The organism is Kitasatospora sp. NPDC058478 (genome assembly GCF_042720345.1).
Taxonomy (GTDB): Bacteria; Actinomycetota; Actinomycetes; order Streptomycetales; family Streptomycetaceae; genus Kitasatospora.
The window spans coordinates 1-55,753 of the sequence record NZ_JBHXML010000010.1 but is presented as its reverse complement, the minus strand read 5'-3'; the positions used below and the strand labels follow the sequence as shown (position 1 = coordinate 55,753).

Genomic DNA, 55,753 nt, shown 5'->3' with positions numbered 1-55,753 from the left:
CAGCACGCCGTGATGTGGGACATGCGCGACCGGCGCCGCCAGCAGGTGTTCACCGAGGCCGTTGACCGGTTCTACCGGGACGTTCTGGAGCGCCAGCTGACTCACGACGGCCACAAGTTGCTGCGCCAGCACGTGGCGAACGCGCGCCGCCGCACGAACGCGTGGGGCTACACGATCGGCAAGGAGAACCGGGAGTCGGCCCGCAAGGTCGACTTGGCGGTGTGCGCGATCGGCGCGCGGATGCTGCGGCGCATGGTCATGAACTCCCCGACGTGGGTGAAGGCCCAGCGGGCCCGGGGCAAGGGAAGGGTGGTGGTGCTGCGATGACGATGAGCGCCTATGCACCGGCACTCCCGCTGACCTACCTGTCCCCGGACGAGCTGGACCTGGTCACCGCCATGCGCTCCCAACTGCAGGGCGGGCGCTGGGAGCTGGAGCTGAGGGACTCCTACGTCAACGGCCGGCAGCTGATCAGGGATCTGGGTATCAGTATCCCGCCGCAGCTCAAGGGGTTGCACACGGTCATCGGCTGGCCGAGGATCGGCGTGGAGGCGCTGGAACATCGCCTGGACCTGGAGGCGTTCCGGTGGGCCGACGGCGCGGACGCCGCCGACCTGGCGGAGATCGCCGACGCCAACGACTTGTTCGACGAGTGCTCCCTGGCCCACACCGATGCCCTGGTGTACGGGCGGGAGTACGTGACGGTCGGCTCGGGCGACGACGACAGCCTGCCGCTGATCACCTACGAGTCGCCGATGGACATGACCGTCCTGTGGGACGCCCGCACCCGTACCGTCCTGGCTGCGTTGCGCGAGTGCCGCGGCGACCGGCTCCGCACCTACGGCCTGGGACCCGAAGAGCGCCTCACCACGCTGTACCTGCCGGAGGCGACGATCCAGATCGTCCCGGATCCGGCCGGCGGATGGGCGGTCATCGACCGCGACGACCATGGCCTCGGCATGGTGCCGGTGCTGAGGATGGCCAACCGGCAGCGCACCGGGGACCGCACCGGGATGAGCGAGATCACCCCGGACGTCATGTCGGTCACCGACGCGGCGTGCCGGCGGCTGATGGGCATCGAGGTCGCGAGCGAGTTCTTCGGGGCGCCGCAGCGCTACATCCTCGGCGCGTCGGAGTCCGCTTTCCAGGACGCCGAGGGCCACGCCAAGAGCGCGTGGGAGACGTACATCGGCCGGGTCCTGGCGCTGGAGCGGGACGAGGACGGCAACGTGCCGCAGGTCGGCCAGTTCGCCGCCCACGACCCGTCCGGCCAGACGAAAATCATCGATCTGTACGCGCGGATCATGTCCTCGCAACTGTCGGTGCCGCCGCACATGCTCGGCTACACCAGCGACAACCCGGCCTCGGCGGACGCGATCCGCTCAGCGCAGGACTCGCTGGTGAAGAAGGCCGAACGCCGGATCCGCCGGTTCTCCGCGACGCATCGGAGCACGATGCGCCTAGCGCTGTGGGTGCGCGACGGCCGGCCGCCGGGCCGCTCGCGGCGCATCGAGTGCGTGTGGCGTAATCCGGCGACGCCGACGATCGCCTCGCAGACCGACGCCGCGGTCAAGATGGTCGCGTCCGGGCTGCTTCCCGCCGACTCCGAGGTGGCGCTGGAGATGGCCGGCCTGACGGAGGACCAGCGTCGCCGGGTCGCCGCCGAGCGCCAGCGCGCGGCCGGCCGACAGGACACGGCGAGCATCCTGGCCCGGATCGGCACCGACACCTCGGGGGGCAGCGGTGGCGGTGGTCTCTGAAGGGGCCGCGGCCGATCGCCAGCGCGCCGCCCAGCGTGGCATCACCCGCCTCCTGGTGCGCGACATGCGGCAGGTTCGGCGCATCATCGTGCCGTCCCGGCTGCAGCCCACCGTCCCCGCCTGGATCCAGGCGGTACGGGCGCTGGTCGGCCAGTACAGCAGCGCCTCGGCGTCGCTGGCGGCGGACTACTACGAGGCCGAACGCGTCGCGGCGCGGGTGACCGGCCGGTTCACGGTGCCGCTGCTGGAACCGCCCCCCGACGAGCAGGTCGAGGCGTCGCTGCGGTGGGCGACCAAGGACCTGTGGCCGCGCGATCCCGAGGACCCGGCGACCACACCGGCCCAGGCCCTGCCGATCGAGCAGCGCCTGGACGCCGCACAGACCAAGGCCGAGGCGGCCGCCCAGAAGCTGGTGACCGACACCGGCCGCGGCACCGTCCGTGAGGCCGTGCGCCGTGACCGCGTGGCGGTCGGGTACGCACGCGCGGCCGCCCTGGGTGCCTGCGCGTTCTGCAAGTTGATGGCGACCCGCGGCATGGTCTACAAGAGCGCGGAGGCCGCCGGCACCGAGGCCGACGCCCGGTTCGCCGGTGACGCGTCGGTGGTGAAGTACCACGACAACTGCCACTGCGCGGTGTTGCCGGTGTTCCGCGGGCAGCGCTTCGAGTTGTCCGTCCACGCGCAGGAGTGGGCGCGGTTGTACGAGGAGCAGGTCGCACCGCACTCCGGGCAGCAACTGGCCCGCTTCCGGGCGGTGCTGGCCGACAACGGGCATCTGCCCGCGTCCTGACCCCCCCCTTTCACGGCTGCCCTGGTGGCGGCCGCTCTCAGCCCCTGGAGGGCCGTTTCACCATGCCCGAAGAGCAGCAGAAGACCGGCGGCGAGCCGGACCAGAGCATCGAGCAGCAGGCAGGCGAGCAGGCCCAGGAGGCCGATGGCGGCGAGGTGTTCGACGCGGAACGCGCGCAGGCGAAGATCCGCAAGGCCAACAGCGAGGCCGAGGGGCTGCGCAAGCGGCTGCGTGAACTGGAGCCGCTCGCGGCGAAGGCCCGCGAGCTGGAGGACGCGCAGAAGACTGCCGAGCAGCGGGCCGCCGATCGCGCCGAACAGGCCGAGCAGCGGGCCGTGGCCTTCCGTGACCGCGCCGTCCGTGCCGAGGTCAAGTCCCTGGCCGCGGCAGGCTTCGCCGACCCTGACGACGCCCTCGGCGCTCTCGACCTGGCCTCGTACGTGGATGCCGGCGGCGACATCGACAACGAGCGGATCGCCGCCGACCTGGATGACCTGCTGCAGCGCAAGCCGCATTGGGCCAAGGCCGCACCCGACGCGGGGCCGCGGCGCCCGGCCCCGGACCGAACGCAGGGCTCCTCGGGCAACGGAGCACGTACCCCCAACGACCCGGCGGCGGAGTTCGCCGGATGGATGAGCCGAGCCCTGCAGCAGGGCCGCTGAGAGAGGTAGCCACCCATGGCACACACCAACCCGATCAAGCTGTCGGACGTCAGCTCCACGCTGCTGCCGCCGACGCTGACCGGCCCGATCTTCGAGAAGTCCGTCGAGCAGTCCGCGATCATGGCGCTGTCGCGTCGTGTGCCGCTGTCCATGTCGGCGACCACTGCGGTGCCGGTGCCGCTGGATGTGCCGACCGCCGACTGGGTCGACCAGGCCGGCCGCAAGCCCCTGTCGAACGGCGGCGTCACCGTGAAGACGATGTCCGGCAAGAAGCTGGCCGTCCTCATTCCGGTGGCGATGGAAGTCGTCGACTCCAACGCCGCGGGCCTGTGGACCCAGCTCCAGACCGACCTGCCGACCGCCTTCGCGCGGGCCTTCGACATGGCGGCCATCCATGGCCGCACCATGAAGGGCGCCACCGGCCCGTTCGGCGACTACCTGGCCGCGACCTCCAAGCAGGTCGTCCTCGGCACCACCGCCCAGAACCAGGGCGGCATCTGGGGCGACCTTGTTCAGGCCCAGGGGCTCGTCGTCAACGACGACTGGGACTACACCGGCACCGTCGCCGACCACCGCCTCAAGCCCAAGCTTTTGGGCGCCACGGACACCATGGGCCGGCCGATCTTCGTCGAGACCACCCAGCCTGGCACCGGTGCCGCGCTGGCGGGTTCGCTGGTCGGCGAGCCGGTCGCCTACTCGCGGTCCGTCTCCGGCAAGCAGCGCCGTCAGTCCACCAGCGTCGACTCGGGCCTGCGCGGCATCGGCGGCGACTGGACGCAGTGTGCCTACGGCGTCGGCATGGACATCACCGTCAAGATCTCGCGCGAGGCGACGTACATCGACGAGGACGGCGGCGTGCACTCGGCCTTCCAGGAGAACCTGGTGCTGTTGCTCGCCGAGGCCTACTACGGCTTCGTCGTCTCCGACCCGAACGCGTTCGTGCGGATCGTCAACGTCGCGGGCGCGTCGTGACGGGCGGCGGCGGTCAGGCGGAGCGCCATCTGCGGATCGTCGCCCGTCTCCACGGCTACCCCCCGCACCACAACGCCGGCGCCGAGTGGATGCTGCACAGCATGCTGCGGGCCCTGGTGGCGCGCGGGCACGAGGTGCAGGTGTGGCTCACCCGCTACGGGCATGCGCAGGATCCGTACGAGATGGACGGGGTCAAGGTGGTGCCGTTGTCGGCCCGCCTGGACGCCACCTCGGCGATCCGCACTGCGGACGTGGTCGTCTCGCATCTGGAGGGCGTTCCCTCGACCGCGGCCCTGGCCCGCGGGTTCGGCCGGCCGCTGGTCGTGGTGTGCCACAACGGCCACGACTCGACGTTTCGGGATGTGGCCGCCGGCTCGACCGCGCTCGCGGTCTACAACTCCCAGTGGATGGCCCGCGCCGCGGACATCTACTTCGCGGACCGGCCCGAGGCCCTACGGCCGGAGACCACTTTGGTGGTGCGGCCGCCGGTCTTCGCGGACGACTACCGCACCAAGCCCGGCAAGGCCGTCACCCTGATCAACTGCTGCCCCGAGAAGGGCGGCCTGCTGTTCGCCGACCTGGCCCGGCGCATGCCCGACACCCCGTTCCTGGCGGTCAAGGGCGCCTACGGCGAGCAGATCATCCCCGACCTGCCCAACGTCGAGGTACTGGAGCACATGGACGGCCACGCCATGCGCGAGCAGGTCTACGCCCGCACCCGCGTCCTGCTGATGCCCTCCGGCTACGAATCGTGGGGCCGCGCCGGCGTGGAGGCCCTGGCCTCCGGCATCCCGGTCATCGCCCACCCCACCCCAGGACTGTCCGAATCCCTCGGAGCCGCCGGGCTTTTCGCCAACCGCGGCGAGCCGGATGCGTGGGAGGCGGTCCTGCGCCGCCTGGAGAGCCCGGCCGAGTACCGGCTCGCCTCCAAGAACGCCAAGGCCCGCTCTACCGAACTCGACCCGCAGGGTGACCTGGCCGCCTGGTGCGAGCACGTCGAGGCCCTCGCAGCCTGAGGGAGGCGTCATGGCGTGGCTGGTCGCCGAGACCTCGGAGCACACCGTTCCCCTGGACGACCTGATCGTCCATGAACTGGCGCAGGCCTGCGTGTGCGGGCCGCAGCCGGTCCCGGTCGCCCGTGGCGACGGGTCGGTCTGCTGGCTCCTGTCGCACCACAGCCTGGACGGACGCGAGCGCAGGGAGGAACCATGACGTTCACCGCCCCGACGGCCGAACAGCTCGGCATCTTCCTGGCCCTGCAAGAGATCGACGGCAGGCGGGCCGACCTGCTCATCGATCAGGCCGTCGCCCTGTGCCAGACGGTCGTCAAGCCGCTGCCGGACCAGGCCAGCGCGGTCGTCCTGTCCGCGGCGGCCCGGGCCTACACCAACCCGCAGGCGGTCACCTACGAGACGATCGGCCCCATGTCGGTCCAGCGGCCGCAGGGCAGCGGCGGCCTCTACCTCACCAGGGCGGACAAGGCGGCCCTGAAGGCGGCGGCCGGTCGCGGCGGGGCGTTCACGGTCGACCCGACACCGGGTGGGGCCACCCCGTGGCCGACATGGCCGCCCGACGGGTCCCTCGGTCCGGGCGGCCTGGCGTACGAGCCGGGATGGGGCTGGGTCTGATGGCTTTCCCTGTGCCCTATCCCGAGACCGTCACTGTGCTACGAACCGTCTCCTCACCTGGCCGCGACGGGCTCGGTCTGCCGCTGCCCGGTGTCCAGCAGGAGATTCCCCTCAAGGGCTGCGTGGTGGCGCCACGCCAGGAGAACCCGGCGCCGGGCGGCCCCGAGCAGCAGGCCCGCGACACAGTCATCACCGGCTGGACCGTCTATGCCCCGCCGGGCAGTGACGTCCGCACCACCGACCAGGTCCGCATCCGTGGCCAGGTGTGCCAGGTCACCGGCCAGCCCGGCGACTGGGGCCACTCCCCGTTCACCGGCGTCCGGGGCCCTGTGCAGTTCGCCGCCGACGGCATCACCGGCTGATCGGAGAGCGTCCGTGGCCAGGTTCAAGCTGTCGAGCAAGGGCGTCGGCCAGCTCCTCAAGTCTGCGGAGGTCCGGGCCGACATGGTCCGCCGCGCCGAGGCCATCAAGGCCGCGGCCGAAGCGACGTCCCCGGTCGGCGGCCCCGGCGACCCTCACCCGGGCCAGTATCGGGCATCGTGGCGGGTCACCTCGACCGGACGCGGCGGGCGCCGCCGGGACCGGGCAACGGCCACCGTGGCCAACACCTCCCCGCACGCCCGGTTCGTCGAGTACGGCACCGAGCGGGTGCCGGCCCGGCACGTGCTGCTGCGGGCCGCCGAGACCGCGGGCGGTGACTGATGCAGGACTGGCCCGACCATGAGGCCGTCCTGGTGGCGTTCCTCGGCGCCGACCTGGCCGGGCCGGTCGTCACCACGGAGACCGGCAACGACCTCCAAGACCACCTGCCGCTGGTGAAGGTCGAACGGGTCGGCGGAGGCGACGACGGGTTCCGCCTCGACCGGGCGCTTGTCGACGTGGACGTCTACGCAGCCTCCCGCGCGGACGCCTCCGCCCTGGCCCGGCAGGTCCGTACCGCTCTCCTGAGTCGCCTGCGCGGCTCGGTGCAGCCCACCGCGGTCGTCGGCCGCGTGGCGACCGTGTCCGCCCCCGCGTGGCGGCCGTATGAGAACACCGGCCTTCGCCGGGTCGGCGCGACCTACGAGATCTACCTGCACCCGGTCTCCTGACCGGTCCCCTTCCCTTTTTCCTCCGACCCCGCACGGTCGGGGTCTTGGCATGTCTGGAGACCCTGATGGTCACGATTGACCGGTCCAGCGACCTCACCACGATCGGTGCGAACGGCGGCGGCTGGGTGGCCGCGCCGGGCACGACGTCGCCCACGTCCCCGATCGTCCAGCCCGCGGCCCCGTGGCTGCCGCTCGGCGCGATCTCCGACGACGGCCTGAAGTACGGGTTCGACGAGGACGCCCAGGCGTTCACGCCCTGGGGGTTCACCGCGCCGTTCCGCACGCAGACCACCAAGAGCCTGCGCACGTTCGGCATCAAGCTGTGGGAGACGTCCCGCACGACCGTGAAGTCGCTGATGTACCGGGTGCCGGAGGCCTCCCTCACGCCGACAACCGGCATCACCTCGTACGCGGAGACCGCGGCCCCGCAGCCGGACCGGCGCGCGTTCTGGTTCGTCGTCGTCGACGGCAGCACCTACAACGGCTTCTACGTGCCGCAGGGCGAGATCACCGACCGCTCCGACGTCACGTTCAAGCAGGACGAGATGGCGGGCTACGAGGTCAAGATCACCGCGTATCCGGACGCCGCCGGCAACACCGTCTACCACCTCGACAAGCTCCCGGCCACGCCCGCCTACCCGGGGTCCTGACCCCGTTCCGGAGCTGGTGGGCGGCCCGATTCCTGGCGCGGGCCCGGGCCGCCCGCCACCACCGCACCTGCCCTGCCCGCGCCGACCCGAGATGGAGGCTCGCGCCATGAGCAACACCCGCCGCACCACCACCCGTCAGGACCACGAGCCTGCCCCTGAGGCGGGCGCCGCCGAGGCCCAGGAGATCGAGGCCACCGGCCACCACGTCACCGTCAGCCTCGCCGGCGAGGCACTCCGCACCGTCCCCGCCACCGCGTGGCGCGCGTCCACGCAGCGCAAGTTGAGGCTCGGGGACTTCGACGGCTTCATGCAGGACGTTCTCGCGCCCGACGACTACGAGCAGTACATCGACATCGACCCCACCATCGAGGACCTCGGCCAGTTCGTCACTGACGCCCACGCGCTGAGCGGGGAGTCGGAGGGAAAGTCGCGTGGACCGCGCACGTCGTCGAGGAGCACGCGGAGGCGGTAGAGGCGGACCTGGCCCGCTACTACCCGCGGGACGCGGACCAGATCCACGCCTACTGGCGGGGCGAGATGACGCCGCGCCGGCTACGGGTGCTCATCGAGCACCTGCCGCCGGAGTCCGCCACCCGCACCGCCCTGCGTCTGGCCGTCCCGCTGGAGGACCGGTACGCCCAGGCCGAGGACGAACGCGACCCGGAAGCGGGCGCCTGGTCGCAGGACCAGATGCTGCTCGCGCAGATCATCGACGTCCTGCGTGCCCAGCACTACTCGTACCTCAGAGCCAACGGCGCTAAGGACATCCAGCCTTCCCCTCCGGTACCACGCCCCGGCGTCGCACCGGCCGCACCAAGGCGTCCCGCCGCGCTCTCGGCGGACAACGCCGACCGCCTGTTCCAGCTGATCAACGGCCCACCAGCAGAATCGGGGTGAGACCGTGGCGATCAGCGTCGGACAGGTCGAGGTCGACGTCATCCCCAACACCCGGGGAATCTACGACCGGCTCAAGGCCGGCCTGCTCCCGGCCGCGGAGCGGGCCGGCACCGACGCCGGCCAGGCCGCCGGCCGCCGGTTCGGCGACGCCATGGCCGCCGAGGCCGGCCGCGGCCTGGGCACCGCGGTCGGCGAGCAGATCGGACGGCAGATCGCCAACCAGATCAGCCGCCAGGTCGCCGACTCCCTCCAGAACGGCATCCGTACCGGCGGTGCCCGCGCTGGCACAGCAGCAGGACGGGCCGGAGACGAGAGCGCGGGAGCGTTCGCCCGCGCCATGCGGGCCCGCCTCGAAGCGGCGTTCCGGTCGATGCCGAACCTGGACATCCGCATCGGCGACACCGGCGTCGACGCCGAACTCGCCCGCGTTCGCGCCCAGCTGCAGCAGCTGTCCGGGCAGCGCATCGGCATCGACATCGGCGCCGAGGAGGCAGCGGCCCGGCTGCACGAACTGCAGGACGAGCTACGGCGTCTCGGCGCCACCCACGCGGACCCGGTGGTTCGCGCGGACACCGCGCAGGCCCTGGCCTCGCTGGAGGCCGTGCAGGCGGAGATTACCGCGATCACCCGCGACCCGCACGAGATCGAACTGAGGCCGGGACAGTTCCGCGAGCGCCTGATCGCCCAGGTCCAGGCCGCCGCCGCCGCGCTGCCGGTCGTCGACGTCGAGGTCGCGACCGATGACGCTCAGGTGAGGCTGGCCCGGCTGCGGGCCGAGATCGCCGACATCCCGCAGCGCCTGGCCACCGACGCCACGTTCGACGACGCCGCGGCTCTGGCCGCGATCGCCCGGCTGCGGGCCGAACTCGCCGACCTCAACCGCGCGCCGGTGCGCGTGGACGTGCGGGCCGACGCCGTAGCGGCCGAGGCACAGCTGGCGGCCGTGGCCGCGAGCGTGACCGCCCTGGACGCACGCCGCCCGGACATCAAGGTCACCGTCGACACCGGCGCCGCACTCTCGGCCCTGTTCGTCCTCGGCCTGGAGATGGCCGCCCTCGGCGCGATCCCGGTCGGCGTCGCTGCGGCCGCGGGCCTCGGCCTGCTGGCTTCCGCCGCGGTCGGCGCCGGCGCGGGCATCGGAGCGCTCGCGCTCGCCGCCGCCCCGGCCGTCAAGGGCATCGCGGCCGCGCTGCAGGCCCAGACCGCCGCCCAGCAGGAATCCACCTCCGCCACCACGGCGGGCGCGGGCGCCGAGACGGCGGCCCAGCAGCGGGCCCTGTCCCTGGCCGGCGCCCAGCAGTCCCTGGCCTCCGCCCGCCGCCAGGCCGCCCAGCAGACCCAGACCGCGGACCGGCAGATCGCCGACGCCGAACGCGCTCTCGCGGACACCACCGGCCGCACCGCGGCCGACCGCGAGCAGGCCCAGCGGCGCGTCACCGACGCGATCTCCCAGGCCGCCGATGTGCAGGAACGTTCCGCCCAGCAGGTCGCGGACGCCGAACGTTCCCTGGCGGACGCCCAGCGGGCGAGCCTGCGCGCCCAGGACGAACTGACCGCCGCCCGGGCCGCCGCCGCCCAGCAGTTGGAGGACCTGAACAACCGGCTCGTCGACGGCGCGCTGGACGAGCGGGCCGCAGCCCTGCGGGTCGCCCAGGCCGAAGAGCAACTGCAGAAGGCCCGCGCCAAGGGCTCGACGGCCACCGTGCTGCAGCAGGACCAGGCCCAGCTCGCCTACGACCAGGCCGTACAGGCCCAGCGCGAGCAGGCGGTGGAGTACAAGCGTCTGCAGGCCGAAGCCGCCCGGGCGTCAGCGGCCGGTGTGGACGGCGCCGACGCGGTCGTCACCGCCCAGCAGCGCGTGGCCGATGCCCACCGTACGGTCGAGGACCGCACCCGGGCACTGACTGCCGCGCAGGAAGAGGCGGCGAAGGCCCAGGCCAAGGCGGCCCGGGATGTGGCCGACGCGCAGGCCGCCGCGGCCAAGGTCCAGGTCGACGGCGCCCGTCAGATTGCGGACGCCCAGCAGCGCATCACCGACGCCCAGACCTCCGCGGCACAGGCCCAGCAGTCCGCCGCTGACTCGGTGGCCTCCGCCCAGCGGGGGCTGCAGCAGGCCCTGCTGTCCTCGGAGCGGAGCACCACGGGTGCGGCGAGTGCCGCGGACAAGTACGAGGCGGCGCTGGCCAAACTGTCGCCGCAGGCGCGCCAGGTGTTCGAGGCCATCGCCGGGCCCGCCGGGCTGAAGACGGCGTTCAAGGAGTGGTCTGACAGCGTCTCCCCGGAGGTGCTGCCCCTGTTCGTGCGTGGGGTGGACGCCGCCAAGGCGGCCCTGCCGGGGCTGACGCCGCTTGCGGTCGGTGCCGCGCACGCCCTCGGGGACCTGTTCGACCGGGCTCAGGCCGAACTGAAGACCCCATTCTGGCGGTCGTTCAAGACCGACCTGGACGCAAGCGTCGGGCCGGCCGTGGTCGGCTTCGGGGTTGCGTTCGGCAACACGATCAAGGGTGCGGCCGGGATCATCGACGCGTTCCTGCCGCGTGTCGACGCCATCGCCGCACGGTTGGAGTCGGGTAGCGCCCGGTTCGCGAACTGGGGCGCGGGCCTCAAGGGGAGCCCCGGGTTCGAGGCGTTCCTCGGCTACGTGGAACGCACCGGACCGGTCCTGTTCGACACCCTCGGGAAGATCGCTAGTGCGATCATGGCGATCGGTCAGGCCTCGGCTCCGCTGTCGGGCCCCGCCTTGCAGGCCTTGGGCGCGATCGCTCAGGTGATCGTCGATCTGGCCACCGACTACCCGGGCCTGGTCCAGGCGATCTGGCTGGGCGTCGCGGCGTTCAAGGTCGCCCGGATCGTGGGTGTCGCGGCCGCGGCCGGCATGGCCCTCTACACGGCGGCCACCAGTATCGCCACAGCCGCGACCACCGGTCTGGACGTCGCGATCCAGGGCACGATGATCGTGCCGATCATCGAGGCGATCGTCGTCGCGGTGATCGCCCTGGTCGCCGGGATCATCTACGCGTGGGGGCACTTCGCGTGGTTCCGCGACAGCGTGACCGCGGTCTGGGACGTCATCCGTACCGGCGCGCTGCTCCTGTGGGCGAACGGCATCCAGCCGGCGTTCGACGCCATCTGGGCCGCTCTGCAGGTCGTCGGTGCCGCGGCGATGTGGCTGTGGTCCAACGCGCTCGGCCCGGCGTTCTCGTTCATCGGGGATGCCGCGCGGGTGCTGTTCGCGATCGTGGTCGTAGCGGTGGTCGGACCGATCGTGGCCGCGTTCAACCTGCTGTCGGTCGCGGCGATCTGGCTGTGGCAGAACGGGATCAGGCCCACGTTCGAGGGCATCGCCGCCGTGGCGACGTGGCTGTGGCGATGGGTGCTGGCGCCGACGATCGACTCGTGGATGGCCGCGTTCCGCTCCCTCGGCGACCTGGCGACGTGGCTGTGGCGCACCATCCTGCAGCCGGCGTTCGAGGGCATCGGCAACGCGGCGAGCTGGGCCTGGCGCAACGCGATCAAGCCAGCGTTCGACGGCATCGCGTCCGGTGCGACGTGGCTGTGGGAGAACGCGCTGCGGCCGGCGTTCGATGCGATCAAGAGCGCGCTGACGCCGGTCACCGACGCGTTCGGCAAGGCGAAGGATCTGATTGCGGCGGCCTGGAACCAGGTCGCCGATGTCGCCAAGAAGCCGGTGAACTTCGTGATCCAGTCCGTGTACACGGACGGCATCAAAGCCGTCTGGGACCGCGTCGCCGACTTCGTTCACCTGCCTCATCTACCGGATGCGCCGAAGTTGCTGGCCGCGGGCGGCACGGTCGGACCCGGTTGGGGCGAGGCCGCGCCGATGGTGGTCAGCAGGCCGACCGCCATCGTCGGTGAGGGCAACCCGGCCTACCCGGAGTACGTCATCCCCACCGACCCGCGGTACCGGGCCCGGGCGATCGCCCTGCACGCCGCGGCCGGCAGCCAGCTCCTGGCCGGCGGTGGCGTCATCGGCAGCATCGTCGACACGGCCAGCAGCATCGCCAACAAGGGTCTGAACCTGCTGGAGGGCGGGGCCGACCTGATCGCCCACCCCGGCAAGGCCTGGGACAAACTCACTGACCCGGTGAGGGCATTGCTCACCGGCATCGGGGACTCGCCGATGGCCAAGGTGCTCGCCGGGATTCCGGCCCGCGCCCTGGACGGGCTGAAGGACAAGTTGCTCGACTTCGTCGGCCTCGGTGGCGGCTCGTCCGCCCCGCCGGCCGGAGCCGGGGTTCAGCGCTGGTCCGACGTCGTCCTTCAGGCGCTGGCTATGGTCGGCCAGCCTGCAGGCCTCCTGAACACGACGCTTCGGCGGATGGGCCAGGAGTCGGGCGGTAACCCGACGATCGTCAACAACTGGGACTCCAACTGGACCGCGGGAACGCCGTCGGTCGGTTTGATGCAGGTCATCGGGCCGACGTTCCGCGCCTATGCGGGTGCGCTGGCGGACCGCGGCCCGTTCTCGTACGGGGTGTCGGTGGACCCGCTGGCGAACGTGTACTCCTCCATGCGGTACGCGCTCTCCCGCTACGGGTCCCTGTCGGCAGCCTACGACCGGCCGGGCGGCTACGACTCCGGCGGCTACCTGCCAACCGGGTTCTCCACCGTCTACAACGGCACCGGCCGGCCGGAGCCGGTCCTCACGACCCAGCAGTGGGACGCCGTCCAACGTGGCGGCCTCGGCGGCCAGCAGGGGGTGACCGTGAACTACAACGCGCCCACCCCCGAGGACCCGCAGCGGGCCGCGATGGAGATCGGCCGCCGGGTCGGGATGGCGGTGGCCGTATGAGCACCGCGCTCGGCCTGCGGCGGCAGGTCACCGTCGGGTCCCTGACCCTCGACGTCACCGACGACGCCGGGGTGACCTGGCTGACCACCGATCTCAAGGGATGGCGGGCCTCGCCCGCCACCACCTTGGCGGTCACCCAGCGCCCTGCCGATCACGGCGGCTGGGCCAGCCCCAACCCCAAGCTGGTCCCGCGCCAGCTGGAGCTGGAACTGCTGATCGGCGCTCCGTCAGCCTCAGCGGCGGACACCGCCTACGAGCAGCTGATCGCGGCGGTCGACGTCGGGCCCCTGACCCTGACCGTCACCGAGGGCGGCCTGACCCGTACGGTCACCTGCTACCGCAACGGCGGGGTCCTGCCGCAGGCCGACGGCGGCTTCTGGACCACCTACAGCGTGCCGCTGATCTGCCCAGACCCGCGCCGCTACGGAGCCACCCGGTCCGCCACCGTCTTTCTGCCGTTCAGCACGGGCGGCCTGTCCTGGCCGGTCTCCTGGCCGATCTCCTGGCCGGCCACCACCGTGACCGGCGACGCGGTCCTGCCCGGCACTGGCACCTGCGCGACCTCGCCAGCGGTCACGATCTACGGGCCTACCTCCGGCACCACCCCGCTGACAGCCCCGCTACTGCTGTTCACCGCGCCCGACGGCACGGTCAGCACCCTGGCCTACACCGACACCATCGGCGTGGGCGACTGGCTGGTGATCGACTGCGCCGCGCGCACCGTCCTCTACAACGGCCAGGCCACCCGCCGTGCACTCCTGCAGATCACGGGCGGTTGGCCCGTCGTCCCCGCCGCCGGCAGTTCCCTGATGACGTTCAGGGCCGCCACCTATGACGCATCGTCCCGGGCCGTCGTCTCGTACCGCCCGGCCTGGATGTAGGGAGAGACCCTGTGACCGGATACGCCATCCCCATCGGCGGCGGCAGCTTTACCGCGCGCCAGGACCGCCAGTCCGGAGCCGGCCTGATGACCCCGGGCGCAACCGGCCTCCAGGCCAGCCCCGGAGCACGGCCCGGTCCGGGCCTGGACGTAACGGTCTCGGGAAGCACCATCACGGTCACCCCCGGCACCGCCATCGTGCAGTCCGTCTTCAGCACCGTTGCCGGCGCCTACCGGGCCTGGATCGACGCCAACTGGACCGCCGCTCTGACCGCGGCAGACGCCTCCAACCCTCGGATCGACCTGGTCTACCTGCGCGTTCGGGATACGGACGAGGACGGTTCCGGGTTCCGGGACTGCACGCCGGTGTACGTGGCGGGCAGCCCGGCGGCCAGCCCGTTGCCACCAGCCATCCCCGGCAGTACCAGCGGCATCGTTCTGGCCACGATCAACGTCCCCAAGTCAGGCGGCGGCGCCCCGACGGTGTCGTATGCAGGCCGGCAGATCACCGCAGCGGCCGGCGGCATCCCACCCGTCAACTCCGGCCTGCTGTCCGTGTCTGGCCTGTACATCGGGCAGGCCCGCTACAACATCGCCCGGGGTATGCCCGAGTACTGGAACGGCACGGCCTGGATCGCCCAGGGCGACTCCACCAGTTTCACTCCGGTGTTCACCAGCCTCGGCGGCGGCGCCGCCATCGGCAACGGGACAATCGCCTCCCGCTGGACCCGCATCGGTAACCAGGTCCAGTGGGCCGGCCAGTTCACTATCGGCTCCACCACCGCCGGCGGCACCGGCCTGTGGTTCATCTCCATGCCCGTCCCACAGGCCGCAGGGTTCACCCGCCTCGGCAACTTCAACCTGATCGCCGGAGGCAACAACTACCTCGGCGACGTGTCCTGCAACCCGGCCGACAACGGCAAAGCCACCCTGATCGCCAAGAGCCCGTTCTCCAACGTCAGCGCCGACGCCGTCAGCGCCATCGTGCCCGTGCCGATGGCCGCCGGCAACGTCCTGATCTGGAACGTCTCCTACGAGGGGGCCTGAGTGGCGGCACAGATCACCTGGTACGGCTGCGAGTGGCCCTCGGGACGGATCGTCGCCGAGCTGCCCGGTCTCCAGGCGCAGGGCCCACTCCAGCACCGCCTCGGCGGGTTCACCAGCACCTCGTTCAACCTCGCCCTGTCCGCCGGCACCCCAAGCTGGATCCCGGCCACCCAGCACGGCCGCGCCCTGATCGTCGGATGCCTCGACAACACCCCAGTCTGGGCTGGCACCACGCTCTCCCGCGACCGCGGTTCCTCCGCCACCGCCAGCTTCTCGGCGACCACCGTCGAGGGCTACCTCGGCCGCCGCTTCACCCCCGACCTGACCTACACCGGCGTCGACCTGTCCAGCATCGCGGCCGGCCTGCTCGCCACCGTCCAGCCGAGCGTGCCCTGCCTGGACATCACCACCACCCCCACCGGCACGACCGCTGACCGCACCTACGCGGACGCCGACGACAAGAGCATCCTGTCCAACCTGCAAGAACTGATGGCGCTGTCTGGCGGTCCTGAGTGGACCATCGACCCCGTGTGGGCGGCGGACGGTACCGGGTTCCGCCTGAACGCCCGCGTCGCACCGCGCATCGGCGCGCAGACCCCCGGCGTCACCGCCGTGTTCGACTACCCGGGCCCGGTCTCCGTCTACCGGCAGCAGGAGTCCTACGCCGACGGCAAGGGCGCTACCCGGGTCCGGGCCAACGGCGCCGGCGAGGGCGCCGCTCGGGCCGTGTCCGACACCCTCACCAGCACGCTCGTCGCGGCCGGATGGCCCGTCTACGAGTACCGGTGGTCACCCGGCTCGGACATCACCGACTCCACCGTGCTGACCAGCCACGCCCGGGCCGCCCTCACCCTCATGGAAGCCGGGGCCTCCTCCTGGTCTCTGACCGCCGCCGTGGCCGAGGCCCCCGTCCTGGGGACCGACTGGTCCCTCGGCGACCAGGTGCGGCTGCTGGTTCAGCCCGGCACCTCACCGGGCCACCCCGACGGCGCGGACGTCACCGCCCGCTGCTGGGCCTGGGAGTTCGACACCAACGCGTGGACGGTCGCCCCGATCCTCGTCGAGGAGACCTGATGCCCAGCCCCGCATCCCACCTGCCCGACGACGGTTCGGACATGGCCCGCCGCCTGCTCGACCTGGAGGCCAGACTCCTACGTCTGGAAGCGGCCCGGCGGTTGCAGCAGGTCGGCGTCACCGGCGGAACACTTATTGACGCGCACGGCGGCACGCCGGTTCTCACCCTCACCTCGGGTGACATCGGACCGGGGGCCGTCCGTGTTCAGTTGCAGGGCGTCAGCCGCGACGGAGCGATCCCCGCCGCGCTCGCGCTGGCCTTTCCCGGCGCGGGCATGCTCACCATCGACACCTCTGGGGCTGGGTGGGGAAGTTGGCAGGCGCTCACCCTGACCAACGGCTGGACCGCTGCCGGCGGATCCTGGCGCACGCCGCAGGTGCGGCGCCTGATCGACGGCACGGTGCAGCTCACCGGCGAGATCGCCCCGGGCACCCTCACCGCTGGCACCACCCTGTGCACCCTCGCCGGCGGCATGCGCCCGGCCGCAGACACGACGCTCCGCGTCCCAGGCGGCACGGCCGGCTCGACCGCCGACCTGACCGTCACGGCGTCCGGCGCGGTCATCCTCCAGTCCACCACCGGCACCATCACCCGCCTCGGGCTGACGACCAGATTCCCCCTGTAGGAGCAGACCGTGGCACTCGACCGCAAGGTCATTCTGACCGGCCAGGACGGGGCGTGGACATGGACGTGCGGCACCTGCGGTACCTCCGCGACCGACCCCGCGCTCACCGTCGACGCCGCGTACACGGCATTCGACGAGCACTACACCACCGCCCCGTCCACGCCCGTCGACCAGTGGCTACTGGACACGCTCACCGCCGCGAAGGTCCTGTACGACGCCGCCAGCACGATCCCCACGCTGGCCGCGCAAGCGCAGGCACTGCGATCCGCCGTCCAGGCCGCACCGATGGCGGTCCTGGCCACCTGGCGCGCCGGCGGCACCACCCACCCACGCTGACCCAAGGAGACCACCGTGCCTGACCTGTGGATGCCTGGCGCCGAGGTCCACGACATCGGCGACCACGCGCCGACCGACCAGCAGTACCCGCCGAGGGCCATCGCCCACATCACCTGGGACCGCAACGCCACCGCCGCCGCGCCGCAGGACTGGTGCTCGTTCGACTCTCTGGTCAGCTACTTCACCAACGGCGGCGCGAGCGCGGCCCCGCACATCATCTGGGACCCGTTCAGCGGCCGCATCGCCCAACTGTTCCCCGCCAACTCCCGCTCCAAGTCGGTCGTCGACGTGGCTGGCGGAACCCGTACGAACCGGGCCGGGCGGGTGGTGATCCAGGTCGAGGCAGTGTTCTTCCCGTACTGCCGCAAGGACGGCCGCGTGTACCCGCGGCTGGTGGACACCCCGTGCGCGGGCTGGGACCGGCTGCACGCCTGGATCGCCTCGTGGGGCGTCCCGGACACCTGGCCGATGGGACGGCCGGTCGACTTCACCTCCCGCCGCTCCGAACAGGTCTGGGAGACCGCCGGCGGCTGGTACGGCCACAGCCAAGTACCCGAGAACGATCACCAAGACCCCGGCAGCTGGCCGGGCTTCACCACCGCGCCGACCCCGGCGCCCACCCCTCCGGAGGATGACATGCCACTTACCGCCGATGATGTCGACCGCGTAGCCCAGCGGGTCGTCTACCTGCTCGCCCAGGCCAATGCCGGGCAGGCCCCGAACGGTGCCGACGACAACTTGAAATGGCTGATCGGCTGGTACCACCAGTGCAGCCAGTCCAGCATGGGCGCGGTCCTGGACTACAAGCTCGGCGCCGTCGACGTGGCCTCCCTCGCGCAGAAGCTGGATGCCACTCCGGGCGCGGTGGCACAGGCCCTCGCGTCCGGCATAACCCTCACTGTCAACGCCAACAAGGGAGCCTGACCCATGCGCAAGTTCGTGCTGGACCTCGTCGAGCGGACCGTCGCCACCTACGCCGTGGCGTTCCTCGGTCTGCTGCTGGCGGACGGGTTCGACCTGACGTCGATCAGTTCGTTGAAGGCGGCGGCGGTGGCTGGGCTGCCGGCCGCGCTCACCGTGCTGAAGTCGGCGCTCGGTACGTTCGTGGGTGACCCGACGAGCGCGGCGATACTGCCGAAGCAGCGCCTGTGAGTGGCCTGGAGGCCGACCGGCCAGTGGTCTCCGTGGCGTTGGAGCTGGCCGAGATCCGGAGGAGCGTGGACGTCGGGTTCGCACAGATCAACGGGCAACTCGCCTTGGTTCTCCAGCGCGCGGACCAAAGTGAGGAGGAGGTCGCGGCGCTCAAGTCCGAGGTCGCTGGCCTTCGTCAGGAAGTTGAGGACCTGAAGCGGGGTCGATGGCCGTGGCAGACCATCGGTGTCCTGGCTGGTCTCGCTGGAACTGTCGTCGCCGTGATCGCCCTGGTCCGTCCGTGAACCACCGTGCCCCCGCCCGGCAAAAGGCCGAGCGGGGGCACTTCGTCGTGTCCGGCCGCGGCCATTTCTATTGAAAGCCTGGTTGCATCAAGACTGGTCTTCATGCAAGGATGCTTTCAACTAGAGGAGGCAGTATGACGTCAGCAGAGCGGCTCACCGCCCACTACCTCGCCCAGGCCGCGGCCTGCATCACGGCCATCGAGGAGGTCAAGCGCAATCCTGCGAACCGCCGACACGGCCGCCAGGTCGCCGACATCGCCCGCGTCTATAGCCTCGCAGCGAACGCGTGGCGGGCGTCGGCACGCGCCCTCTACAGCGACCTGCCCAGCGCTCCCGACGAGCACGACAGTCGGCGTGCCGACGCCATCAGGTACCAAATCCGAGGCGACGAGCGACGCGTGGCCCTTGAGGGTGGCGAGTTGCCCGAGCCGCCGACCGAGGAGCCCGAGGTGCCGTACGCCGACGACATCGACCCGGCTGACGTGATCCGCTCCGAGACGCACACGTTCAGCGACCCCGCCCAGCCGGACCTGCCCGTCGACTCGGTCAGCATCGGCACCACGCCGGACGGCCGGCACGTCACCGTGGCGGAGGACACCCGGGTCCACGGCGAGACCCACGATCCCGACGGACACCCGTACACGGTCATGCGAAACGCCGAGATCGTGGTGCACCCTAGCGCCGGGGCCGCTCGCGAGGAGATGCTCTACACGGTGGCGCACGCCAGGACCAACCCCGTGGATTGGTACTCCGGACCTGACGCCGGGCTGTTCCTCGGGTGGGGGGAGCGCTATCGGGTCGGCGTGACTCCGCACGACTCTGCGAGCTGGGCCGCAGCGCTGCTGGACGACCGTACGGCGGAGGTCTCGTATCACCCCAGCAGGGAAGAGGCGGTGGAGGCCGCGTTGGCCGCCGCGGACCGGCTGGTCGCCAAGTTGACCACCGCCGGTGCCCGCGGTTCTCGGGTGAGCGAGTTGGGCGCGTTGTGGCTGGGCCACCGGGTAGCCCAGGCTCGTGCCGCCGAGTTGAAGCACCAGTTCGCCGCCCGCCTCAGGCAAGCCAAAGCGGACCGCATCGTCGACCGCTACGGTGAGATCGACAACGGCCAACTGGCGCGGCTCGCTGACGTCTCCGTGCAGGCGATCAACCAGATGCTCTGACACTGGCCCCGCGTTCGCGGGAATGGCTCCTGGCCCTGTTTCACCAGCACGTCGCGCCCGCGCTCGCGGGCAACGGACCGTCCCCGCCCTCTAGATGAGGACGGGGACGCTTCGCTACTTCCTCAGTCGGCAGCCTTGTCGTACTCGGCGGCCTGCGCGGCGACGAGGGCTTTGGAGACGCGTACGAGCACGGCGCCGTGGAGGAAGTCCTGTTCGGCGAAGGTCGGTTGGGCTTTGCCGATCGCGTCGATATACGCGAAGCGGGCTTTGGCGTCGGCCTCGTTCGCGAAGACCTCGACGACGGCGCCGTGGTCGACGTTGCCTGCTCCGCTGTCGATGCGGCTGTCGACGAGGGCAGTTGCGCTCGTGTACTGGTGCGGCCGACCGAGGAGGTGGTTGGGGTCGTCGGCGGCCGTGATGGTCGGGATCGCCTTTTTGATCTTCGCGGCGACGGCGGACGCGTCCTGAGCGGCGGCGGCCGAAGGCGAAGTCGGGTATCAGGCCGGATTGAGGACGGCCGGCACGTACCGCTGGGTACGGCTGCGCGCGGGACGGCAATGGCTACTTGGGGTACCGGCGGTTACTGGCGTAGAAGTCGTCGCACCAGCGTTGGCAGACCTTGCGCCTCGGGCCGTTGCTGCCGCTCAGGTCGAGAACCAGATCGCGCCAGTCCGGCGGCGCGATGCCGTGGACGCGCAGAGCGATGCAAGTCCTCATCAACTCCCGCCAGGGCGGCCGGACCCCGAGGCGCAACAATGTGTTCAGGTAGACCCGGCTGCTGCCCGGAACGCGCTCGTCCCAGGACAGCCGGGCCAGGGCCGATCCGACGCTCCCGGTTCCGAAGTTGACCCACAGCAGGTTGCTCGGTGTGCGGTTGTAGTGGGCGAAGAGCCGTGCGACGCCCCAGTAGACCTCTTCGGTCCCTGCCTGGCGGGCGCGTACGAAGGTCTTCGCGCTGCGGCTGCGTTCGTCCTTGCGCACGCCGTGCAGGAACAGCGGTTCGCGATTCGCCTCCTCTTGGAGCCAGAGCAGGAGCTCGTTCGCCGCGCGCCAGGCGTCCAGGGCGGCGGGGTCGCGGGCCTCTCGTGTTTGCGTCATCGCGATTCCCCGGTTGCGGCGAGCTGCTGGGAGAGGTAGGCGGTGGACGGCGGGGCGTGTTCGGCGCGGGTGCGGTCGAGCAGCTCCGCGTCCAGGCGGGCGAGGGCGGCTGGCCCTTCGGTGCGGAAGGCCGTGATCTGGTCGGCCACCTCGTCTAGGACCCGCGCCCACTCGGCCTGCAACGCCGATTCGCCCGCCGACTCCCCCCAGTCCTCTTGCAGGACGGTCGGGCCGGCCGCGGCCTCGTGCCGCAACTGGACGGTGAGCTGCCAGTGCGCGGCGTCCGTCAGTTCCGTGTCGCGCAGCCGGTGCGCCAGCCTGGTCAGCAGGTCGGCTCGCAGGTCGTCGGCGGTGAACGCGCGCCCGTCCTCCGGCGCCGGGAGCGCCGCGAGCTGGCGGCGGATGCTCGACCCCAGTTCCTCCAGATAGTCGGCGTACTCGTCCCAGTCGACGCCGTCGAAGTGATCGGCGGCCAGGAGGGGAATGTCGTCCCGGGACTTGATCCTGCGCAAGGTCTGGGCGGTGATGCCGCTGGCGCGTTCGGCTTGCGTGACTCCGCCGTGCCCGGACAGTGGGCCGCACACCGCCGCCTTGACCAGCGGATCGCGCTGGCTCATCAGCAGGTCGTACTGCCGTCTCCACTCCACCAGGCGGTCGAAGGCGTCTTCCGGGTCAGCCAGGCGCGGGGCCGGATCTGTGGTCATAGCAACACCCTACCGCTTGAATCTGAGTGATGACATCCGATTGAAATTGATGACATCACTCATTTACAGTGGGTTGCATCACCGCATCAGCGCTTGGCGGGTCAGCCACCACGCGCCCACCACACGGGGGCACTCATGCACCTGAACATCGACACTGACCTGACCACCCACTACACGGACGAATCGGCCGTGGTCCTGACCATCAGCCCGACCACCAACTCCGCTCACCTCGCGTGGTCGCCCAGCGGCTATGCAGAATCCGAGACCTTCGAAATCCGCCTGGGCCGCGTCCCCCTAACCGAGCGGGCCGTCGAGGGTCTGCGCGACGCCATCGAGGAGTTCCCCAAGCTCGACATCATTGGCCGGGCCTCCTGGGAGTACTCCCACGAACAGGACTGCTGTCGCTGGGCTGAGGGGCCGTGGTGGGACGCGGTTGCCGACCTCGAAGGCCGCCTGTGGGCCGTGCTCGACGCCCACCTCTGACCTCCGGACCAGCAAACTCGCTACCCTGGCATCGGCTGGCCTGTAGGGCGTGCGGTGGCCACCAATGCGAGAATGATCAAGGCTGAGTCGGTCCACCGGCCCGCTCGCCGGCCTCCGGGTGAAGGTCTCCATGGAGACTGCGCCCTGAAGGCTCCTCAGCCTCATCCCCGGCTAGGCTCCTGCACGTGACCGTGCGATCTGTGGTGTTCGACATCGGTGAGACCCTGACCAGCGATACCCGCTACTGGGGAGACTGGGCCCGCTGGCTCGGCGTTCCCCCGCACACAATGTCGGCCCTGGTCGGAGCCGTACTTGCTCAGGGCCGCGACAACGCGGACGCAATCCGGATCGCCCGGCCGGACGTGGATGTCGCCGCCGAGTGGCACGCCCGGCAGGCGGCTGGGCAGGACGACTTCCTCGATGAGTCCGACCTCTACCCAGATGTTCGGCCAGCCCTGGCCCGACTGCAGGCGGCGGGACTGTGGGTCGGGATCTCGGGCAACCAGAACGCCGCGGTGACCGAGTTGCTGCGCGGCCTCGGCCTGCCGGCCGATGCGATCGCCACGTCCGGCGAGTGGGGGGTGTCCAAGCCGAACCAGGCCTTCTTTGAGCGGGTGACGGCCTGGGCGCCCGGCGAGCCTCACGAGATCGTGTACGTCGGCGACCATCCGACGAACGACGTGACACCTGCCCAGGGCGCCGGCCTCCGGGCCGCGCACCTTCGCCGCGGTCCGATCGGGCTCACGTCGACCGCGCCCACTGCGGACTGGACCGTGAACTCGCTGACCGACCTGGCCGAGCTGCTGGTCGAGCAGTAGCAGGACCGCCCCGACGGCGTGGCCGCCGGGGCGAATCCGCCCGACACCCGCACGGGCTTCGGTACCGTTCCGAGTGCGACCACGGAACGGAGCCACACTATGCCCGGAGCCACCGCTACCGCACTCGGTCAGCGAATCGAAACTGCCCGGCTGGCGAGCGGGTTGACGCGTCGCCGGCTGGAGGAGCTGTCCGGCGTCTCGTACAGCACGATCCGCAAGGTCGAAGGCGGGGAACGGTCCCCAGGTGACGGCATTCTGGAGGCGCTGGCCCGTGCTCTCGACCGCACTCCGGAGGATCTGCTGGACGGCCCCGGTCGTACCGACAGCCGGGTGCACGAGGCCATCCCCACCCTCCAGCGCGCGATCGCCGCGTACGACCTGCCGGAGGACGGCCCGGTCCGGTCGCTACCGCTACTCGCGGCCGACGTCGAGCGGGCAGTCGAGGACCGCGTGCAGTCGCGGTACGCACACCTCGCTGAGCAGATGCCGCAGTTGCTCAGCGAGTTGTTCCGCGCAGTAGACCAGGCTCGGGGAGCTGACCGCGAACGGGCCGCCCGCCTCCTTGCGCTGGCGATCAGGTCAGCGGACGCGGTGGCCTACAAGTACGGCTACCGGGACCTCTCGGGCCGGCTGATCGAACTGATGAGGTGGGCGGCATCGATCGCCGCTGATCCCGCCCTCGAAGCTGCCGCGGCGTACGTACGTATGGAGACGTTCTTTTCTGTTGGCCAGCTCGGCCCTGGCTTGCGGTCTCTTCGAACCGCCGTCGACCGGATGCCAGCCCCGACGACGGAGCCGCTCGCTGCGGCTGCTGCCGCGCTGCACATGCGCGCGGCGGTTGCTGCCGGCCGTATGCGGCGCGCGGACGAGGCGCGTGAGCACCTGCGGGACGCCGGGGCTCTGGCCAGCCGGGTGCGGGAGCGGCTCTACGACGGTACGGCGGTCGGGCCTGACAGTCTGGAGGTCCACCGGCTGTCGGTGGCCGTGGAACTGGGCCAACAGCAGGATCTTCGGGACGCGGTGTCAGCGGCGGCCCGCTGGGCGCCCCCGCGCGAACTGCCAGCTGAGCGCCGGTCGCACTACTACATCGACCTCGGCCGGGCCCAGATGCTCCTCGGGCAACCGCAGCACGCGAAGGAATCACTGCTGGTCGCAAGGCAAATCGCCCCGCAACACGTTCGTGAACACGGCCAGGTGCGGGCGGAGTTGGCCACGATGGTTCGGCTGTCGCGAGGCCGGGACGAGCAGCTGCTCGCTTTCGCTCGGTGGGCCAGGGCCGTGTAGGGGTGCAAGAGGTGCCACAGGTTGTGGCACTTCCAGGGGTGCCCGACAGGGACGCTTAGAGACGTGACAGGGACACCGACGCCACAGGTTGTCGAGCCGGGATCGATAAGCCCAGCTCGGCTCCACGGAGAAGCGTGCATCTGCTGTGGCTCGCCTGAGCCGCCTCTGGTAGCGGCTGGCCACATCTACACGTCGACTGGCCCGACCACGGCGCCGCTCAGCTGGCCGGTCGCGGCTCACCCGAAGTGCAAGGAGACGGCATGTTGACCGATGAGCTCACCGTCTCGGTAGACGGTCACCTGAAGCCGGTGACCGCGCCGGCGCTGCAGGCGCTGGACATCCTGTGGCAGACGCTGCGTGAACTACCGATCGGCGAGTACCAGCTCCGAGCGATGGAGCGGTTGGTGGGTGGCGACGATACGCGCGGCCTGGAGAAGTGGATGAATGGCGACGAGTCCACCGACTGGACCCTCGCCCTCGAAGGCGGCGACACGGCGATCGTGCGGGTGACGTACGGCGACGGGCTGACCCGTCGGCAGCGCGTCGCGGCGCGCTACCGCCCGGAGCGGGTGGAGCGCCCGGCGGGGCGCCCTGATCAGTGGATCGCCCTGGATCTGGTGACCGGCTACCCGGCCACCGACTGGCTGCCCACCGAGTCGGCCGCTTGTGAGTGGATCCGGCGAAAGGTGCAGAACGCGACCTACCAGTCGGGGCCGGCGGCCCGACGGGCCGCCGAGTGAGCGCCGTTGGGACGCCGCTCGGGGCCGAGGGGCGGACGGAGAGGGGACTGTGTCTTGTCTGCGGGCGTTGGGTTCTCGGCAGGTTCGTTCGCGATCTCACCTCGTACACCGCTGAGGTCGAGCACTGTCCGCCGCTGGATGAGCCTCAGGTGCAGTCCGGGAAACACCCAAGGAGCAGTGCATGAGCGCCTCTGACGACGAGTTCTTCGAGCAGATGGGCCACCTGGTGGACGCCGTCCGAGATGGGCGGGCCGCGACCGATACGGCGTCGTACGAGAGCGCGTCCAAGCGAGCGGGCGAGGCCGCAGAGAAACTCAAAGGGATGGAGGGCCTGCCGCCGAACCCTGAGAAGTGACTCCCTGGCCGGCCGTACGGCGGTGCGGTCGGCCAGGCTCTACCCGTGGAACAGGCGCCAGGTCGATACGTCCAGGCACTGGGCAATGGCGATCAAGTCGTCGAGGCTGGGCGGCGTCCGGCCGGATTCGTAGTTACCGACGGTCTGCCGGTCGCGTCCAATCAGCTCTGCCAGACGTTCCTGACTTATGCGCTGCTGCCGACGTAGGTATCTGATCCGGTCGCCGACCTCGCGCCGTTCCTGCAGTTGGCGGGCGCTGAGCTGACGTTGGCGAGGGGTTGGCACCCCTTGACGCTGGCGCGACCATGATCGAAAGTCTGCATACCTAAGTCACCATTTGATCGAGTGCATGTTCGATAGGCTTGACCCACCGCAGTCCGGGGGGACTGAACGGGAGCACCCCACATGAGCAACCGCAAGCCGGGCTGGAGCCTGGACCGCCCGTTCGACCTCACTGAGGCCGCGCGCGATATCATCGCCGCGGCCCAGATCCTTGCCGCCCATGGCCGGCACCCGACCGGCACGTCTGAGCAGGCCGCCGAGGTGCAACAGGCGACCACCGCGATCCACGCCGTCTCGCGGCGGGTCGACCGGCACTCGCCCCGCCGGGACTAGCCTCCGTGGGAGCTGCCGACGGCGCGCCGTTCCCACCACACCGCGAGCTGGAAAATGGACCCCGTCCCCGAGATCTCCTTGATCTGCGCGATCTGGTGCGTCACCGTGCGGTGGCTGACGTCTAGCTCCCGGGCGATCTGCCGTTGGTCCTGGCCCGTCGCCAGGAGCTGGCAGATCGAGATCTGCAGGTCAGTCAGCGCCCGCGTTTCGTCCTGCAGCTTGTTGCCAGCCCATGGCATCGCCGCTGCCCAATCGCGATCGAACTGGGCAGCGACATAGCCAGCCACGGCCACGTCCTCCACGATCACCGCCCGCAACTGGTCCGGCGTCGCCCCTGGAGCATCGATGATCGACGAGCGCCGGTCGACGATGATTGCGCGGGCGAACGCGCCGTCGAGGGTGCGCACGTGGCCGCCGGCCGAGGTCATCTGCGCGGCCCAGTACGCCGTAGTCTCGTCGGTCCGTACCGTGGCCCGGTAGAGCGTGCGCATGGAAACACCGCGGCGGATGGCGTCCAGGTCCCGGTGACGGGAGATGTCGAGCCGCGCCCTCGGCCGAGGGCCGTGCGGCTGGGACGTCAGCAGTTCCTGGGTGGCATCCGCGATGATCTCGGACACTCGTGCGTTGATCGCCTGTGTGCCCTCCAGGTACTCGACGGCCCCGACCCGTGGACGCTCGGTGCTGCGGTAGGAGATGGAGAGGTCGCGCAGTGAGTCCGGGAGCGCCTCGGCTGCGGTGATGGCGTCGCGGGCGGCCCTGTACAGCTCGGCCTGACGGCGGCCCGTCGCGTGAGCCGGGTTGAGGACGAGGAATCGACCGTCCGGCCGGTCCGGGTGTGGCGTGATGAGGCCGAAGGCCAGCAGCTCACTCAGCTCTGGGCTGCGCGGGTCAGGGGCGAACCCATCGGATATGGCGAGTAGGACGTACAGCTCGCGGGCGGCGGTGCTGATGTCGCTGTCGAGCGCGTAACCCGCTACGGCGCTGCTGCCCATGTCAACTCCTGCTACTTGTCGCAGATGTAATAAGTAGCAGCGTAGAACCCTTGATTGAACCCTGTACAGCAGCAACCCTTGGTCGCACACCACTCATCACCTCGACGGCATCGCACTGTCGTCGGCAGGAGGTATTCCATGAAGCGAGTCATTGGGGCCGTTGCTGCCACCGCGGGCCTGGCGCTCGCCGCCGCGCTGAGTGTCGGCGCCGTCGCGTCCACGCAGGCCGACTCCACCTGGGGCCGGTCGGTGCAGTCCACGCAGGCCGACTCCACCTGGGGCGTTAACCCGCCGAACGTGACCCCGACTCCGTCGCCGGAGGTCACGCTGGCCGACTCCACCTGGGGTTAATCACCGAACGCTGATGGGCGCCAGGCGGCTCGCCTGGCGCCCATCGCAGCTTCCACTCACTCGGGGGGTGGAGGTGGCGGGGGAGACGAGATCTGCCGCCACAGTCCGCCGAGGCCGGGTCGCAACGGGCGCCCCCAAGTCGCACTACGACCCGGCCTCGGCATCAAATCATGATCCACTGGGAGGGAGTGGGAGATGATCTTGGAGAACACTTTCCAGCTTCCGCTAGATGCTGCTAGCTATTGCCATGTCCCATTTGTCATTCCCGCAGGTCAATGGCACTGACCTGCCGGAACGTCAGGACTTCGGCTGCTGCTGGGTGATGCAGTGGATGCCGCCGCCGTTGGCGAAGATCTCGCGGGCGTCGACGAGCTCGACGGTGCGGCCCGGGTAGGCGCGGCCGAGGACGGCGGCGGCCTCCTGGTCGCGCGGGTCGTCGAAGGCGCACAGGATCACGGCGCCGTTGGCCACGTAGTGGTTGATGTAGGAGTAGTCGACCGGTTCGCCGTCCTCGTCCAGCAGGACGGTGGGGGCGGCCAGTTCGATGACCTCCAGCGCCCGGCCCCGGGCGTCGGTGGCGGCGCGCAGGATGGCGACGAGCTCCTGGCAGACGGCGTGGTCCGGGTGGGCGGGGTCCGGCTGGACGTGGGCGACGACGACGCCGGGGCGCACGAAGGAGGCGACGATGTCGATGTGCCCGCGGGTGCCGAACTCGTCGTAGTCGCGGGTGAGTCCGCGCGGCAGCCAGATCGCCTTGGTGGTGCCGAGGAAGGCGTGCAGTTCGGCCTCGACCTCCTCCTTGGTCCAGTCCGCGTTGCGGCCCTCGCCGAGTTGGACGGTCTCGGTGACCAGGACGGTGCCCTCGCCGTCGACGTGGATGCCGCCGCCCTCGTTGATCAGCCGGGAGGCGAAGCGCTGGACGCCCGTCAGTTCGCTGATGTGCTCGGCGATGTGCTGGTCGTCGTCCCAGCGGGCCCAGGACTGGGCGCCCCAGCCGTTGAAGATCCAGTCGGTGGCGGCCAGCGAGCCCTTGCCGTCGATCAGGAAGGACGGGCCGATGTCGCGCATCCAGGCGTCGTCGAGCGGGCGCTCGACGGTCTCGACCTGCTCGGAGACGTACCTGCGGGCGTCCGCGGTCTCGCCGGTGTTGACGACCAGGGTGACCGGTTCGTACCGGACGATGGTGTTGGCGACGGCGGCCCAGGCCTCGCGGCCCGCGTGCAGGTTCTCGGGGGTGTCGAAGGTGGGGTTGGCGGTGGGGAAGGCCATCCAGGTGCGGTCGTGCGGGTGCCACTCGGCGGGCATCCGGTAGCCGAGGGAGGCGGGCGTGGGGGTGGTCATCCGGGAGTCCTAGGGGGAGGCGTTCGGCGGAGGTGTCGACGGAAGCGTCGGCGGAGGTGTCAGAGGAAGTAGAGGCGGCTGAGCGAGACGCTGTCCGCGGGTTCGGAGCGCAGCGGTTCGCCGTCCAGCGAGACCAGGCCGGTCTGGGTGACGTCGACGCGGCCGACCCGGGCGTTGCGGACCATGTCGCGGGGGCCGATGCCGCGGGTGTTGCGGACGCCGACGCGGCGGCGGCGGGTGGGCAGGCCGTCGGCGGGGCGGTCGAGGTAGGCGCCGTCGGCGGCGGCCTGGGCGACGAAGGCGACGGAGATGTCGGCGGCGGTGGCGCCGTGGGCGCCGAACTGCGGTCCGAGGACGAGGGGTTCGCAGGTGTCGGTGGAGGCGTTGGGGTCGCCGACCACGCCGTAGGCGGGGAAGCCGGCCTTCAGGACCAGTTGGGGTTTGGCGCCGAAGTGGTCGGGGCGCCACAGCACGATGTCGGCGAGTTTGCCGACCTCGATGGAGCCGACCTCGTGGGAGAGGCCGTGGGCGATGGCGGGGTTGATGGTGAGCTTGGCGATGTAGCGCAGGACGCGCTCGTTGTCGTCGCCGCTCTCGGTGGTGCCGTAGCCACCGTCGAGGGGGCCGAGTTCGGCCTTCATCTTGCCGGCCATGGCGAAGGTGCGGCGGACGGTCTCGCCGGCGCGGCCCATGCCCTGGGCGTCGGAGGAGGTGATGCCGATGACGCCGAGGTCGTGCAGGACGTCCTCGGCGCCCATGGTGCCGGCGCGGATGCGGTCGCGGGCCATGGCGGCGTCGCCGGGCAGGTCGGTCTTGAGGTCGTGGGCGGAGACGATCATGCCGAAGTGCTCGCCGAGCGCGTCGCGGCCGAACGGCAGGGTGGGGTTGGTGGAGGAGCCGATGACGTTGGGCACGCCCGCCATCTTCAGCACGTTGGGGACGTGTCCGCCGCCGCAGCCCTCGATGTGGAAGGCGTGGATCGTCCGCCCCTCCAGCACCTTCAGGGTGTCCTCCACCGACAGGCACTCGTTCAGGCCGTCGGTGTGCAGGGCGACCTGGACGTCGTACTCCTCGGCGACGCGCAGCGCGGTGTCCAGGGCGCGGGTGTGGGCGCCCATGTCCTCGTGGACCTTGAAGCCGGAGGCGCCGCCCTCGGCCAGGGCCTCGACGAGCGGGGCCGCGTCGGAGGACGAACCGCGCCCCAGGAAGCCGATGTTGACGGGCCAGGCGTCGAAGGCGTTGAAGGCGTGGCGCAGCGCCCAGGGGGAGTTGACGCCGACGCCCCAGACCGGGCCGAACTCCTGGCCGATGATCGTGGTGACGCCGGAGGCCAGCGAGGCCTCCATGATCCGCGGCGAGAGCAGGTGGACGTGGGTGTCGATGGAGCCGGCGGTGGCGATCATGCCCTCGCCGGAGACGATGGTGGTGCCGGTGCCGACGACGACGTCCACGCCGTCGAGGGTGTCGGGGTTGCCGGCCCGGCCGATCGAGGCGATCCGGCCGTCGATCAGGCCGATCGAGGTCTTGCGGATGCCCTGGATGGCGTCGATCACCAGGACGTTGCTGATCACCACGTCGCAGGTGTCGCGGACGGCGGCGGCCTTGAGGTGCAGTCCGTCGCGGGCGGTCTTGCCGAAGCCGGCGAGGAACTCCTCGCCGGGGGCCTGTGAGTCGGATTCGACGCGGACGATCAGGCCGGAGTCGCCGAGCCGGATCCGGTCGCCGGCCCGGGGGCCGTGCACCGAGATGTAGTCGTGGGGGGTGATGGACGTCATGACGGCACCTCCGTGTCGTCGAAGGTGGTCAGGTAGCCGGTCGCGCGGGCCTTGGCCAGGGCGGCCTCCTTCGCGCCGGGCGCGTCCAGCGGGCCGTCGACCAGGCCGGCGAAGCCGATCGCGACGCGCTGGCCGCCGATCGGCGCCAGGCCGACCTCGACGGTGGCGCCCGGGTCGAAGCGCACCGAGGAGCCGGCCGGGACGGCCAGGTGGGTGCCGTAGGCGGCGGCGCGGTCGAAGGCGAGGCGCGGGTTGGCCTCGAAGAAGTGGAAGTGCGAGGTGACCGAGATCGGCACCTGGGAGGTGTTGTGGACGGGCAGCAGCACCGTCTCCTCGACCGGGTCGTAGCCGGCGCCGTCGCCGATCAGTGCGCCGCCGGGGGCTTCGTCGCCGAGCGAGCCGGCGCCCCGGAACGGGTCGTTGACGACGGCCAGGCGGGTGCCGTCGTCGAAGACGGCCTCGACCTGGATGACGGTGACGACGTCCGGTACGCCGGGCAGCACGTCGTCGGCGGTGAGCACGCTGCGGCCGGCCTCGATGGCCTCGGCCAGGCGGCGGCCGTCGCGGGCGGCCTCGCAGACGGTGTCCGCGATCAGGGCGGTGGCTTCGGGGATGTTGAGGCGTACGCCCCGGGCGCGGCGGGCGCGGGCCAGTTCGGCTGCTGTGAAGATCAGCAGCCGGTCCCGCTCGGTGGGGGTCAGTCGCACGGTTCCTCGCTCGCGGTCGCCGGGGGAGGGGGTCGGCTTTCGGGGGCGATGTTAGAACGTCGTTCAAACATCTCGGGCCATTGAACCCGGACCGGGCCGCCGTGTCCAGCGTTGCCGGTCCGCAGGGGTTCGGCTCGCCGGGCCCGCGGCGGGGGTGAAGGCTCACGGGGAAGGTGCGCGGGGAAGGCGCGCCGCCGGGGTGCGCCGGGCGCGCGGAGCGGTGCGGGGCCGGCCGGGGCCCGGCGCGCGGCGGGGGTGCGACGGGGAGCGGGAGGGCGGCGCGGGCCGGCGCCCGGGCGCCGGGTGTGCGCGGGATCGGGCGGGGGCGGGCTCGAAAACAGGCTCTGCGCTTCGCAAACCTGTCCGGCGCGGGCAGTTGGATCACGTGAACCTCCCCGTGCCCCTTTCACCCCACGTGATCGGACGCACACTGTTGCAAACGCCGTCAACTGGGCATGAGGATGAGTGGTCAGAACGTGGGGGCCACCCGGCCGGCGGGGGATCCGGAGGCGGGGGCCCGGATTCGAGGGCGGGGGCATGTGTTGATGGACGGTCAGTCGCGATTCCCGCGGCAGCGGACGAGTTCGGGTGACGCCTACCGGTCCGGGCCCGCCCCGGGCGCAGCCGGCGGCACCGGGACGACCCTGCCGGGCACCTCGGCCCCCGGCTGCGCCCTGCACCGCCGGCTGCACCTGACGCTCGACCCGGCCGACCTGGTCGCGGTCGGCTCGGTCCGCCGGCGGCTGCGGACGGCGCTCAGCCACTGGGGGGTGCCGGAGCTGTCGGACACCGCCGAACTGCTCTCCTCCGAGCTGGTGACCAACGCGCTGCTGCACACCGGCAAGGGCGCGGTGTTCGACGCGGTGCTCGGGTCGGACCACCGGCTGCGGATCGAGGTGCAGGACGGCACGACCCGGCTGCCCGGCCGGCGCCGCGATCCGGACGCCGAGTACGCGACCTCGGGGCGCGGCCTGCTGCTGGTGGAGTCGCTCGCGGACGCGTGGGGCGTGCAGCTGCGGGGCGACGGCAAGGTCACCTGGTTCGAGCTCGCCCTGCCCTGAGCCCGGTCGCTCCCGGGGCTCGGGGCACGGGCTCGGGGCGCGGGCACGGGGCGCTCGGGGCGGGCGGGGGCGCGCGGCCCGCCGCACCGTTCGCCGTCGATTCATTCGCCTTCGAAGCATGCCCAGAACAGAAGGCGGAACGGAAGATTTCCGGCCCGTTGCCATTGCCGCTCGGCCCAACATTGGACAGGATGGTGGGAATGTGTGTCCACGTGCGGGAAGCAGCGGGGAGACCGAACCTCGACCGACCCCGCCCGTCGACACCGTCCGATCCAGCACCACCCATCACACCGCCACGCGGCCCGGCCGGACGGTCGGCGCGGTCCGCCACGGCAGCGGCAGGAGCAGCATGCCCACTGAGCCCGAGTCGCCGGGGCCGGCGCTTCCACCCGGTGCGCCCACCGCCGAACCGCAGCAGGCAGCCTCCGCCCGCACCACCGGTCCGAACCCCGTCGGTCCGAACCCCGTCGGTCCCGCTCCCGTGACGGTCGACCAGCCCCCCGCCGGCCCCGCCGCGACCGGGCCGGGCCGGGCGAAGCCGCCCGCGCAGGCGGTGCGCCGGCCCGTGCCGCGCCCGGCGCCCGCGCTCGCCGCCGGACGGCTGGCGACGGTGCTCCCCGGCAGCCTGCCGCCCGCCTCCGCGGACACCATGCCGGACTGGCTGGAGCCCGCGATGGCCGCCAACGGCATCGGCTCCTTCGACTGGGACATCCGCCGCGACGTCCTGGAGGGCGACCACCGGGCCTGCGCGATCATCGGCCTGGACAGCATGGACCAGGGCCGCTTCGACCGCACCGCCGGTTCCTTCCTGGCCCTGCTGCACCCCGAGGACGCGCCGGTGGTGCGCCGCCGGGTCGAGCGCGCGGTGGCCGAACTGGGCCAGTGCGGCGCCTACTACCGCACCGTCGGGCCCAACGGCACCATGCGCGCGGTGCGCTTCCGCGGCCGGGTGCTCGCGGACGCCTTCGGCCGGGCCTCGCGGATGGTGGGCTTCGTCTGGGACGCCACCGTCGAACTGCACAAGCGCGACCGCGCCGACCGGATGGCCCTGCTGCGCGAGGAGCGCTCCCGGTTCATCAAGGAGGCGGCCCGCGCCCTCTCCGAAGCCGTCACCGTCCGCGACGTGGCCCGGGTGTTCACCGGGCTGCCGCTGCCCGGCCTGCCGCCGGACGGCCTGGTGCTGGCCTCCTTCGAGGCCGGCCGGGCGCAGGTGCTCGGCGCCTCCGGCTACCGGACCGAGGCGCTGGCGGTCTGGGACCGCACGGTGCTGCCGGCCGGGCACCCGGCCGCCGAGGCGGTGCGCCACCGGGCGCCGGTGTTCATCCCGACCCGCGAGGAGTTCCGCGCGTCCTACCCCGACGTCTGGGAGCCGACCAGCCGTACCGGGCGCGGCTCCTGGGCGTTCCTGCCGCTGGTGGCCAGCGGGCGGGCGATCGGCGTCTGCGTGGTCAGCTTCGACGACGAGCGCGAGCTGGACGCCGACGAGCGCACCCTGCTGTCGACCCTGGGCGGGCTGGTCGCCCAGTCCCTGGCCCGGGCCCGGCTGCACGACGCCGAGCACGAGCTGGCGGCCGGCCTCCAGCGGGTGATGCTGCCGCGCACCGTGCCGTCGGTGCCGGGGGTGACGACCGCCGTGCGCTACCTGGCGGCCGGCTCCGGCCTGCAGATCGGCGGCGACTGGTACGACGTGGTGCCGCTGCCGGGCGGGCACGTCGGCCTGGTGATCGGGGACGTCCAGGGCCACGACGTGCACGCCGCCGGGATCATGGGCCAGCTGCGGATCGCGCTGCGCGCCTACGCGGCCGAGGGGCACCCGCCGGCCGCGGTGATGGCCCGCGCCTCCCGCTTCCTCGCCGACCTGGACACCGACCACTTCGCGACCTGCGCCTACGCCGAGGTCAACGTGGACTACGGCGTGGTCTACGCCGTCCGGGCCGGCCACCTCGACCCGGTGGTGCGCCGGGCGGACGGCACCGCCGCGGTGGTGCCGGTGGCCGGCGGGCTGCCGCTGGGCATCGACCCGGACCAGGAGTACCGGGTCACCCGGTTCAGCCTGGACCCGGGCGAGACGGTGCTGCTCTGTACCGACGGCCTGGTCGAGGCGCGCGGCATGGACCTGGACGAGGGCATCGCCCGGCTCACCCGGGCGCTCGCCCGCCCGCTGCCGCGCGCCGAGGAGGCGGCCCGCGACCCGCTGGAGGACCTGGCCGACCGGATCGCCTCCCAGGCCGCCGACTCCAGCGAGCGCGAGGACGACATAGCGCTGCTCCTCCTGCGCTGGGACGGTCCGGCCGGCGGCCTGGCCGCCCAGCAGCTGCGCCGCCGGATCGGCCAGGCCGACCTGGCGCGGATCTCCGAGGTCCGGGCGGAGCTGCGCGACGCGCTGCGCCGCTGGGGCGTCGCCGAGTTCATCGACACCGCCGAACTGCTCTCCTCCGAACTGGTCACCAACGCCATCCGGCACACCGACCGGGACGCCATGTTCACCGCCCGGCTCTACCGGGAGCCGGCCTCGGACGGCGGCCGGGCCCGGCTGCGGGTCGAGGTGGAGGACGAGTCGGACCTGTGGCCGACCCGCCGGACCCCGGGGGAGCAGGCCTCCTCCGGGCGCGGGCTGATGCTCGTCGAGGCGCTGGCGGACGCCTGGGGCGTGGAGCCGCGCGGCTCCGGCAAGCGGATGTGGTTCGAGCTCAGCGGCACGCCCGCAACCTAGATCCGGTTACCCGAACTGCTGCTCCAGGTCCTTCAGTTTGCGCTCCAGCGAGTCCAGCCGCGGCAGCGTCACGGTGTCCTCGTCGACGGTCAGGTCGATGGTGCGCCGCTCCGGGCGGGCGGGCAGGCCCGGCTGGGCCACCGTGCCCTCGGCGGGCACCACCGCGCCCTCGGCGGCCTCGACCTCGCGCGGCCCGGTGGGCCGCTCCGCCGCGGGCCCGCCGGCTATGGCGGGTTCCGAGCCGGACTCCAACTGCCGTGCGGCGCCGCCGCGTCCGCGCCAGGCGCTGTTGCTGCGGCTGATCGCCCGGATCTCCGCCCGCTCGCGGCGGCCGGCGAGCCTGCGGCGCTCCCGCTCCACGGCCCTCTCCCGCTTGTCCTCGCGGACCTCGTCCACCGCCTCGTCGAGGCTGCGGACGCCTTCCAGGAGCATCAGCGACCAGGCCGCGTAGGTCTCGCGGGGGGCGCGCAGCCAGCGCACGATGCGGATCTGCGGCAGCGGGCGGGGGACGAGCCCCTGCTCGCGCAGCGCGGCCCGGCGGGTCTGCTTGAGCGCCCGGTCGAACAGGATGGCCGCCGAGAGGGACATGCCGGAGAAGAACTGCGGGGCGCCTGCGTGGCCGAAGCCGCGCGGGGCGTGCACCCAGTTGAACCAGGCCGAGGCGCCGGCGAACAGCCAGACCAGCAGCCGGGAGCCGAGCGCGGCGTCGCCGTGGCTGGCCTCGCGCACGGCGAGCACCGAGCAGAACATCGCGGCGCCGTCGAGGCCGAACGGCACGAGGTACTCCCAGCCGCCGGACAGTCCGAGGTTCTGCACCCCGAAGCCGACCAGCCCGTGGAAGGACAGCGCGGCGGCGACACCCGCGCAGCAGAACAGCAGCGTGTACGAGGCGCCGCCGTACAGGGATTCCTTGCGGCGGCGCCGTTCCTCGGAACGCTCCCAGGAATCCGGCCCTCCGGCGGCGGCGGATCCCCGGCTCCGGACCAGGGCCACCAGGAGCGCGCTGACCAGCAGCCCCGCACCTCCGGTGACGGCCCAGCCAAGCGGTATGTCGGACAATTTCATCGCCGGAACCAGCCTCGCTTTCCTGCGTCGCGTTCCTGCGTCGTGATGGCGGGGACCATCATGGCGGATGCTCGGCGGGGGAATGGCCGATTCGGTGCCAATGCGCTGAGTAGAGGGATTTCTGACCCCGCGAAAATCGCATTTTCTTATGCATTTGAAGCGGGCTGTTCCCGGAATTCCGGGCTTTCCGGATCCGGCTTCGCACGTGTTTTCGTCAACCCCGCATGACGCGGGGGCAGCCGCCGCAGATGTCCTCCGGTTGGGCGGTGTACACGAGGCAGCAGCTGGCCCGGGCCCGGTCGGTGCCCGAAGCATCCCCGCACCCGGGCGCCGGTGCGGCGAAACCGGCACCCGGGGTGAAGGGGGACGGGGCCGGAGTGGGGCCGCCGGTCACGCCGGGCGCGCACGCCGGTGCCGCCGCCGCGCCGCCCGCCTGCGGGGGCTCCAGCAGCGCGGACAGCTCGGCGCGCGCCCGCTCCTGCTCCCCGAGCAGCCCGCCGGCGTACCAGAGCCCCTCCACCGCCGCGTCCGTGGCCATCGCCCACAGCACCCGCGGCCCGCGCCGCACCTCGGGCCGGAAGGCGGCCAGCACCGGTTCCAGGAACCCGCCCAGCGCGCACCGCAGTTCGGCGGCCAACGCGTTCCCGTCCGGCACCGTACGGGCCTGCGGCACGCCGGCCGCCGGGTCGTCCGGCAGGCAGACGAACGCCTCCGGGCGGACCGTCAGCTCCACCCGGTCGGTGCCGCGGCGCACCGAGACGTCCTCCGGGCCGAGCAGCGGGACCCGGCGCTCCAGGAACCACGGCAGCGTGAACAGCAGCGAGAGCGGCCACACGACGCGGTGCAGGCCGAAGCCGGCCGCCACGTCCGGGCGCAGCGGCCGCCCGTAGCGGGCCAGGCCCTGCCGGGCGTCGTGGGCGATCAGCTCGCGGACCGCCTCGGGCCGGGTGGTCAGGTCGGCGGCGGGGATCCAGCCGTCGCCGCGGCGGGGCGGGGCGCAGCGCACCCGCAGGACGGGGGCGAGCGCGGTGAGCCGGTGGTACGAGGTCGCGCCGGGGGCGGTGGCGGCCGGCGCGGGGGTGAGGGCGTGCGCCTCGGTGGTGCGGGGGGCGCACGGCGTGGGGCCGGGCCGGGTGCTGCTCGCGGTCATGGGCGGGCCCCATCGGGTCGACCGGGGACCGCCCATGGACCGCCCGGCGGTGCCCGGTCGGGGTGGTGGCCCGCCCGGGCCCGGCCGGACCGGGGCATGGCGGTGCCCGGGGAACGGCAAGGCGAACCCGGCCGGGGTACTGCTCACCCCGGCCAGGTTAGGCTCACCTTAGCTGATTGTCCCCCAGGTCTCGCGGGTGATGCGCCCGTCCGGGGGAGGCCCCGGCGTGTGGGCCCCGTCCGGGGGGAGCCCCGGCGTGTGGGCCCCGTCCGGGGGGAGCCCCGGCGTGCGGGTGGTGCCCAACTGGCGCGCGAGCCAGACCGGCACGCCGCCCAGGGCGTGGACGAGCCGGGCCGCCTCGGCGCGCAACCGGGTGGCCTCGGCAGGTTCGGACACCTCGGCGAGCGCCGCGAGCGCCGGCGCCACCCCCACCGTGAAGCCGAGTTGCTCGCGCAGCCGCAGTGAGGCGTCGAAGCCCTCGCGGGCGTGGTCGCGGTCCCCGCGGGCCAGGGCCAGCGCCGCCAGGTGGCGCCAGGTGTACGAGCGCAGCAGTTCGTCCCCGCGTTCGCCCGCGCCGTCGTGCGCCCGGCGGTAGGCGATCCAGGCGGCGCCGCGGTCGCGCAGCAGGTTCTCGGCGACCAGTCCGCGCCGGAAGTCCAGCAGCGGGCGGCCCGGCGCGTCCGGCGGCAGCAGTGCCGAGGTGCGTCCGAGCGCGGCCTGCGCCTCGTCCAGTCGGTCCCGGGGGCCGAGCACGCTGGCCACGTACGCCAGGAAGCCGCGGGCGCAGGCTGCGGCCGCGCGCTGCTCGGTGCTGGCCACCACGGCCTCCGCGAGGCGCAGCGCCTGTTCCGCCTGGGTCCACTGTGCGGCGGTGAACAGGCACTGCTCGATGAGGAGTTCGGCCCGTGCCAGGGCCGCTGTCGGGTCCTGTTCGGCGGCCGGGCGCAGCAGTTCGGCCGCCTCCTGCCAGCACCCCCGGGACCTCAGTCGCCACACGGTGTCGCCCGGCTCCTCCGCTGCCGCCCGCCCCCGCCCGTTCGGGCCGTTCGGGCCCCATCCGTGCTCTGACAACGCCACCTCCTTGTGTGCGCCATCCAGCGGGGCGCGGCCCTGCCCGGCGTCGCCGCCGTCGACTGTCGGCGGCACGGCGACGGCAGCGCAAGGGCCCGCGCTGTGGCGGCAATTCAACACGGGGGTGAGCTTGTGCACCAGATCACGAGCGGAGGTTCTTGCATTCGCGGGGAAAATGATCTAGGCCCTGTCCGGCCTGATCCGCAGGGCGCGCCCTGGCGGATGCGCCCCGGTGGCCTCCGGTCGGTCAGGACGTCCAGCCGGTTTCCATCAGGGCCTCGGCGGCGCCGTTGGCGGGCTGCGGCACCCCCGCCAGGTCCAGGCTGAACAGGGCGACCAGCAGTTGTTCGCCGCGCACGGTGGCCTGGTGGGAGTAGCCGGCCAGGGTGAACATGGCGGCGGCCATCTCCTCGGCGTGCAGGGTCTGCAGCCACAGGCACTCGACCGACTTCACGTCGGCCGGCTCGGTCCAGGTGTCCACCTGGGCGACCATCCGGCTGCCCAGCAGGGTCACCCCGTCGCGCTCCTGGGCCTCGGTCAGCTCCAGGTCGTCGAAGCCGAGCCACTCCAGGTAGCGGGCGGCGGTGAAGACCGCGTCCTGCGAGGTGCGCACCGGGTGCGGGCGGAACGGCGCGCGGTGGCGGAACGGCTTGGGCTGGCCGCCGGAGCCGCCGGGCGGGGCGGGCACCGGGGTGCTCATCGGGTGGGCCGGGTACGGGCGGGAGGCCTGCGGGCCGGGGGTGGCGAGCGGGCCGGCCGTGCCGCCGCCGAGCCGGGTGGTGCGGTCCACCGGCAGCCGGACGGTGGCGCCGCAGTTGCAGGTGAACTCGGGCTGCGGCCACTGGTCGGAGCGGCCGCAGTGCGGGCAGCGCATGCTCAGCCAGGAGTCCTCCCAGGAGCGGAACCGCACCTGCACCGGCACCCCGCCGCGCAGCAGCGGCACCTTCAGCGAGGCGCCGCACGGACAGGGCAGCGACGGCGGCTCGTAGAGGTGCTCGCGGCGGCAGGCGGGGCAGCGGATCGCCCGGGCGCCACCGCCCGCCCCGTGCCCTGGCCTCGCGGGGTCGTGTCCGGTGAAGTCGTCGGGCAGTCCGGCCATCGCGGGCTCCGTCCGTTCGAGTCGGGTGGTGGAACGGTTTCCATGCTCCCCGAAACGGTGGGTCCTTGGCGCGGAATGGGGCAATCCTCAGGGTCGGATCAGGGGTGTGCGCCCGGCCGGTGCCCGCCACGGGTGCTTCGGGCACCCGGGTCGGCGGGGTGCGGTCAGCCGGCGGACCAGCGGGCCAGGTCGGCGGGGGTGTCCAGGTCGTCCGGGACGGCGACGTCGGCGCACTCGACCAGCGTGACCGCGTCCGGGTGCGCGGCCAGCAGGGTGCGGGCCCCGGCGTCGCCGCAGGCGCCCGCGGCCGCCTGCGCGAAGTACCGGGCGCCGATCAGCACCGGGTGCCCGCGCCGCCCTGCGTAGGCCGCCGCGGCCAGGTCCGCGCCGGCCCGGTGCGCGGCCAGCAGCCGGGCCACCGCGGCCGCGGTGACGCCCGGGGTGTCCACCAGCATCACCAGCACCGCCGACACCTCCGGCGCCAGCGCGGCCAGCCCGACGCGCAGCGAGGAGCCCATGCCGCCCGCCCAGTCCGGGTTGGCCACCAGCCGGCAGCCCGGCAGGTGCGCCGTGGAGCGGACGCGTTCGCCGGCCGCGCCCAGTACCACCGTGACGTCCGTGCAGCCGCCCGCCCGCACCACCGCCACCGCGTGCTCGACCAGCGGGCGGCCCGCGTACCGGATCAGGGCCTTGGGCCGCCCGCCGAGGCGTCGCCCGCCCCCGGCGGCGAGCACCAGCGCGGCGACGGGCCCGGTTCGGTCTTCGGTGGTCTGCATGGGCCCAGCCTGCCCGCCGGGGCCGCCGCCGCGCAGCCGTACGAACCCACAGTTGTACGAATGCACAAGGGGAACCCGCAGGTGGTGGCCGCCCCCCGGCGGTTCGGCCGCTGGTCCTGCGGCCCGCCGGCCCCTGTACTGGGTCGATGAACACCGCACCGCGCCCGCTGCTGGACCGTTTCGGCCGGGTCCACACCGACCTGAGGGTCTCGCTCACCGACCGCTGCAACCTGCGCTGCACCTACTGCATGCCGGCCGAGGGCCTGGACTGGCTGCCGAGGGCGCAGGCGCTGGGCGACGACGAGGTGGTGCGGCTGGTGCGGATCGCGGTCGGGCGGCTGGGGATCGCCTCGGTGCGGCTGACCGGCGGGGAGCCGCTGTTGCGGCGGGGCCTGCCGGACCTGGTGGGGCGGATCGCCGCGCTGGGGCCGGAGGTGTCGTTGACGACGAACGGGATCGGGCTGGCCCGCACGGCGGTGGCGCTGCGGGCGGCGGGGCTGGAGCGGGTGAACGTCAGTCTGGACACGCTGCGCCCGGAGCGGTTCGCGCGGATCACGCGGCGGGACCGGATCGCGGACGTGTTCGCGGGCCTGGCGGCGGCGCGGGCGGCGGGGCTGGGGCCGGTGAAGGTGAACGCGGTGCCGGTGCGCGGGGTGAACGAGGACGAGATCCCGGAGCTGGCGGCCTTCGCGGTGGAGCACGGGTACCGGATGCGGTTCATCGAGTCGATGCCGTTGGACGCGCAGGGCGCCTGGGACCGTTCGGCGATGGTCACCGCCGCGGAGGTCCTGGAGCGGCTCGGGGAGCGCTTCGACCTGCTGCCCGTGGGCCGGCGGGGCAGCGCCCCGGCGGAGGAGTGGCGGGTCGCGGGCACGGACGCCGTCATCGGGGTGATCGCCTCCGTGACCCGCCCGTTCTGCGGGGGCTGCGACCGGGTGCGGCTCACCGCCGACGGCCAGTTGCGCAACTGCCTGTTCGCGACGGAGGAGTCCGATCTGCGCGCGCTGCTGCGCGGCGGTGCCGACGACGACCGGATCGAGGCGGCCTGGCGGGCCTCGGTGGCCGGGAAGGGGCCCGGACACGCCGTCAACTCCGCCGGCTTCGTCCGGCCCGACCGCCCGATGTCCGCCATCGGCGGCTGACGCCCGGGGTGTGAGCTTCGACATGGTCGGCGGGGTTCGCGTGGCGCCGCCTTGACCTGCTCTCGGGGTGGCTGATCTGCTGGTTCGCCGTCAACCCGCCCCAGATCCCGGGAGTTATCCGTGCCCGCCCGCCGCACCGCCCTGTCCGCCGCCACCGTGTTCCTGATATGCGCGCTCGCGCTGGCCGGCTGGCTGCTGGGCGGCCGTGACCACAAGAGCGGCGACTCCGCCGCGCCCGCCGGGGGCCTGGGCACCAGCCCGCTGCAGAACCCGGACGGCACCAAGCCCGGCCTGGCCCCGCTGACCACGCCGGAGGAGCAGAAGGCGGGCCGCGACGTGATAGCCAAGGTCGCCACCGCCGCCGCCGGCCCCAAGGACGGCTACGACCGCAACGAGTTCGGCCCCGCCTGGACGGACAACGTCGACGGCGTCCCGCTCGGCCACAACAACTGCGACACCCGCAACGACCTGCTCGCCCGCGACGGCACCGCCGTCGAGCGCAAGGACGGCTCGAACTGCGTCGTCACCGCGATGACCATCTACGACCCGTACACCGGCAAGAACGTCCAGTGGACCAAGCAGCAGGCCACGAAGATCCAGATCGACCACGTGATGCCGCTGTCCTACGACTGGCAGCTGGGCGCCGCCAAGTGGGACAAGGCCAAGCGCGTCCAGATCGCCAACGACCCGCTCAACCTGATCCCCGCCGACGGCTCGCAGAACGCCTCCAAGGGCGACTCCGGCCCGGCCTCCTGGCTCCCCGCCAACACCGCCGTCCGCTGCTCGTACGCCGTCCGCTTCGCCCAGGTCTCCCTGAAGTACCAGCTCCCCGTCACCGTGGCCGACAAGCAGGCCATGCTGCAGCAGTGCGGAGGCTGAGGAATCGTTACGGCAGGTGCTGGTGTGACGGGAGCGGGCGCCGGGTGGTATTCGTGGGCGGTGCACTCGTCGAACCCCCGTCGCCCGCTCCGCGCCCTGCTCACCGTCGCCCTCCTCGTGCTCGCCGCGGGCTGCACCGGGCCCTCGGACCCGGGCGTCCGCCGGCCCGGCACCGCGGCCGCGGCCCGGCCCCAGGACCTGGTGCCCGGCACGGCCGCCCCCGCGCTCGCGGCCCTGTACCTCCAGCCGCTGGACTGGAAGGACTGCCCGGACCGGCCTGAGCGCCCGGCCGGGGAGCCGGTCGCGCAGTGCACCGGACTCAAGGTCCCGCTGGACTACGCCGATCCGGGCGGCGAGACGATCGACGTCGCCGTCTCCCGGATCCGCGCCACCGAGGCCGACCGGCGGATCGGCGCCCTGGTGCTCAACCCCGGCGGGCCGGGCAACTCCGGCGTGGACCGGGTGGTCTGGGGCTGGGAGGACTACCGCGGCACCCTCTCCGACCACTTCGACCTGGTCGGCTTCGACCCGCGCGGCGCCGGCCGCACCACCCCCGTGCACTGCCTCGACGACCGCACCCGGGACGAGTGGACCAGCACCGACGACCCCGGCTACGACCGCGGCCGGGTGCTCGCCGACGCCTGCCAGGCCCGGTACGCCACGCTGCTGCCCCACCTCTCCACCCGCGACACCGCCCGCGACCTCGACGTGCTGCGCGGCGCCCTGGGCGAACGGCGGCTCGACTTCCTCGGCAGCTCCTACGGCACCTACCTGGGCGCCCTCTACGCCGAGGAGTTCCCCGCCCGCACCGGCCGCCTCGCCCTGGACGGCGCCTTCGAACGCAGCCTCGACCCGGTCCGGCTGAACGTCGAGGCCGCCGCCGCCACCGAGACCGCGCTGCGGGACTTCGCCGCCGACTGCGCGGGCCGCGACGACTGCCCCCTCGGCCGCGACCGCGCCGCCGCCCCGCAGCGGCTCGCCGACTTCCTGGACGGCCTGCGCGCACACCCGCTGCCCGCCGCCGACGGCCGCCGCCTCACCGCCACCCTGGCCTGGAACGGCACCCTCGACACCCTCTACGACGGCCACCGCTCCTGGGAGCGGCTGCGCCAGGCCCTCGACCCGGCGATCACCCGCGGCGACGCCGCCGAACTGCTCGCCCTCGCCGACGGCGCCAACGGCCGCGGCGAGGACGGCGGCTACTCCACCGCGGCGGACGCCTTCGCCGCCATCAGCTGCGCGGACGCCCTGATGGCCCCCGGCGCCGGGGACCTGCGCACCGACCGCGCCGAACTCGCCACCCGCGCCCCGCTGATGAGCCGGCACGACACCTCGGCTGCGCTGTTCGCCCCGGACTGCCGCTCCTGGCCGTACCGCACCGCCGAACGGCCCGCCCGGATCCGGGCCGAGGGCAGCGCCCCGATCCTGGTGATCGGCTCCACCGCCGACCCGGTCACGCCGTACCCGTGGGCGCAGCGGATGGCCTCCAACCTCGCCGACGCCGTCCTGCTCACCCGGGACGGCGACGGGCACACCGGCTACGACAAGAGCGGGTGCGTGCGGGACGCGGTGGCCGCGTTCCTGGTGGACGGCACGCTGCCCGCCGCCGGGACGCACTGCCCGTCCGCCTGACGGGGGCTGCCGGGGCCGGCCAGGGGGCAACGCGAAGGGGCGCACCGCCGGCTGCGGTGCGCCCCCTGGGGTGGGACGGTCAGGAGGTCGGACGGTCAGGAGGTCGGGGCCGTCAGGTCGTAGAAGGTGGTGGAGCCGACCGTCTTCGCGGTGAAGTGGCTCGTCACCCAGCTCTCGATCTGGGAGGTCTCCGACTCCTTCTCCCCGGAGCCGCCCTGTCCGCTCTCGGCCCCGCCGAAGCCGCGGTGGGAGCCGCCGGCGATGAACCAGTGCACCTTGCCCTCCTGGACGTACTTCTGGAAGCCGGCCAGGCTGAGCGAGGGGTCGGTGCCGTTGAAGCCGCCGAGGGCCATCACCGGCTCTTCGGTGGCGAGTTGGTAGCTGGCGGCGTTCTGCGAGCCGCTGGTGGCGGCCGCCCAGGTGTACTGGCCGGCGCTCTCCTTGAGCAGGGCGGAGGCCTCCTCGCTCACCTTGGTGCCGCCGAGCAGGCCGCCCATGCCGCCCATGCCGCCCGTGGCGCCCATGCCGCCGGGGCCGAAGGTGCCGGGGTCCTCGCCGCTGCCGGGACTGCCGGGGTTGCCGGTGCCCGGGTTGGCGGTGCCGGGGTCGGCGCCCGTGCCGCGCTCGCGGTGACCGTTGCCGCCGCCCGGGCCCTTGCCCGAACCGCCGCCCGACCAGCCGCCGTTGCCGCCGTTGAAGCCGCCCTGGCCGCCGCCGCTGCCGCCGTTGAACCCGTTGCCGCCGCCCTGGCCGCCCGGCCAGCCGCCGTGCTGCCCGCCGCCGCCGGGGAAGCCGGGTGCGCCGCCGTTCTGCCCGCCGCCGTTCTGGCCGGGCTGGAACGCCCGCCCGTTGCCCGCGAAGCCCTGCCCGCCGTGCCGGCCGCCGCCGCCCGGACCGGAGGCGCCCTGGACGGCCGGCCCGGCCGTCACGATGGAGCCGCTGTGCGCCGTGCCGACGGTGTCCACCGCGTACGCGGCCGGCCCGCCGAGCGCCGCCGCCAGGCCGACCAGGCCGGCGACCGAGGCGATCCGGGCCCCGAGCCGCCCGTCGGCCCGCCCGGCCAGCTGGCCAGCGACCAGCGCGGCCGCCGCCACCAGCCCGCCGACCAGCACCGCCCAGCGCAGCCAGGGCACGAACTCCGCGCTCCGCCCGAGCAGGACGAACGCCCACACCGCCGTCACCGCGAGGGTGCCGGCCAGCACCAGCGCCCACGGAAGCCGGTGCCGGGCCCGCCACAGGCCGTCCACGCCCATGCCGACCAGCGCCGCGACGGCCGGGGCGAGCGCCACCGTGTAGTACTGGTGGAAGATCCCGGACATGAAGCTGAACACCAGCGCGGTGGACAGCATCGCGCCGCCCCAGACCAGGAACGCCGCGCGGGCGGTGTCGGTGCGGGCGTAGCGGCGGGTCGCCCACAGGGCGGCGACCAGCAGGATCAGCGCGGCCGGCAGCAGCCAGGCGATCTGCCCGCCGATGTCGCTCCCGAACAGCCGGGTGAGGCCGGTCTGGCCCCAGCCGCGGCCGCCGCGCATCGCCCCGGCCGGCAGGTCGAGCCCGGCCGGGAGCCGCCCGCCGCCGCCGACGCTGCCGGTCTCGTCGCCGTTGATCCGGCCGAGGCCGTTGTAGCCGAAGGTGAGGGAGAGGAAGCTGTCGTCCTGCGAGCCGCCGACGTACGGGCGGGCCGAGGCCGGCAGCAGTTCGACCACCGCGACCCACCAGCCGCCCGCGACCACCATGGCCGCGCCCGCGAGCAGCAGCTGCCGCACCCGCCGCCACAGGCCGGTGGGCGCGACGACCAGGTAGACCAGCGCGAAGGCGGGCAGCACGAGGAAGGCCTGCAGGGTCTTGGTGAGGAAGGCCAGGCCGAACATCGCCCCGGTGAACACCAGCCACCGGGTGCCCGCCGCCTCGATGGCCCGCACCAGCCCGTACGCGGCCAGGGTGAGCAGCAGGGCCAGCAGCGCGTCGGGGTTGTTGAAGCGGAACATCAGCGCCGCGACCGGGGTGAGCGCCAGGGCGGCCCCGGCGAGCAGGCCGCCGAGCGGGGAGAAGCGCCGGCGCACCGTCGCGTACACGACGCCGACGGTGGCGGCGCCCATCAGGGCCTGCGGGGCGAGCACGGACCAGGAGGACAGGCCGAAGACCCGCACCGAGAGGGCCATCGGCCACAGCGACATCGGGGGCTTGTCGACGGTGATGAAGTTCCCGGCGTCGGAGGAGCCGAAGAAGAAGGCCTTCCAGCTCTGGCTGCCGGCCTGGACGGCGGCCGAGTAGAAGGCGTTGGCCCAGCCGGAGGCGCTCAGGCCCCAGAGATAGAGGACGACGGTCGCGGCCAGCAGTGCCAGCAGGGCCGGGCGCACCCAGCGCGGGTCGTCCGCGCGGCCGCGCCAGGCGCGGGCGGGGAGGGTGCGCAGCCGGCCGGACCAGGAGGCGGGGCCCTTGGGGCCTACGGGCGGCAGGGGCTGCTCGGGGAAGAGCGGCGCCGGGTCCGGCCGGGCTGGGTCCGGCTGCGGCACCTCCGGCGGCGGGAAGTCCGCGGCCTCGGGCCACGGTTCGCCGGCCGGAGTGGAGTAGCTGGTCGTGGTCATGCGCCATACCGTGCGTGGTGCGGCTGAGAGGAGCGTGAGACGACGCTGTGAGACGGGTGTGATCTGCGGGGCCGATCGGGTGATCGGGTGATCGGGCGGGCCGCCGGGGGATCGGTCAGGCGGCCTTCGGCATGGTGAGGTGCTGGCCGAGCCACTCCAGGGCCGGGGGGATCTCCCGGGTCCAGGTGTGGAAGTTGTGGCCGCCGGTGTCCAGGGTGATGGTGGACACCTTGGTGGGGGCCTTGAAGGCGCCGACCATGGCCTGGGTGTCGGCGTAGTTGTTCTCGTCGTAGCTGGTGGTGAGCAGCAGGGAGACGGGGGCGGCCGGCTGGTTCTTCAGCCGCCACAGCAGGTCGTTCTGCTGCTTCAGCTGGTCGTTGCCGCCGAAGAGGTCGCCGGTGGTCTCGTCGTGCGCCGCGCTGTAGTAGCCGGAGAGCGCGACCGCGGCGCGGTAGGCGTCGGGCTTGCGCATCGCGAACTTGAGCGCGCAGTAGCCGCCGGTCGAGTTGCCGATGACGGCGCGGCTCGCCGGGTCGGTGCCGAGCCGGTAGGTGGTGGCGAGCGCCTTGGGCAGGTCGGTGGTGAAGAAGGTCTCCGCCTGGGGGCCGCCCGGCACGTCGACGCACTCGGTGTCCCGGTTGCCGACGACCGTGGGGCGCATCATCACCAGGACGGTCGGCGGCAGCTTCTTCTGCTCGATCGCGGTGAGGGTGGAGGCCGGGTACTGCATCAGCGAGATCAGCTTCTCCGGGGTGCCCGGGTAGCCGGTGAGCACCAGGGCCATCGGGAACCGCTGCTGCGCGTAGTCCGGCTGGAAGTACTGCGGGGGCAGGTAGACGAACGCCTCGGTGCTCAGGCCGGTCGAGGCTCCTTTGACGGCGACCTGCTGGATCAGCCCGGAGCGCTCCCGGTCGGAGCCCTGGGCCGAGTAGAACTTCTGCTCGCCGGTGACGGCCACGGAGGCGTTCGGCGTGTGGTCGACGACCGTGCCCGGCTTGCCGTCGGTGCCGAGCAGGTCGCTCCAGGAGCTGTAGAAGCCGAAGTAGCCGTTGGCGATCAGGCCCATGGCGACCAGCACGGCGATCTGGGTGGCGAGGAAGGCGCCGATCCGGCCCGTCCAGGACTTCCAGCCCTTCCCGCCGAAGCGCGGCCAGAGCCACATGGTGGCGCCGAAGACGAGGATCGCGACGACCGAGGCGACGATCTGGAGGGGGAATCCGGTGAGGCTGAGCACGCCCCGATCGTAGTTGACCTCGATCAGCGCCCCCGGGCACCCCCTGCACGCCCTCTGCACGCCCCCTGAATCCGGTTGACCGCGCCGGGCGGGGCCGCCAGCATGGCGGCGGACACGTGCACGCTGTGTGCGCGGGGCATCACCGGGGCGGGATTCATGAAGTCCATCACCAAGGCCGGTCTGGCCGTCGGCACCGTACTGCTGCTCGCGGCCTGCTCCAGCGGCGCCAGGGGCGGCGGGGGGAGCGCCGCGGGCGGGCCGTCCACCGGCGCGGCCCCGGCGCTGCCCGCGCCGACGCGGACGCCGACCCCCACCCCGACGCCGCCGCCGTACGGCCCGGTGCTCGGCACGACCATCGACCCGGTGACCACCGCGCTCGGCCAGGTGGCCGGGGCCAAGACCCTGGGCGACCTCGACGGCGTGCTCGGCGGCATCGCCACCAGCGCGCGGACGGCCGGGCGGGGCCTGGGCCTGGCGGACGAGCCGGCCGCGGTCGCGACGGCGCAGACCGAGCTGGTGAGGGCGCTGACCTCGCTGGCCACCGACGCGACGAAGGTCCGCGGCGACATCAAGAGCAGGGGCGTCTGCGCGGTGGGTTCCGCGCAGGCCGAGCTGGGCGCCTCCGAGGGCCTGGCGGCGGTGTCGGCGGCCCTGGCCAAGATGGCGGCGGCCGGCTACCCGACGACCTTCGCCGTCCCGCAGACCCCCAAGCAGCAGTCCCGTTCGCTGGACAACGGCACCCTGGTGCGCGAGGGGCGGCTGCGCGGCGAGGGCGTGTTCAAGGTCGACAACGGCGGCAGGGGGGACGCGGTCGTCTCGCTCGCGCTGAACGGCAAGTCGGTGCACTCGGTGTACGTGGCCAAGGGGCAGAAGGCCAGCATCGAGGGCGTCGAGGACGGTACGTACGAGGTGTACTTCGCGGGCGGGGTGGACTGGGACTCCGACACGAAGGCGTTCACGCAGAGCTGCCGGTTCACCAAGTTCCAGGACACGCTGGCGTTCGAGACCGGGCGCACCGCGACGTCCTGGTCGATCACCCTCCAGCCGACGGTCGGCGGCAACGCCAAGACCGACGAGCTGGACGAGAACTCCTTCCCGCAGCCGTAGCCCTGGCGGCGAGCGGACGGGTGGACGGGCGGACATGACGCCCCGACGGGCGGGCACGGCCGGTGCCGTGGGGTGCCACCGCGCCCGCCCTTAACGGGCATACCGGGGCGGATGGTTGCCGCCCCGGGCCGCAACGGCCGATTGCCGTCGGCGAGTTCGGCCAATACGGTTGACCACTTGAAGTGACCATGGCACTTTCGTGCGGCGCGGGCCTCGGCGACCAGTCGTACACCCCGCGATCCCCCACAAGGAGAGCCATGTTCAAGAGACTTGCCGCGATGGCCGGCGTCGGCGCCGTCGTCGCGGGCGGGCTGACCCTCGCCGCCGCCCCCGCGCACGCCGTCCAGGCCAGCGACCTGACCTCCACCATCGCGCTGAGCAACTGCTCGGCCTCGCTGGTGCGTTACCCCACCTCGGTGGCCGGCGACCGGGCCCTGATGCTCACCAACGGCCACTGCCTGCCGACCATGCCCACGGCCGGCCAGGTCATCCAGAACGCGAGCGCGAGCCGCAGCGGCACCCTGCTCGACGGCGCCGGCAACAGCCTCGGCACCGTCCAGGCCGACAAGGTCGTCTACGCGACCATGACCGGCACCGACGTCGCGCTCTACCAACTCACCGACACCTACGGCTCGATCAGCTCCAAGTACGGCGCGACCGCGCTGACCGTCAACGACACGCACCCGACCGACGGCGCCGCGATGTACATACCCTCCTCGTACTGGAAGCAGGTGTGGAACTGCTCCGTCAACGGGTTCGTGCCCACCCTGCGCGAGGACCAGTGGACCTGGCACGACTCGCTGCGCTACAGCTCCGGCTGCAACACCACGCACGGCACCTCCGGTTCGCCGATCATCGACTCCGCCAGCGGCCGGATCATCGGCATCAACAACACCGGCAACGACAACGGCGAGATGTGCACCCTGGACAACCCGTGCGAGGTCGCCGCGGACGGCACCACCACGGCCACCAAGGGCCAGAGCTACGGCGAGGAGACCTACTGGTTCACCACGTGCCTCGGCAACGGCCGGGTCATCGACCTCAACGTGGCGGGCTGCCTGCTCACCAAGCCGGCCGGCAGCGGCGCGGTCTCCGTCAGCAGCCCCGGTGACCAGTCCACGGCGGTCGGCGGTGCGGTGAACGTCCAGATCAACGCTTCCGGTGGTACCGCGCCGCTGTCGTACAGTGCGACGGGTCTGCCGGCCGGGCTGGCGATCAACGCCTCGACCGGCGCGATCACCGGTACCGCCACCACGGCGGGTTCGTCGAACGTGACGGTGACGGTGAAGGACTCGGCGGGCAAGTCGGGTACCGCGAGCTTCACGTGGACGGTGACCGGTGGCGGTGGCGGCACCTGCACGCCGGCGCAGCTGCTGGGCAACGCGGGCTTCGAGACGGGTTCGGCGGCGCCGTGGACGACCAGCTCCGGTGTGGTGGACAACAGCTCCTCGCAGGCGGCGCACGGTGGTTCGTGGAAGTCGTGGCTGAACGGCTACGGTTCCTCGCACACCGACACGCTGGCGCAGACGGTGACGATCCCGGCGGGCTGCAAGGCGACGCTGAGCTTCTGGCTGCACATCGACACCGCTGAGTCGGGCAGCACCGCGTACGACAAGCTGGCCGTGTCGGTGAACGGCACCACGCTGAAGACGTACTCCAACGCGGACGCCGCGGCGGGCTACCAGCAGCGGACCTTCGACCTCTCGTCCTACGCGGGCCAGACGGTCACCCTGAAGTTCACCGGCACCGAGGACGCCTCGCTGCAGACGAGCTTCGTGATCGACGACACCTCCATCCAGACCAGCTGACGCGCCACCAGCACACCGTCCGGCCCCGGGGCTCCCACACCCCGGGGCCGGACCGTATGCGCCCGGTCTCACGCCCGGCGGGCGGCGGTGATCTGGGCGGGGACGGCGCCGAGCCACCAGGTGGGGTTGGCGGTGCCGTCGGTGGTGCGGCCGTCGTGGTGGACGTAGTGCCGCACGTCGCGCCCGGCCTCGGCGAACTCGCCGTTCAGGGCGCGCTCGATCCACTCCGCGCCGAAGCGGAAGATCTCGGCGGCGACCCCGCCCAGCGGGTGGAACTCGTTCTCGTAGACGCGCAGTTCCTTGGGCGCGCGGATGCGCTCGTAGTTGGCCAGGGCCTGCTCCAGCCGGGTCAGTTCGTCGAACTCGCCGATGCCGTACAGGACCGGGCAGTCGATCTCCTGGACGAGGTCGCCGAGCGGCATGCGGGCGACCAGTTCGCGGTCGAAGGCCTCCTCGTCGGTGTAGCCGGCCATGTACATGTAGTTGTTCTTGAAGGTCGGCTGGGCCTGCTCGAAGATCGTCCGGAAGTCGCCGGTGACCGCCTCGAAGGCGGCCAGCGCGGCGAGCCGGCGGTCGGTGGCGGCGGCGCGCGAGCCCCAGTAGCCGCTCATCGAGATGCCGAACATGCCGATCCGCTGCGGGTCGACCTCCGGGAGCGAGGCCAGGTGGTCGAGGTAACGGCTGATCGCCCGCTCGTAGTTGGTGAGGTCGACGGTGAGCCCGCCCGCCCGGGTCTCGCCCTGGCCGGGGCCCTCGATGGACAGGGCGACGATGCCGCGGGAGGTGTAGTACCGCTCGGCGGCGTAGATGTAGTCCTCCTTGATCATGTCCATCCCCGGGCCGAGGATCACCGCGGGGGCGTTGCGCACCTCGCCGGCCGGCAGGTGCAGCAGGCCGTAGATCCGGCCGCCCTCGAAGTCCAGCTCCACCCGGCGGACCCGGTCGTCGCGCAGCGCGCCGAGGCGCTCCACGCAGTGGTTGGCGTGCTCGCGGAAGGCGAGCTTGCGCGGGTCGGTGGCGTCGAAGACGGAGTACTGGGCGCGGCCCCACATCACCGCGGCGCGCACGTACAGGTCGGCGGCGGTCTGGGCGAAGCCGCCCCGCTCGTGGTGGGCGGCGCGCTCCTCGGCCTGCCCGGCCACGGTGGCCCAGGCCTTGGGGAGCATCGCCCCGCTCTGCACCAGCGCGAAGACCTTGTCGAAGTCGGTGTGGTCGTGGCCGAGCTGCTCCAGGGTGCCCTTGGCCTGGGGGTGCAGGGCGTCGAAGCCGCCCTGGGCGAGGGCGATGTCCAGGGCCCAGCTCTGTCCGGTCGAACGAACGGTCATGACGGGTGTCCTCCGTGTCGATAGGGGGCTCGGTGGCGGTGCCGCCGAGTCGCTAAGTACTTATCTATTAAGTACTTAGGATATTCTGTTGTCAACCCGCCCATCGATCGAGCCACGGAGGCCGCCCCCATGTCGCAGCCCCGACCCACCCCCGCCCGCGAGCAGGCCCTCGACCAGCTCGCCCGCGCCGCCTACAGCCTCAGCGCCGCCGACTCCCGCCTGCGCGGACGCGCCACCCGCACCCCCGGCGCGCTCTCCCTCACCCACGCCCGGGCCCTGCGCGTCCTGGCCGAGGCGGGCCCGCTGTCGATCGGCCAGCTCGCCGCCGCCACCGAGACCACCAGCGCCGCCACCACCCAGCTGGTCAACAACCTCGCCACCGCCGGCTACGTCACCCGGGAGCGCCCCCCGGGCGACAAGCGGTCCGTCCTGGTCGCCCTCACCGACGCGGGCCGTCGCCGCCACGACGAACGCCAGACTACCCTGGCGCAGGCGCTCGACACCGCCCTCGCCCACCACGACGCCCCCGCCCTGGACGCCGCGACCGACGTGCTCCGGCAGCTGGCCGCCATCTACGACCGCCTCTGACCGGGGGGCTCAGGGAGCGTCTTGTGGGTCGTGCCGGGCTCACGGCGGCAGGGCGCACCCCGCCCCGCCCGTCGGTGTGCGCGCTTCAGCGCGGCACGCGGTGCTGCCATTCCCGGGCGAACACCACCGAGCCGGCCTCCAGTGCGCGCAGCTGCACGATGCTGAGGAAGTGCCCGGCGTCGCAGCGCAGTTGGGTGCGGGTCTGGACGGTGACGTCCCAGCCGATGTCGGGGCGTTCGAGGCGCACGGTGTGGTCGGTGCGGGCCTGGGCGCTGAGCGGGGCGCCGGTGAGCACCCGGTAGGCGGTGACGGTGTGCTCGTCGCGGACCAGGCCGTCGGGGTGGGTGCGGCTGCCGTCGGTGGCGGGGGAGAGTTCGGCACGCCATTCCCGGCGGCCGATGTCGTGCACGGTGACGTGCTCGGGCCGGGCGGTCAGCGGCTCGGTGCGGTGGATGTCGAGCGGCTCGGGCAGCGCGGGGGCCTCGAAGGCGACGGGGGCGGCGCCCATGTCGGCGGCGAGGTGGCGGGTGGGCAGGGTGAGGGCGGAGCGGGACGGGTCGAGCGCGTAGCCGGCGTCGTCCGGGGTGGGCCACACCCACGGCCAGTAGACCGAGGAGAGGGCGAGCCGCAGCCGGTGCCCGGCCGGGAGGGTGCCGGCGCAGGCGGCGAGTTCGACGTCCGCGTCGGGGCCGGTGGCGACCAGGACGCCCCGGGTGAGCAGCGTGGAGGTGCCGTCCGGGCCGACGGCGCAGAGCCGGGCGGTGATCTGGGCGGGCGGGCCGCCCTCGCGCAGGCGCAGCCGTACGGTCGGGGTGCCGAGCAGTTCGACCGGGTCGGGCAGCGGCTGGGAGTCGAAGCAGACCGAGCGGCCGTCCTCCTCGCGCTGGTCGGGCGGTTGGTCGGCGGGGCGGCCGAGCGGGACGTAGGCGCCGGCGTTGAGGCCGGTGTGCTGCGGGGAGCGGACGCGGACGTGGCGGTCGTCGGAGGCGGTGCCGGCGGTGCGCAGCGGGCCGTCGAGGCCGTAGTGGATCTCCCGGACGTCGGGGGAGGGCCAGGTCTCCTCGCCGGTCCAGCGGGTGCCGATCCAGCTGCGCAGGGCGGGCTCCGCGAGGGCGCCGGTGTCGAGGTCGCGCAGCCAGTGGTCCCACCAGCGCAGGGTCTCGGGGAGGGTGTCCTCGGGCAGGCCGTGCGGCCAGGGGCCGAGCAGGGCGCGGGCGGTGGGGGAGGTGGCGAGCAGGCGTAGCACGAAGGAGCAGGAGGGGTCGCCCCAGCCGGCGACGGCGAAGGTGGGGGCGGGGACGGGGACGGTGGTCTCGCCGGCGGCGAGCCAGGCGTCGACGGGCGGGTCCAGGGATTCGAGGCGGGCCAGCCAGTCGGCGCGCCAGGCGTCGCCGACGTGCCGGGGGTCGGGCGGGAGGGCGGCGTCGGAGACCAGGGTGGTGAGCCGGGTGTGCAGGTCGGCGGCGAGCAGGGCGCCGCCGAGGCGGTGGCCGCCTTCGGGGCAGACGGTGACCACGGCGCCGACGGTGTCGGGGGCGCGGGCCGCGAGCAGCAGGGCGGTGGTGCCGGCGGCGCCGACGCCGAGCAGGCCGACCCGGCCGCTGCACCAGGGGCGGCGGGCGAGCCAGTCGAGGACGGCGGCGCCGTCGTCGAGCTCCTGGTCGCCGCCGGGTTCGCCGGGCAGGCCGTCGGAGTTGCCGTGGCCGCGGGTGTCGACGCGGACGGCGCCGTAGCCGTGGCCGGCGTACCAGGGGTGGCGGCGGGCGTCCTCGGCGGCGGTGCGGTCGGTGAGCCGGCCGGCGGAGTACTCCAGCAGGGCGGGGACGGGTTCGTCGCTGACCGGGCGCCACAGCCGGGCGGCCAGCCGGGTGCCGTCGGGCAGCGGGATGCGGACGTCCTCGCGGGTGGTGCGGAAGGGGTAGGACGGCATGGCCGCTCCCATCGGATCCCGGGCCGGTGAGCGCCGGAGGGCCCGCGGCGCGTACGGGGAGCGCGCTGCGGGCGTCGGCATCTCGACCCTAGGGGAGGAATCGTCTGATTTCCTGACGAAGGCTGCGCGGCGGTCGCGGCCCGCCGGTCGGGGCGGCCGGGTGGGGCGGCGGGGTGGGGCCCGGCGCGGGCGGGCGTGTGCCCGCCGCCGCGCGCCCCTCGTCCGCGCCCGTATGCCCCCGTTCGCCGTCGTCCGGCATTTGCACATGACTTGCAACTACTTCCCCGAGGGGGGAAAGATGGCCCAGCTTCGCCCGGACCACCCGAAAGGACCACAGGATGTCCAGCCCCGCCGCAGGTGCCTCGCCCGTCAGATGGCGTGACCGGCTCACCCGGGAGGAGTGGATGCGCCTGGCCGGGATGGGCGGGTTCATCCTCGTGCTGCACGTCGTCGGCTGGTTCACCCTGCTCGCGCTGGTCGCGCCCGAGCACTACGACGTCGGCGGGCAGGTGTTCGGCGCGGGCATGGGCCTGACCGCCTACACCCTCGGGATGCGGCACGCCTTCGACGCGGACCACATCGCGGCGATCGACAACACCACCCGCAAGCTGATGGGCCAGGGCAAGCGGCCCCTGTCGGTCGGCTTCTGGTTCTCGCTCGGGCACTCCTCGATCGTCTTCGGCCTCTGCGCGCTGCTCGCCTTCGGCATCCGCTCGCTCGCCGACCAGGTGGAGGCGGACGACTCGACCCTGCACACGATGACCGGCCTGATCGGCACCACCGTCTCCGGGACGTTCCTGCTGCTCCTCGGCCTGATCAACCTGGGCGCCTTCAACGGCATCCTCAAGGTGTTCCGCCGGATGCGCGTGGGCGAGTACGACGAGGCCGAGCTGGAGCGCCAGTTGGAGCGGCGCGGGCTGATGAACCGCATCCTCGGCCGGGTGACCAGGGCCGTCACCAAGCCCTGGCACATGTACCCGGTGGGCCTGCTGTTCGGCCTCGGCTTCGACACCGCCACCGAGGTGTCGCTGCTGGTGCTGGCCGGCGGCGCGGCCGCGTTCTCGCTGCCCTGGTACGCGCTGCTCACGCTGCCGATCCTGTTCGCGGCCGGGATGAGCCTGCTGGACACCATCGACGGCTCGTTCATGAACTTCGCCTACGAGTGGGCCTTCTCCAAGCCGGTCCGCAAGATCTACTACAACCTGACCGTCACCGGCCTGTCGGTGCTGGTCGCGCTGGTGATCGGCCTGGTCGAGCTGATCGGCCTGCTCGGCGAGAAGCTGGACATCACCAGCGGCCCGATCGCCTGGATCGGCGGGCTGGACCTCAACTTCGTCGGCTACGCGATCGTCGGCCTGTTCGTGCTGACCTGGGTCGCGGCGATCGCCTACTGGAAGTTCGGCAAGGTCGAGGAGAAGTGGTCGGCCGGCCTGGCCGCCGCGGCCGCCAAGTCGGAGTAGCGCAAACCCCGAGGGGGGTGGTGACCGGACTCCGGTCACC

55 protein-coding genes and 2 pseudogenes (1 of these 57 cut by a window edge) are annotated in these 55,753 nt (G+C 72.7%); 41 read left to right on the top strand and 16 right to left on the bottom strand.

The annotated features are described in order from the left end of the window. The 24 genes from ACFWPT_RS07885 to ACFWPT_RS07770 form a co-directional block, all read left to right on the top strand. Positions 1–327, top strand: the end of a protein-coding gene (locus tag ACFWPT_RS07885; RefSeq protein WP_380480423.1) for a terminase. Its footprint begins 1,404 nt before the window's first position; the window shows 327 of its 1,731 coding nt (coding positions 1,405–1,731); its start codon lies off the left edge, out of view; its stop codon occupies positions 325–327. Next, on the top strand, positions 324–1,760 hold the full coding sequence (locus ACFWPT_RS07880) for a phage portal protein (RefSeq protein ID WP_380480421.1): 1,437 nt from the start codon (positions 324–326) through the stop codon (positions 1,758–1,760). The genes ACFWPT_RS07885 and ACFWPT_RS07880 overlap by 4 nt, the downstream gene beginning before the upstream one ends. 64 nt (positions 1,761–1,824) lie before the next feature. Then, the gene (locus ACFWPT_RS07875) at positions 1,825–2,550 is read left to right on the top strand and encodes a hypothetical protein (protein WP_380480419.1); all 726 of its coding nucleotides are present in this window, start codon (positions 1,825–1,827) and stop codon (positions 2,548–2,550) included. Positions 2,551–2,612: 62 nt separating this feature from the next. Beyond that, positions 2,613–3,212, top strand: a complete 600-nt coding sequence (locus tag ACFWPT_RS07870) for a hypothetical protein (RefSeq protein WP_380480417.1) — start codon at positions 2,613–2,615, stop codon at positions 3,210–3,212. Positions 3,213–3,227: 15 nt separating this feature from the next. Continuing rightward, positions 3,228–4,184, top strand: coding sequence for a phage major capsid protein (locus ACFWPT_RS07865; RefSeq protein WP_380480415.1), 957 nt, complete (start codon positions 3,228–3,230; stop codon positions 4,182–4,184). After that, entirely contained in the window at positions 4,181–5,200 is a 1,020-nt protein-coding gene (locus tag ACFWPT_RS07860; RefSeq protein ID WP_380480413.1) for a glycosyltransferase family 4 protein, read from the top strand. The genes ACFWPT_RS07865 and ACFWPT_RS07860 overlap by 4 nt, the downstream gene beginning before the upstream one ends. Positions 5,201–5,210: 10 nt before the next feature. Further along, the gene (locus ACFWPT_RS07855) at positions 5,211–5,396 is read left to right on the top strand and encodes a hypothetical protein (RefSeq protein ID WP_380480411.1); all 186 of its coding nucleotides are present in this window, start codon (positions 5,211–5,213) and stop codon (positions 5,394–5,396) included. Beyond that, positions 5,393–5,812 (top strand): hypothetical protein, encoded by a 420-nt coding sequence (locus tag ACFWPT_RS07850; RefSeq protein ID WP_380480409.1) that lies wholly within the window; start codon positions 5,393–5,395, stop codon positions 5,810–5,812. Before ACFWPT_RS07855 ends, ACFWPT_RS07850 begins: the two co-directional genes overlap by 4 nt. Then, positions 5,812–6,174: a hypothetical protein gene (locus ACFWPT_RS07845; RefSeq protein WP_380480407.1), complete on the top strand. Its 363-nt coding sequence runs from the start codon at positions 5,812–5,814 to the stop codon at positions 6,172–6,174. The genes ACFWPT_RS07850 and ACFWPT_RS07845 overlap by 1 nt, the downstream gene beginning before the upstream one ends. A gap of 13 nt (positions 6,175–6,187) precedes the next feature. Next, on the top strand, positions 6,188–6,514 hold the full coding sequence (locus ACFWPT_RS07840; protein WP_380480405.1) for an HK97 gp10 family phage protein: 327 nt from the start codon (positions 6,188–6,190) through the stop codon (positions 6,512–6,514). Next, entirely contained in the window at positions 6,514–6,903 is a 390-nt protein-coding gene (locus tag ACFWPT_RS07835; RefSeq protein ID WP_380480403.1) for a hypothetical protein, read from the top strand. The genes ACFWPT_RS07840 and ACFWPT_RS07835 overlap by 1 nt, the downstream gene beginning before the upstream one ends. 65 nt (positions 6,904–6,968) lie before the next feature. Next, complete coding sequence (locus ACFWPT_RS07830; RefSeq protein WP_380480401.1) at positions 6,969–7,553, top strand: phage tail protein; 585 nt, start codon at positions 6,969–6,971, stop codon at positions 7,551–7,553. 106 nt (positions 7,554–7,659) lie between these two features. Next, positions 7,660–8,025, top strand: a complete 366-nt coding sequence (locus ACFWPT_RS07825) for a hypothetical protein (RefSeq protein WP_380480399.1) — start codon at positions 7,660–7,662, stop codon at positions 8,023–8,025. A gap of 65 nt (positions 8,026–8,090) precedes the next feature. Then, complete coding sequence (locus ACFWPT_RS07820; RefSeq protein WP_380480397.1) at positions 8,091–8,450, top strand: hypothetical protein; 360 nt, start codon at positions 8,091–8,093, stop codon at positions 8,448–8,450. Positions 8,451–8,454: 4 nt separating this feature from the next. Further along, positions 8,455–13,263 carry a hypothetical protein gene (locus ACFWPT_RS07815; RefSeq protein ID WP_380480395.1) on the top strand — a complete coding sequence of 1,603 codons (4,809 nt, stop codon included), beginning with the start codon at positions 8,455–8,457 and terminating at the stop codon, positions 13,261–13,263. Further along, entirely contained in the window at positions 13,260–14,144 is an 885-nt protein-coding gene (locus ACFWPT_RS07810) for a hypothetical protein (protein WP_380480393.1), read from the top strand. Before ACFWPT_RS07815 ends, ACFWPT_RS07810 begins: the two co-directional genes overlap by 4 nt. Before the next feature lie 11 nt (positions 14,145–14,155). Beyond that, on the top strand, positions 14,156–15,190 hold the full coding sequence (locus tag ACFWPT_RS07805) for a hypothetical protein (RefSeq protein ID WP_380480391.1): 1,035 nt from the start codon (positions 14,156–14,158) through the stop codon (positions 15,188–15,190). Continuing rightward, complete coding sequence (locus ACFWPT_RS07800) at positions 15,191–16,264, top strand: hypothetical protein (protein WP_380480389.1); 1,074 nt, start codon at positions 15,191–15,193, stop codon at positions 16,262–16,264. Next, complete coding sequence (locus tag ACFWPT_RS07795) at positions 16,264–16,890, top strand: hypothetical protein (RefSeq protein WP_380480387.1); 627 nt, start codon at positions 16,264–16,266, stop codon at positions 16,888–16,890. The genes ACFWPT_RS07800 and ACFWPT_RS07795 overlap by 1 nt, the downstream gene beginning before the upstream one ends. A gap of 9 nt (positions 16,891–16,899) precedes the next feature. Further along, positions 16,900–17,226, top strand: coding sequence for a hypothetical protein (locus tag ACFWPT_RS07790; RefSeq protein ID WP_380480385.1), 327 nt, complete (start codon positions 16,900–16,902; stop codon positions 17,224–17,226). 15 nt (positions 17,227–17,241) lie between these two features. Next, the gene (locus ACFWPT_RS07785) at positions 17,242–18,150 is read left to right on the top strand and encodes a hypothetical protein (protein ID WP_380480383.1); all 909 of its coding nucleotides are present in this window, start codon (positions 17,242–17,244) and stop codon (positions 18,148–18,150) included. Positions 18,151–18,153: 3 nt separating this feature from the next. Further along, entirely contained in the window at positions 18,154–18,378 is a 225-nt protein-coding gene (locus ACFWPT_RS07780; protein WP_380480381.1) for a holin, read from the top strand. After that, positions 18,375–18,662 carry a hypothetical protein gene (locus ACFWPT_RS07775; protein ID WP_380480379.1) on the top strand — a complete coding sequence of 96 codons (288 nt, stop codon included), beginning with the start codon at positions 18,375–18,377 and terminating at the stop codon, positions 18,660–18,662. Before ACFWPT_RS07780 ends, ACFWPT_RS07775 begins: the two co-directional genes overlap by 4 nt. Before the next feature lie 134 nt (positions 18,663–18,796). Further along, the gene (locus tag ACFWPT_RS07770) at positions 18,797–19,822 is read left to right on the top strand and encodes a hypothetical protein (protein WP_380480377.1); all 1,026 of its coding nucleotides are present in this window, start codon (positions 18,797–18,799) and stop codon (positions 19,820–19,822) included. Between the two features lie 561 nt (positions 19,823–20,383). Here the strand turns inward: ACFWPT_RS07770 and casB are convergent. After that, positions 20,384–20,920, bottom strand: a complete 537-nt coding sequence (gene casB / locus ACFWPT_RS07765) for a type I-E CRISPR-associated protein Cse2/CasB (RefSeq protein ID WP_380480375.1) — start codon at positions 20,918–20,920, stop codon at positions 20,384–20,386. Then, complete coding sequence (locus tag ACFWPT_RS07760; protein ID WP_380480373.1) at positions 20,917–21,624, bottom strand: hypothetical protein; 708 nt, start codon at positions 21,622–21,624, stop codon at positions 20,917–20,919. The genes casB and ACFWPT_RS07760 overlap by 4 nt, the downstream gene beginning before the upstream one ends. A 135-nt stretch (positions 21,625–21,759) precedes the next feature. Here ACFWPT_RS07760 and ACFWPT_RS07755 point away from each other — a divergent pair, with 135 nt between their 5' ends. The 5 genes from ACFWPT_RS07755 to ACFWPT_RS07735 all read left to right on the top strand — a co-directional run bounded on the left by ACFWPT_RS07755 (position 21,760) and on the right by ACFWPT_RS07735 (position 25,304). Then, on the top strand, positions 21,760–22,107 hold the full coding sequence (locus ACFWPT_RS07755; RefSeq protein ID WP_380480371.1) for a hypothetical protein: 348 nt from the start codon (positions 21,760–21,762) through the stop codon (positions 22,105–22,107). Between the two features lie 200 nt (positions 22,108–22,307). Further along, positions 22,308–22,925 carry an HAD family hydrolase gene (locus tag ACFWPT_RS07750; protein WP_380480369.1) on the top strand — a complete coding sequence of 206 codons (618 nt, stop codon included), beginning with the start codon at positions 22,308–22,310 and terminating at the stop codon, positions 22,923–22,925. Between the two features lie 99 nt (positions 22,926–23,024). After that, positions 23,025–24,209: a helix-turn-helix domain-containing protein gene (locus ACFWPT_RS07745; protein ID WP_380480367.1), complete on the top strand. Its 1,185-nt coding sequence runs from the start codon at positions 23,025–23,027 to the stop codon at positions 24,207–24,209. 260 nt (positions 24,210–24,469) lie between these two features. Continuing rightward, a complete protein-coding gene (locus tag ACFWPT_RS07740; protein ID WP_380480365.1) occupies positions 24,470–24,949 on the top strand; it encodes a hypothetical protein in 480 nt (159 codons plus the stop codon). A 181-nt stretch (positions 24,950–25,130) separates the two neighbouring features. Next, a complete protein-coding gene (locus tag ACFWPT_RS07735; protein ID WP_380480363.1) occupies positions 25,131–25,304 on the top strand; it encodes a hypothetical protein in 174 nt (57 codons plus the stop codon). 39 nt (positions 25,305–25,343) lie between these two features. Here ACFWPT_RS07735 and ACFWPT_RS07730 read toward each other — a convergent pair whose 3' ends face one another. Continuing rightward, positions 25,344–25,589, bottom strand: coding sequence for a helix-turn-helix domain-containing protein (locus ACFWPT_RS07730; protein ID WP_380480361.1), 246 nt, complete (start codon positions 25,587–25,589; stop codon positions 25,344–25,346). A 120-nt stretch (positions 25,590–25,709) separates the two neighbouring features. Here ACFWPT_RS07730 and ACFWPT_RS07725 point away from each other — a divergent pair, with 120 nt between their 5' ends. After that, on the top strand, positions 25,710–25,919 hold the full coding sequence (locus ACFWPT_RS07725) for a hypothetical protein (RefSeq protein WP_380480359.1): 210 nt from the start codon (positions 25,710–25,712) through the stop codon (positions 25,917–25,919). Here ACFWPT_RS07725 and ACFWPT_RS07720 read toward each other — a convergent pair. After that, positions 25,916–26,911 (bottom strand): LuxR C-terminal-related transcriptional regulator, encoded by a 996-nt coding sequence (locus ACFWPT_RS07720; protein WP_380480357.1) that lies wholly within the window; start codon positions 26,909–26,911, stop codon positions 25,916–25,918. The genes ACFWPT_RS07725 and ACFWPT_RS07720 overlap by 4 nt on opposite strands. Before the next feature lie 138 nt (positions 26,912–27,049). Here ACFWPT_RS07720 and ACFWPT_RS07715 point away from each other — a divergent pair, with 138 nt between their 5' ends. Continuing rightward, positions 27,050–27,262, top strand: a complete 213-nt coding sequence (locus ACFWPT_RS07715; RefSeq protein WP_380480355.1) for a hypothetical protein — start codon at positions 27,050–27,052, stop codon at positions 27,260–27,262. A 297-nt stretch (positions 27,263–27,559) separates the two neighbouring features. Here the strand turns inward: ACFWPT_RS07715 and ACFWPT_RS07710 are convergent, their stop codons facing one another. From ACFWPT_RS07710 to ACFWPT_RS07700, 3 genes are read right to left on the bottom strand one after another with little or no spacing between them, the layout of a single operon-like run. Continuing rightward, a complete protein-coding gene (locus ACFWPT_RS07710) occupies positions 27,560–28,603 on the bottom strand; it encodes an agmatine/peptidylarginine deiminase (RefSeq protein ID WP_380480353.1) in 1,044 nt (347 codons plus the stop codon). Between the two features lie 59 nt (positions 28,604–28,662). Beyond that, positions 28,663–30,378 (bottom strand): urease subunit alpha, encoded by a 1,716-nt coding sequence (locus ACFWPT_RS07705; RefSeq protein WP_063347079.1) that lies wholly within the window; start codon positions 30,376–30,378, stop codon positions 28,663–28,665. Next, the gene (locus tag ACFWPT_RS07700; RefSeq protein ID WP_380480351.1) at positions 30,375–31,085 is read right to left on the bottom strand and encodes an urease subunit gamma; all 711 of its coding nucleotides are present in this window, start codon (positions 31,083–31,085) and stop codon (positions 30,375–30,377) included. Before ACFWPT_RS07700 ends, ACFWPT_RS07705 begins: the two co-directional genes overlap by 4 nt. Positions 31,086–31,630: 545 nt before the next feature. Here ACFWPT_RS07700 and ACFWPT_RS07695 point away from each other — a divergent pair. Beyond that, positions 31,631–32,146, top strand: coding sequence for an ATP-binding protein (locus ACFWPT_RS07695; protein WP_107452835.1), 516 nt, complete (start codon positions 31,631–31,633; stop codon positions 32,144–32,146). A 349-nt stretch (positions 32,147–32,495) separates the two neighbouring features. Next, positions 32,496–34,859, top strand: a complete 2,364-nt coding sequence (locus tag ACFWPT_RS07690; protein WP_380480349.1) for a SpoIIE family protein phosphatase — start codon at positions 32,496–32,498, stop codon at positions 34,857–34,859. A gap of 6 nt (positions 34,860–34,865) precedes the next feature. Here ACFWPT_RS07690 and ACFWPT_RS07685 read toward each other — a convergent pair whose 3' ends face one another. The 5 genes from ACFWPT_RS07685 to ACFWPT_RS07665 all read right to left on the bottom strand — a co-directional run bounded on the left by ACFWPT_RS07685 (position 34,866) and on the right by ACFWPT_RS07665 (position 40,020). Next, a complete protein-coding gene (locus ACFWPT_RS07685) occupies positions 34,866–35,924 on the bottom strand; it encodes a DUF2637 domain-containing protein (RefSeq protein ID WP_380480347.1) in 1,059 nt (352 codons plus the stop codon). A 214-nt stretch (positions 35,925–36,138) separates the two neighbouring features. After that, a complete protein-coding gene (locus ACFWPT_RS07680) occupies positions 36,139–37,074 on the bottom strand; it encodes a (2Fe-2S)-binding protein (protein ID WP_380480345.1) in 936 nt (311 codons plus the stop codon). 168 nt (positions 37,075–37,242) lie between these two features. Next, positions 37,243–38,145, bottom strand: coding sequence for a hypothetical protein (locus ACFWPT_RS07675; RefSeq protein WP_380480343.1), 903 nt, complete (start codon positions 38,143–38,145; stop codon positions 37,243–37,245). Between the two features lie 247 nt (positions 38,146–38,392). Beyond that, the gene (locus ACFWPT_RS07670; RefSeq protein ID WP_244293324.1) at positions 38,393–39,244 is read right to left on the bottom strand and encodes a hypothetical protein; all 852 of its coding nucleotides are present in this window, start codon (positions 39,242–39,244) and stop codon (positions 38,393–38,395) included. Between the two features lie 164 nt (positions 39,245–39,408). Beyond that, on the bottom strand, positions 39,409–40,020 hold the full coding sequence (locus ACFWPT_RS07665; RefSeq protein ID WP_380480341.1) for an NTP transferase domain-containing protein: 612 nt from the start codon (positions 40,018–40,020) through the stop codon (positions 39,409–39,411). Positions 40,021–40,166: 146 nt separating this feature from the next. On the opposite strand from ACFWPT_RS07665, the gene moaA reads away from it, so the two are divergent. From moaA to ACFWPT_RS07650, 3 genes are all read left to right on the top strand, one after another. Next, the gene (gene moaA / locus ACFWPT_RS07660) at positions 40,167–41,162 is read left to right on the top strand and encodes a GTP 3',8-cyclase MoaA (protein ID WP_380379247.1); all 996 of its coding nucleotides are present in this window, start codon (positions 40,167–40,169) and stop codon (positions 41,160–41,162) included. A gap of 120 nt (positions 41,163–41,282) precedes the next feature. Next, positions 41,283–42,041: an HNH endonuclease family protein gene (locus tag ACFWPT_RS07655; protein WP_063347075.1), complete on the top strand. Its 759-nt coding sequence runs from the start codon at positions 41,283–41,285 to the stop codon at positions 42,039–42,041. Between the two features lie 60 nt (positions 42,042–42,101). Continuing rightward, positions 42,102–43,673, top strand: a complete 1,572-nt coding sequence (locus ACFWPT_RS07650) for an alpha/beta fold hydrolase (RefSeq protein WP_380480339.1) — start codon at positions 42,102–42,104, stop codon at positions 43,671–43,673. A 95-nt stretch (positions 43,674–43,768) separates the two neighbouring features. Here ACFWPT_RS07650 and ACFWPT_RS07645 read toward each other — a convergent pair whose 3' ends face one another. After that, positions 43,769–46,261: an ArnT family glycosyltransferase gene (locus tag ACFWPT_RS07645; protein WP_380480337.1), complete on the bottom strand. Its 2,493-nt coding sequence runs from the start codon at positions 46,259–46,261 to the stop codon at positions 43,769–43,771. Between the two features lie 115 nt (positions 46,262–46,376). Continuing rightward, entirely contained in the window at positions 46,377–47,495 is a 1,119-nt protein-coding gene (locus tag ACFWPT_RS07640; RefSeq protein WP_380426906.1) for an alpha/beta hydrolase, read from the bottom strand. Between the two features lie 156 nt (positions 47,496–47,651). Here ACFWPT_RS07640 and ACFWPT_RS07635 point away from each other — a divergent pair, with 156 nt between their 5' ends. The 3 genes and pseudogenes from ACFWPT_RS07635 to ACFWPT_RS07625 all read left to right on the top strand — a co-directional run. Beyond that, complete coding sequence (locus tag ACFWPT_RS07635; RefSeq protein WP_380480334.1) at positions 47,652–48,602, top strand: hypothetical protein; 951 nt, start codon at positions 47,652–47,654, stop codon at positions 48,600–48,602. 188 nt (positions 48,603–48,790) lie between these two features. Beyond that, positions 48,791–49,477, top strand: a pseudogene (locus tag ACFWPT_RS07630) (serine protease); the annotation flags it as partial. 213 nt (positions 49,478–49,690) lie between these two features. Beyond that, a pseudogene (locus ACFWPT_RS07625) lies at positions 49,691–50,410 on the top strand (putative Ig domain-containing protein); the annotation flags it as partial. 68 nt (positions 50,411–50,478) lie between these two features. On the opposite strand, the gene ACFWPT_RS07620 reads toward ACFWPT_RS07625, so the two are convergent. Further along, the gene (locus tag ACFWPT_RS07620; protein ID WP_380480332.1) at positions 50,479–51,735 is read right to left on the bottom strand and encodes an alpha/beta hydrolase; all 1,257 of its coding nucleotides are present in this window, start codon (positions 51,733–51,735) and stop codon (positions 50,479–50,481) included. Between the two features lie 129 nt (positions 51,736–51,864). On the opposite strand from ACFWPT_RS07620, the gene ACFWPT_RS07615 reads away from it, so the two are divergent. After that, entirely contained in the window at positions 51,865–52,323 is a 459-nt protein-coding gene (locus tag ACFWPT_RS07615) for a MarR family winged helix-turn-helix transcriptional regulator (RefSeq protein WP_380480330.1), read from the top strand. 85 nt (positions 52,324–52,408) lie between these two features. On the opposite strand, the gene ACFWPT_RS07610 is transcribed toward ACFWPT_RS07615, so the two are convergent. Further along, positions 52,409–54,253, bottom strand: a complete 1,845-nt coding sequence (locus ACFWPT_RS07610) for a CocE/NonD family hydrolase (RefSeq protein ID WP_380480328.1) — start codon at positions 54,251–54,253, stop codon at positions 52,409–52,411. Positions 54,254–54,591: 338 nt separating this feature from the next. Here ACFWPT_RS07610 and ACFWPT_RS07605 point away from each other — a divergent pair, with 338 nt between their 5' ends. Then, positions 54,592–55,713: a HoxN/HupN/NixA family nickel/cobalt transporter gene (locus tag ACFWPT_RS07605; protein WP_350886390.1), complete on the top strand. Its 1,122-nt coding sequence runs from the start codon at positions 54,592–54,594 to the stop codon at positions 55,711–55,713. The last annotated feature ends 40 nt before the right edge of the window (positions 55,714–55,753 follow it).

Excerpts from the sequence above, each read along its gene's own strand:
- ACFWPT_RS07880 (WP_380480421.1), top strand. The coding sequence starts at position 324 with ATGACGATGAGCGCCTATGCACCGGCACTCCCGCTGACCTACCTGTCC.
- ACFWPT_RS07875 (WP_380480419.1), top strand. The coding sequence starts at position 1,825 with ATGCGGCAGGTTCGGCGCATCATCGTGCCGTCCCGGCTGCAGCCCACC.
- ACFWPT_RS07870 (WP_380480417.1), top strand. The coding sequence starts at position 2,613 with ATGCCCGAAGAGCAGCAGAAGACCGGCGGCGAGCCGGACCAGAGCATC.
- ACFWPT_RS07865 (WP_380480415.1), top strand. The coding sequence starts at position 3,228 with ATGGCACACACCAACCCGATCAAGCTGTCGGACGTCAGCTCCACGCTG.
- ACFWPT_RS07855 (WP_380480411.1), top strand. The coding sequence starts at position 5,211 with ATGGCGTGGCTGGTCGCCGAGACCTCGGAGCACACCGTTCCCCTGGAC.
- ACFWPT_RS07850 (WP_380480409.1), top strand. The coding sequence starts at position 5,393 with ATGACGTTCACCGCCCCGACGGCCGAACAGCTCGGCATCTTCCTGGCC.
- ACFWPT_RS07845 (WP_380480407.1), top strand. The coding sequence starts at position 5,812 with ATGGCTTTCCCTGTGCCCTATCCCGAGACCGTCACTGTGCTACGAACC.
- ACFWPT_RS07835 (WP_380480403.1), top strand. The coding sequence starts at position 6,514 with ATGCAGGACTGGCCCGACCATGAGGCCGTCCTGGTGGCGTTCCTCGGC.
- ACFWPT_RS07830 (WP_380480401.1), top strand. The coding sequence starts at position 6,969 with ATGGTCACGATTGACCGGTCCAGCGACCTCACCACGATCGGTGCGAAC.
- ACFWPT_RS07825 (WP_380480399.1), top strand. The coding sequence starts at position 7,660 with ATGAGCAACACCCGCCGCACCACCACCCGTCAGGACCACGAGCCTGCC.
- ACFWPT_RS07820 (WP_380480397.1), top strand. The coding sequence starts at position 8,091 with ATGACGCCGCGCCGGCTACGGGTGCTCATCGAGCACCTGCCGCCGGAG.
- ACFWPT_RS07810 (WP_380480393.1), top strand. The coding sequence starts at position 13,260 with ATGAGCACCGCGCTCGGCCTGCGGCGGCAGGTCACCGTCGGGTCCCTG.
- ACFWPT_RS07795 (WP_380480387.1), top strand. The coding sequence starts at position 16,264 with ATGCCCAGCCCCGCATCCCACCTGCCCGACGACGGTTCGGACATGGCC.
- ACFWPT_RS07780 (WP_380480381.1), top strand. The coding sequence starts at position 18,154 with ATGCGCAAGTTCGTGCTGGACCTCGTCGAGCGGACCGTCGCCACCTAC.
- ACFWPT_RS07770 (WP_380480377.1), top strand. The coding sequence starts at position 18,797 with ATGACGTCAGCAGAGCGGCTCACCGCCCACTACCTCGCCCAGGCCGCG.
- casB (WP_380480375.1), bottom strand. The coding sequence starts at position 20,920 with ATGACGCAAACACGAGAGGCCCGCGACCCCGCCGCCCTGGACGCCTGG.
- ACFWPT_RS07760 (WP_380480373.1), bottom strand. The coding sequence starts at position 21,624 with ATGACCACAGATCCGGCCCCGCGCCTGGCTGACCCGGAAGACGCCTTC.
- ACFWPT_RS07755 (WP_380480371.1), top strand. The coding sequence starts at position 21,760 with ATGCACCTGAACATCGACACTGACCTGACCACCCACTACACGGACGAA.
- ACFWPT_RS07745 (WP_380480367.1), top strand. The coding sequence starts at position 23,025 with ATGCCCGGAGCCACCGCTACCGCACTCGGTCAGCGAATCGAAACTGCC.
- ACFWPT_RS07740 (WP_380480365.1), top strand. The coding sequence starts at position 24,470 with ATGTTGACCGATGAGCTCACCGTCTCGGTAGACGGTCACCTGAAGCCG.
- ACFWPT_RS07735 (WP_380480363.1), top strand. The coding sequence starts at position 25,131 with ATGAGCGCCTCTGACGACGAGTTCTTCGAGCAGATGGGCCACCTGGTG.
- ACFWPT_RS07725 (WP_380480359.1), top strand. The coding sequence starts at position 25,710 with ATGAGCAACCGCAAGCCGGGCTGGAGCCTGGACCGCCCGTTCGACCTC.
- ACFWPT_RS07720 (WP_380480357.1), bottom strand. The coding sequence starts at position 26,911 with ATGGGCAGCAGCGCCGTAGCGGGTTACGCGCTCGACAGCGACATCAGC.
- ACFWPT_RS07715 (WP_380480355.1), top strand. The coding sequence starts at position 27,050 with ATGAAGCGAGTCATTGGGGCCGTTGCTGCCACCGCGGGCCTGGCGCTC.
- ACFWPT_RS07710 (WP_380480353.1), bottom strand. The coding sequence starts at position 28,603 with ATGACCACCCCCACGCCCGCCTCCCTCGGCTACCGGATGCCCGCCGAG.
- ACFWPT_RS07705 (WP_063347079.1), bottom strand. The coding sequence starts at position 30,378 with ATGACGTCCATCACCCCCCACGACTACATCTCGGTGCACGGCCCCCGG.
- ACFWPT_RS07695 (WP_107452835.1), top strand. The coding sequence starts at position 31,631 with ATGGACGGTCAGTCGCGATTCCCGCGGCAGCGGACGAGTTCGGGTGAC.
- ACFWPT_RS07690 (WP_380480349.1), top strand. The coding sequence starts at position 32,496 with ATGCCCACTGAGCCCGAGTCGCCGGGGCCGGCGCTTCCACCCGGTGCG.
- ACFWPT_RS07685 (WP_380480347.1), bottom strand. The coding sequence starts at position 35,924 with ATGAAATTGTCCGACATACCGCTTGGCTGGGCCGTCACCGGAGGTGCG.
- ACFWPT_RS07680 (WP_380480345.1), bottom strand. The coding sequence starts at position 37,074 with ATGACCGCGAGCAGCACCCGGCCCGGCCCCACGCCGTGCGCCCCCCGC.
- ACFWPT_RS07670 (WP_244293324.1), bottom strand. The coding sequence starts at position 39,244 with ATGGCCGGACTGCCCGACGACTTCACCGGACACGACCCCGCGAGGCCA.
- ACFWPT_RS07665 (WP_380480341.1), bottom strand. The coding sequence starts at position 40,020 with ATGCAGACCACCGAAGACCGAACCGGGCCCGTCGCCGCGCTGGTGCTC.
- moaA (WP_380379247.1), top strand. The coding sequence starts at position 40,167 with ATGAACACCGCACCGCGCCCGCTGCTGGACCGTTTCGGCCGGGTCCAC.
- ACFWPT_RS07645 (WP_380480337.1), bottom strand. The coding sequence starts at position 46,261 with ATGACCACGACCAGCTACTCCACTCCGGCCGGCGAACCGTGGCCCGAG.
- ACFWPT_RS07635 (WP_380480334.1), top strand. The coding sequence starts at position 47,652 with ATGAAGTCCATCACCAAGGCCGGTCTGGCCGTCGGCACCGTACTGCTG.
- ACFWPT_RS07620 (WP_380480332.1), bottom strand. The coding sequence starts at position 51,735 with ATGACCGTTCGTTCGACCGGACAGAGCTGGGCCCTGGACATCGCCCTC.
- ACFWPT_RS07615 (WP_380480330.1), top strand. The coding sequence starts at position 51,865 with ATGTCGCAGCCCCGACCCACCCCCGCCCGCGAGCAGGCCCTCGACCAG.
- ACFWPT_RS07610 (WP_380480328.1), bottom strand. The coding sequence starts at position 54,253 with ATGCCGTCCTACCCCTTCCGCACCACCCGCGAGGACGTCCGCATCCCG.
- ACFWPT_RS07605 (WP_350886390.1), top strand. The coding sequence starts at position 54,592 with ATGTCCAGCCCCGCCGCAGGTGCCTCGCCCGTCAGATGGCGTGACCGG.